At 41.3% G+C, this 57,671-nt stretch carries 52 protein-coding genes (1 of these 52 running past the window's edge); 27 read left to right on the forward strand and 25 right to left on the reverse strand.

The genetic code is table 11. The features are described from left to right. The first annotated feature begins 84 nt into the window (after nucleotides 1–84). The 7 genes from epd to CWB80_RS11750 all read left to right on the forward strand — a co-directional run bounded on the left by epd (nucleotide 85) and on the right by CWB80_RS11750 (nucleotide 8,215). Entirely contained in the window at nucleotides 85–1,101 is a 1,017-nt protein-coding gene (gene epd, locus CWB80_RS11720; protein WP_138599590.1) for an erythrose-4-phosphate dehydrogenase, read from the forward strand. A 42-nt stretch (nucleotides 1,102–1,143) separates the two neighbouring features. Beyond that, nucleotides 1,144–2,319, forward strand: a complete 1,176-nt coding sequence (locus CWB80_RS11725) for a phosphoglycerate kinase (RefSeq protein ID WP_138599591.1) — start codon at nucleotides 1,144–1,146, stop codon at nucleotides 2,317–2,319. A gap of 196 nt (nucleotides 2,320–2,515) precedes the next feature. Beyond that, nucleotides 2,516–3,580: a class II fructose-bisphosphate aldolase gene (gene fba, locus CWB80_RS11730; protein ID WP_054551166.1), complete on the forward strand. Its 1,065-nt coding sequence runs from the start codon at nucleotides 2,516–2,518 to the stop codon at nucleotides 3,578–3,580. A gap of 400 nt (nucleotides 3,581–3,980) precedes the next feature. After that, the gene (locus tag CWB80_RS11735) at nucleotides 3,981–4,931 is read left to right on the forward strand and encodes a porin (protein ID WP_138599592.1); all 951 of its coding nucleotides are present in this window, start codon (nucleotides 3,981–3,983) and stop codon (nucleotides 4,929–4,931) included. A gap of 146 nt (nucleotides 4,932–5,077) precedes the next feature. Further along, entirely contained in the window at nucleotides 5,078–5,767 is a 690-nt protein-coding gene (gene phoB / locus CWB80_RS11740) for a phosphate regulon transcriptional regulator PhoB (RefSeq protein ID WP_054551169.1), read from the forward strand. A 56-nt stretch (nucleotides 5,768–5,823) separates the two neighbouring features. After that, nucleotides 5,824–7,155, forward strand: a complete 1,332-nt coding sequence (phoR, locus tag CWB80_RS11745; protein ID WP_054551170.1) for a phosphate regulon sensor histidine kinase PhoR — start codon at nucleotides 5,824–5,826, stop codon at nucleotides 7,153–7,155. 91 nt (nucleotides 7,156–7,246) lie between these two features. After that, nucleotides 7,247–8,215 (forward strand): PstS family phosphate ABC transporter substrate-binding protein, encoded by a 969-nt coding sequence (locus CWB80_RS11750; RefSeq protein WP_054551171.1) that lies wholly within the window; start codon nucleotides 7,247–7,249, stop codon nucleotides 8,213–8,215. A gap of 51 nt (nucleotides 8,216–8,266) precedes the next feature. Here CWB80_RS11750 and mdoH read toward each other — a convergent pair whose 3' ends face one another. The 10 genes from mdoH to CWB80_RS11800 form a co-directional block, all read right to left on the reverse strand. After that, a complete protein-coding gene (gene mdoH, locus CWB80_RS11755) occupies nucleotides 8,267–10,249 on the reverse strand; it encodes a glucans biosynthesis glucosyltransferase MdoH (RefSeq protein WP_138599593.1) in 1,983 nt (660 codons plus the stop codon). Beyond that, complete coding sequence (locus tag CWB80_RS11760) at nucleotides 10,221–11,939, reverse strand: OpgD/OpgG family glucan biosynthesis protein (RefSeq protein ID WP_138599594.1); 1,719 nt, start codon at nucleotides 11,937–11,939, stop codon at nucleotides 10,221–10,223. The genes mdoH and CWB80_RS11760 overlap by 29 nt, the downstream gene beginning before the upstream one ends. A gap of 352 nt (nucleotides 11,940–12,291) precedes the next feature. Further along, nucleotides 12,292–12,492: a hypothetical protein gene (locus CWB80_RS11765; RefSeq protein WP_370625252.1), complete on the reverse strand. Its 201-nt coding sequence runs from the start codon at nucleotides 12,490–12,492 to the stop codon at nucleotides 12,292–12,294. Nucleotides 12,493–12,588: 96 nt separating this feature from the next. Next, entirely contained in the window at nucleotides 12,589–13,440 is an 852-nt protein-coding gene (panC, locus tag CWB80_RS11770) for a pantoate--beta-alanine ligase (RefSeq protein WP_054551175.1), read from the reverse strand. After that, complete coding sequence (panB, locus tag CWB80_RS11775) at nucleotides 13,441–14,235, reverse strand: 3-methyl-2-oxobutanoate hydroxymethyltransferase (RefSeq protein ID WP_138599595.1); 795 nt, start codon at nucleotides 14,233–14,235, stop codon at nucleotides 13,441–13,443. Between the two features lie 29 nt (nucleotides 14,236–14,264). After that, nucleotides 14,265–14,753 (reverse strand): 2-amino-4-hydroxy-6-hydroxymethyldihydropteridine diphosphokinase, encoded by a 489-nt coding sequence (folK, locus tag CWB80_RS11780; RefSeq protein WP_054551177.1) that lies wholly within the window; start codon nucleotides 14,751–14,753, stop codon nucleotides 14,265–14,267. Nucleotides 14,754–14,755: 2 nt separating this feature from the next. Then, on the reverse strand, nucleotides 14,756–16,042 hold the full coding sequence (pcnB, locus tag CWB80_RS11785) for a polynucleotide adenylyltransferase PcnB (protein ID WP_249362571.1): 1,287 nt from the start codon (nucleotides 16,040–16,042) through the stop codon (nucleotides 14,756–14,758). A gap of 292 nt (nucleotides 16,043–16,334) precedes the next feature. After that, nucleotides 16,335–17,279, reverse strand: a complete 945-nt coding sequence (gene gluQRS, locus CWB80_RS11790; protein ID WP_138599596.1) for a tRNA glutamyl-Q(34) synthetase GluQRS — start codon at nucleotides 17,277–17,279, stop codon at nucleotides 16,335–16,337. Between the two features lie 20 nt (nucleotides 17,280–17,299). Next, entirely contained in the window at nucleotides 17,300–17,743 is a 444-nt protein-coding gene (dksA, locus tag CWB80_RS11795; protein WP_054551179.1) for an RNA polymerase-binding protein DksA, read from the reverse strand. Nucleotides 17,744–17,955: 212 nt separating this feature from the next. Then, complete coding sequence (locus tag CWB80_RS11800; RefSeq protein ID WP_138599597.1) at nucleotides 17,956–18,945, reverse strand: AraC family transcriptional regulator; 990 nt, start codon at nucleotides 18,943–18,945, stop codon at nucleotides 17,956–17,958. Nucleotides 18,946–19,092: 147 nt separating this feature from the next. Here CWB80_RS11800 and CWB80_RS11805 point away from each other — a divergent pair, with 147 nt between their 5' ends. Then, entirely contained in the window at nucleotides 19,093–21,636 is a 2,544-nt protein-coding gene (locus CWB80_RS11805) for a penicillin acylase family protein (protein ID WP_138599598.1), read from the forward strand. Here CWB80_RS11805 and sfsA read toward each other — a convergent pair. After that, nucleotides 21,626–22,345 (reverse strand): DNA/RNA nuclease SfsA, encoded by a 720-nt coding sequence (sfsA, locus tag CWB80_RS11810; RefSeq protein ID WP_138599599.1) that lies wholly within the window; start codon nucleotides 22,343–22,345, stop codon nucleotides 21,626–21,628. The genes CWB80_RS11805 and sfsA overlap by 11 nt on opposite strands. Before the next feature lie 149 nt (nucleotides 22,346–22,494). On the opposite strand from sfsA, the gene pepB reads away from it, so the two are divergent. Together pepB and CWB80_RS11820 are read left to right on the forward strand one after the other, a co-directional pair. Continuing rightward, nucleotides 22,495–23,790, forward strand: coding sequence for an aminopeptidase PepB (gene pepB / locus CWB80_RS11815; protein ID WP_054551182.1), 1,296 nt, complete (start codon nucleotides 22,495–22,497; stop codon nucleotides 23,788–23,790). 197 nt (nucleotides 23,791–23,987) lie between these two features. Beyond that, nucleotides 23,988–24,554, forward strand: coding sequence for a phosphoribosyltransferase (locus CWB80_RS11820; RefSeq protein ID WP_054551183.1), 567 nt, complete (start codon nucleotides 23,988–23,990; stop codon nucleotides 24,552–24,554). Between the two features lie 37 nt (nucleotides 24,555–24,591). Here CWB80_RS11820 and CWB80_RS11825 read toward each other — a convergent pair whose 3' ends face one another. Next, entirely contained in the window at nucleotides 24,592–25,248 is a 657-nt protein-coding gene (locus tag CWB80_RS11825; RefSeq protein WP_054551184.1) for a Crp/Fnr family transcriptional regulator, read from the reverse strand. Nucleotides 25,249–25,516: 268 nt separating this feature from the next. Here CWB80_RS11825 and CWB80_RS11830 point away from each other — a divergent pair, with 268 nt between their 5' ends. Then, on the forward strand, nucleotides 25,517–25,747 hold the full coding sequence (locus tag CWB80_RS11830; protein WP_054551185.1) for a YgjV family protein: 231 nt from the start codon (nucleotides 25,517–25,519) through the stop codon (nucleotides 25,745–25,747). Nucleotides 25,748–25,749: 2 nt separating this feature from the next. Here the strand turns inward: CWB80_RS11830 and CWB80_RS11835 are convergent, their stop codons facing one another. The 5 genes from CWB80_RS11835 to CWB80_RS11855 all read right to left on the reverse strand — a co-directional run bounded on the left by CWB80_RS11835 (nucleotide 25,750) and on the right by CWB80_RS11855 (nucleotide 28,517). Continuing rightward, on the reverse strand, nucleotides 25,750–27,390 hold the full coding sequence (locus CWB80_RS11835) for an amidohydrolase (protein WP_138599600.1): 1,641 nt from the start codon (nucleotides 27,388–27,390) through the stop codon (nucleotides 25,750–25,752). A gap of 92 nt (nucleotides 27,391–27,482) precedes the next feature. Then, nucleotides 27,483–27,716 (reverse strand): EF-hand domain-containing protein, encoded by a 234-nt coding sequence (locus CWB80_RS11840; RefSeq protein WP_054551187.1) that lies wholly within the window; start codon nucleotides 27,714–27,716, stop codon nucleotides 27,483–27,485. Nucleotides 27,717–27,720: 4 nt separating this feature from the next. Continuing rightward, nucleotides 27,721–27,954: an EF-hand domain-containing protein gene (locus CWB80_RS11845; RefSeq protein WP_054551188.1), complete on the reverse strand. Its 234-nt coding sequence runs from the start codon at nucleotides 27,952–27,954 to the stop codon at nucleotides 27,721–27,723. 98 nt (nucleotides 27,955–28,052) lie between these two features. Continuing rightward, entirely contained in the window at nucleotides 28,053–28,280 is a 228-nt protein-coding gene (locus CWB80_RS11850) for a PLC family EF-hand domain-containing protein (protein ID WP_138599601.1), read from the reverse strand. Nucleotides 28,281–28,289: 9 nt separating this feature from the next. Continuing rightward, a complete protein-coding gene (locus CWB80_RS11855; RefSeq protein ID WP_054551190.1) occupies nucleotides 28,290–28,517 on the reverse strand; it encodes an EF-hand domain-containing protein in 228 nt (75 codons plus the stop codon). Between the two features lie 312 nt (nucleotides 28,518–28,829). On the opposite strand from CWB80_RS11855, the gene CWB80_RS11860 reads away from it, so the two are divergent. The 4 genes from CWB80_RS11860 to CWB80_RS11875 are packed head-to-tail and all read left to right on the forward strand — an operon-like array spanning nucleotide 28,830 to nucleotide 32,671. Further along, the gene (locus CWB80_RS11860) at nucleotides 28,830–30,287 is read left to right on the forward strand and encodes a HAMP domain-containing sensor histidine kinase (RefSeq protein ID WP_138599602.1); all 1,458 of its coding nucleotides are present in this window, start codon (nucleotides 28,830–28,832) and stop codon (nucleotides 30,285–30,287) included. Between the two features lies 1 nt (nucleotide 30,288). Next, on the forward strand, nucleotides 30,289–30,816 hold the full coding sequence (locus tag CWB80_RS11865; protein WP_138599603.1) for a hypothetical protein: 528 nt from the start codon (nucleotides 30,289–30,291) through the stop codon (nucleotides 30,814–30,816). Nucleotides 30,817–30,818: 2 nt separating this feature from the next. Beyond that, a complete protein-coding gene (locus CWB80_RS11870; RefSeq protein WP_054551193.1) occupies nucleotides 30,819–32,162 on the forward strand; it encodes a sigma 54-interacting transcriptional regulator in 1,344 nt (447 codons plus the stop codon). 8 nt (nucleotides 32,163–32,170) lie between these two features. Beyond that, nucleotides 32,171–32,671, forward strand: a complete 501-nt coding sequence (locus CWB80_RS11875) for a DUF1543 domain-containing protein (RefSeq protein ID WP_054551194.1) — start codon at nucleotides 32,171–32,173, stop codon at nucleotides 32,669–32,671. A gap of 1 nt (nucleotide 32,672) precedes the next feature. On the opposite strand, the gene CWB80_RS11880 is transcribed toward CWB80_RS11875, so the two are convergent. The 4 genes from CWB80_RS11880 to pdsR form a co-directional block, all read right to left on the reverse strand. Beyond that, on the reverse strand, nucleotides 32,673–32,882 hold the full coding sequence (locus CWB80_RS11880; RefSeq protein ID WP_054551195.1) for a hypothetical protein: 210 nt from the start codon (nucleotides 32,880–32,882) through the stop codon (nucleotides 32,673–32,675). A 213-nt stretch (nucleotides 32,883–33,095) separates the two neighbouring features. Continuing rightward, on the reverse strand, nucleotides 33,096–33,266 hold the full coding sequence (locus CWB80_RS22550) for a hypothetical protein (protein ID WP_171041521.1): 171 nt from the start codon (nucleotides 33,264–33,266) through the stop codon (nucleotides 33,096–33,098). Between the two features lie 113 nt (nucleotides 33,267–33,379). Then, a complete protein-coding gene (gene pdsS / locus CWB80_RS11890; RefSeq protein WP_138599605.1) occupies nucleotides 33,380–35,506 on the reverse strand; it encodes a proteobacterial dedicated sortase system histidine kinase in 2,127 nt (708 codons plus the stop codon). Then, nucleotides 35,506–36,195: a proteobacterial dedicated sortase system response regulator gene (gene pdsR / locus CWB80_RS11895; RefSeq protein WP_138599606.1), complete on the reverse strand. Its 690-nt coding sequence runs from the start codon at nucleotides 36,193–36,195 to the stop codon at nucleotides 35,506–35,508. Before pdsR ends, pdsS begins: the two co-directional genes overlap by 1 nt. 219 nt (nucleotides 36,196–36,414) lie before the next feature. On the opposite strand from pdsR, the gene pdsO reads away from it, so the two are divergent. The 3 genes from pdsO to CWB80_RS11910 are packed head-to-tail and all read left to right on the forward strand — an operon-like array spanning nucleotide 36,415 to nucleotide 39,751. Beyond that, on the forward strand, nucleotides 36,415–37,152 hold the full coding sequence (gene pdsO, locus CWB80_RS11900) for a sortase-associated OmpA-like protein PdsO (RefSeq protein ID WP_054551198.1): 738 nt from the start codon (nucleotides 36,415–36,417) through the stop codon (nucleotides 37,150–37,152). A 26-nt stretch (nucleotides 37,153–37,178) separates the two neighbouring features. Beyond that, nucleotides 37,179–39,179 (forward strand): marine proteobacterial sortase target protein, encoded by a 2,001-nt coding sequence (locus tag CWB80_RS11905; protein ID WP_138599607.1) that lies wholly within the window; start codon nucleotides 37,179–37,181, stop codon nucleotides 39,177–39,179. Further along, the gene (locus CWB80_RS11910) at nucleotides 39,167–39,751 is read left to right on the forward strand and encodes a class GN sortase (RefSeq protein WP_138599608.1); all 585 of its coding nucleotides are present in this window, start codon (nucleotides 39,167–39,169) and stop codon (nucleotides 39,749–39,751) included. Before CWB80_RS11905 ends, CWB80_RS11910 begins: the two co-directional genes overlap by 13 nt. On the opposite strand, the gene CWB80_RS11915 is transcribed toward CWB80_RS11910, so the two are convergent. Beyond that, complete coding sequence (locus CWB80_RS11915) at nucleotides 39,661–40,605, reverse strand: DMT family transporter (protein WP_054551338.1); 945 nt, start codon at nucleotides 40,603–40,605, stop codon at nucleotides 39,661–39,663. The genes CWB80_RS11910 and CWB80_RS11915 overlap by 91 nt on opposite strands. A gap of 121 nt (nucleotides 40,606–40,726) precedes the next feature. Here CWB80_RS11915 and proB point away from each other — a divergent pair, with 121 nt between their 5' ends. The 7 genes from proB to CWB80_RS11950 all read left to right on the forward strand — a co-directional run bounded on the left by proB (nucleotide 40,727) and on the right by CWB80_RS11950 (nucleotide 53,242). After that, nucleotides 40,727–41,830 (forward strand): glutamate 5-kinase, encoded by a 1,104-nt coding sequence (proB, locus tag CWB80_RS11920; RefSeq protein ID WP_054551200.1) that lies wholly within the window; start codon nucleotides 40,727–40,729, stop codon nucleotides 41,828–41,830. A gap of 63 nt (nucleotides 41,831–41,893) precedes the next feature. After that, complete coding sequence (locus tag CWB80_RS11925; RefSeq protein WP_054551201.1) at nucleotides 41,894–42,856, forward strand: GGDEF domain-containing protein; 963 nt, start codon at nucleotides 41,894–41,896, stop codon at nucleotides 42,854–42,856. 67 nt (nucleotides 42,857–42,923) lie between these two features. Beyond that, nucleotides 42,924–43,283 (forward strand): glutathione S-transferase N-terminal domain-containing protein, encoded by a 360-nt coding sequence (locus CWB80_RS11930; protein WP_054551202.1) that lies wholly within the window; start codon nucleotides 42,924–42,926, stop codon nucleotides 43,281–43,283. Between the two features lie 81 nt (nucleotides 43,284–43,364). Continuing rightward, entirely contained in the window at nucleotides 43,365–44,849 is a 1,485-nt protein-coding gene (gene gltX, locus CWB80_RS11935) for a glutamate--tRNA ligase (protein WP_138599609.1), read from the forward strand. A 221-nt stretch (nucleotides 44,850–45,070) separates the two neighbouring features. Next, the gene (locus tag CWB80_RS11940; RefSeq protein ID WP_138599610.1) at nucleotides 45,071–46,597 is read left to right on the forward strand and encodes an arylsulfatase; all 1,527 of its coding nucleotides are present in this window, start codon (nucleotides 45,071–45,073) and stop codon (nucleotides 46,595–46,597) included. A gap of 412 nt (nucleotides 46,598–47,009) precedes the next feature. Next, on the forward strand, nucleotides 47,010–52,082 hold the full coding sequence (locus CWB80_RS23115) for a S8 family serine peptidase (protein ID WP_138599611.1): 5,073 nt from the start codon (nucleotides 47,010–47,012) through the stop codon (nucleotides 52,080–52,082). A 317-nt stretch (nucleotides 52,083–52,399) separates the two neighbouring features. Continuing rightward, nucleotides 52,400–53,242, forward strand: coding sequence for a MipA/OmpV family protein (locus CWB80_RS11950; protein WP_138599612.1), 843 nt, complete (start codon nucleotides 52,400–52,402; stop codon nucleotides 53,240–53,242). Here the strand turns inward: CWB80_RS11950 and CWB80_RS11955 are convergent. Genes CWB80_RS11955 through CWB80_RS11965 form a run of 3 tightly spaced genes read right to left on the reverse strand, consistent with a single transcriptional unit; the run spans nucleotide 53,226 to nucleotide 55,497 of the window. Continuing rightward, nucleotides 53,226–54,416, reverse strand: a complete 1,191-nt coding sequence (locus CWB80_RS11955) for an ATP-binding protein (RefSeq protein WP_138599613.1) — start codon at nucleotides 54,414–54,416, stop codon at nucleotides 53,226–53,228. The two genes, CWB80_RS11950 and CWB80_RS11955, sit on opposite strands and share 17 nt — an antisense overlap. Next, nucleotides 54,413–55,105 (reverse strand): response regulator transcription factor, encoded by a 693-nt coding sequence (locus CWB80_RS11960; protein WP_138599614.1) that lies wholly within the window; start codon nucleotides 55,103–55,105, stop codon nucleotides 54,413–54,415. The genes CWB80_RS11955 and CWB80_RS11960 overlap by 4 nt, the downstream gene beginning before the upstream one ends. After that, nucleotides 55,102–55,497: a DUF3019 domain-containing protein gene (locus CWB80_RS11965; protein ID WP_054551209.1), complete on the reverse strand. Its 396-nt coding sequence runs from the start codon at nucleotides 55,495–55,497 to the stop codon at nucleotides 55,102–55,104. Before CWB80_RS11965 ends, CWB80_RS11960 begins: the two co-directional genes overlap by 4 nt. A 522-nt stretch (nucleotides 55,498–56,019) precedes the next feature. Between CWB80_RS11965 and CWB80_RS11970 the strand changes: the two genes are divergently transcribed. Beyond that, nucleotides 56,020–56,721 (forward strand): DUF3581 domain-containing protein, encoded by a 702-nt coding sequence (locus tag CWB80_RS11970; protein ID WP_138599615.1) that lies wholly within the window; start codon nucleotides 56,020–56,022, stop codon nucleotides 56,719–56,721. Between the two features lie 95 nt (nucleotides 56,722–56,816). Beyond that, nucleotides 56,817–57,671, forward strand: the 5' portion of a protein-coding gene (locus CWB80_RS11975; protein ID WP_138599616.1) for a DEAD/DEAH box helicase. Its footprint extends 387 nt past the window's final position; 855 of the gene's 1,242 nt are visible here — the first part of the coding sequence; it begins with the start codon at nucleotides 56,817–56,819; the stop codon falls past the right edge of the window.

The following is a 57,671-nucleotide window of genomic DNA, read 5'->3' on the forward strand; positions in this document are numbered from 1 at the left end:
AAAACTTCAAAGGTCGATTACAATACCGCCATCTAAAAGGCAGCTGCCTTTATCTGCAAGCAAATAGAGTGGATTTTCTTCTTCATGGCAATCAAACTTGCAATTAATGGTTTTGGTCGAATCGGGCGCAACATCGTCCGTGCTCTGTATGAGTCTGGGCTTGAAGATCAAATCAAAATTGTCGCTATTAACGAATTAGCCGACCCTAAGGGCATTGCCCATCTCCTTAAATACGATACATCTCATGGCCGCTTTTCATTTCCAGTTAATCTTGGCGAAGATACTTTAACGGTTGCTAACGACTCTATAGCCTTATTTGCAGAAGAAAACCCTGCAGAACTGCTATGGCAAACGCTTGATGTTGATGTGGTTCTTGAATGTACTGGGGTGTATCACTCTCGTGAACATGCAGAACTACACTTAGCTGCTGGTGCAAAAAAAGTATTGTTTTCGCAGCCTGCAGATGCTGATGTCGATGCCACAATTGTGTATGGTATTAACGATGATGAGCTAAAAGCTGAACATACGATTGTTTCAAACGGTTCATGTACCACAAACTGTATTGTGCCAGTGATTAAAGTGCTGGATGACGCATTTTCGATTGAATCTGGGGCTATTACAACGATTCATGCCTCGATGCATGATCAGCAAGTGATTGATGCGTATCATCATGATTTACGCCGCACTCGTGCTGCAAGCCAATCTATTATTCCGGTAGATACAAAGCTTGCTCGTGGTATTGAGCGTATTTTGCCTAAGTTTCATAGTCGCTTTGAAGCCATTGCTGTTAGGGTACCCACTATCAACGTGACGGCGATGGATTTAAGTGTAACAGTGAATACCGATGTGAATTTAGCGACTGTTAATCAAGCACTTAAGTTAGCTGCAAAAGACCGCCTTGACGGTATTTTAAGTTACACTGAAGAGCCATTGGTATCGGTAGATTTTAATCATGACCCACATTCTTGTATCATAGATGGCACTCAGACACGTGTTAGTCATAAACGACTGATAAAGTTGTTAGTGTGGTGCGATAATGAGTGGGGCTTTGCGAATCGTATGCTCGACACTGCGCGTGCGATGATGGCTGTAAGCCAATAATTTATAAATATAATATTAGTATCGTTAACTAAGGAGAAGTCCATGTCGGTCATTAAAATGGCAGATTTAGATTTAAACGGCAAACGCGTGTTAATTCGTGAAGATTTAAATGTGCCTGTAAAAGAAGGTAAAGTGACCTCTGATGCGCGTATTCGTGCAGCATTACCAACTATCAAATTAGCGTTAGAAAAAGGCGCTAAAGTAATGGTGATGTCACACCTTGGCCGCCCTACGGAAGGGGAATATGATGAAGCGTTTTCACTTGCCCCTGTGGTTAATTATTTAAATGATGCCCTTGAGCAAACAGTTCGTCTAGAAAAAGACTACCTAGAAGGCGTAGACGTTGCTGATAACGAAGTGGTTGTTTTCGAAAACGTGCGTTTTAACGCTGGCGAAAAGAAAAACGACGAAGCATTGTCTAAAAAACTAGCTGCATTATGTGATGTTTACGTAATGGACGCATTTGGTACGGCTCACCGTGCACAAGCATCGACTCACGGTGTGGGTTTATTTGCTGATGTTGCATGTGCAGGTCCACTACTTGCGGCAGAGTTAGACGCACTAGGTAAAGCGCTTGATAACCCAGCTCGTCCTTTAGTTGCTATCGTTGGTGGCTCTAAAGTATCGACTAAGTTAACTGTACTTGATTCACTTTCTAAAGTGGTTGACCAACTTGTAACAGGTGGTGGTATCGCTAATACCTTCATCGCAGCAGCAGGTCACTCAGTAGGTAAGTCTTTATTTGAAGCTGATTTAATTGATGAAGCAAATAAATTAAGTGCGGCAGCAAAAGCTAATAACGGTGAAATCCCGGTACCAACTGATGTTGTTGTAGGTAATGAGTTCTCAGAATCTGCAGTGGCAACACTAAAAGATGTGAATGAAGTAACAGACGAAGACATGATCTTCGATATTGGTCCTGATACAGCAAACCAATTAGCAAAAATCATTGCTAATGCAGGCACCGTTGTATGGAATGGTCCAGTAGGTGTATTTGAATTTGACCAATTTGGCAACGGCACACGTGCTATTGCTGATGCGATTGCTAACTCAAGTGCATTCTCGATTGCTGGTGGCGGTGATACGCTTGCAGCGATTGATAAATACGGCATTGCCGATAAAGTTTCTTACATTTCAACCGGTGGTGGTGCTTTCCTTGAATTTTTAGAAGGGAAAAAATTACCAGCAGTTGCTATGCTTGAAGAACGTGCTAAGTAATTAGTGCGTATGCCAGCGTAGTTATTAGGTAATTACGCTGGTTTAGCTGTTAATAAAATACCTCTCACCCTCGTTTTATTTACAGCTGTTACGGTAGGCGCGAGCTTTTCGTGATGCAGTGATGCATCAAAAAATAACTTATCCGTTCAAACTAGATAGTAGGAAACTACTGTCGATACAATTTGGAGAATACCAAATGGCTTTAATCAGTATGCGACAACTTCTTGATCATGCAGCTGAAAATGGTTACGGCGTACCTGCTTTTAACGTTAATAACCAAGAGCAAATGCGCGCAATTATGGAAGCGGCTGACAAAACAAACAGCCCGGTAATTGTACAAGGTTCAGCAGGCGCACGTGCCTATGCTGGTGCCCCTTTTATTCGTCATATGATTTTAGCTGCCGTTGAAGAATGGCCACATATTCCAGTCGTAATGCACCAAGATCACGGTACTTCACCAGGTGTATGTCAGCGTTCAATCCAGTTAGGCTTTTCATCAGTTATGATGGATGGCTCATTAATGTCTGATGGTAAAACTCCTTCAAGTTATGAATACAATGTTGATGTTACTCGTCAAACCGTTGAAATGGCACATGCTTGTGGTGTGTCTGTAGAAGGCGAGTTAGGTGTTTTAGGTTCACTTGAAACAGGTGAAGCAGGTGAAGAGGACGGCGTGGGTGCAGAAGGTAAATTATCTACTGATCAAATGCTAACAGATCCTGAAGAAGCCGCTGATTTCGTTCGTAAAACTCAAGTTGATGCACTTGCTATTGCTTGTGGTACATCACATGGTGCGTACAAATTCACGCGTCCACCAACAGACGATATCTTAGCGATTGATCGCATCAAAGAGATCCACGCGCGTATTCCTAACACGCACTTGGTGATGCATGGTTCGTCTTCAGTGCCACAAGAGTGGTTAGAAGTGATCAACCAATACGGTGGTGAAATCCCTGAAACCTATGGTGTGCCAGTAGAGCAAATCATCGAAGGTATTAAATACGGTGTTCGTAAAGTAAATATCGATACCGATCTTCGTTTAGCATCTACAGGTGCAATTCGTCGCCACTTAGCTTTAAACCCAGCTAACTTCGATCCACGTAAATACTTAGCTGAAGCAACGAAAGCAATGACTGAGATCTGTGTTGCTCGCTACGAAGCCTTTGGTACGGCAGGTCAAGCTGGTAAGATCAAGCCTATCTCTTTAGATGATATGCACCTTAAATACTTATCAGGTGAACTTGATCCACAAATCAAGTAATTGATAATAAGTTGAAAAAGCCGGCTTGCATGCCGGTTTTTTATTGCCTTGATCAAGACGGATCAGCGATTTACTTACTCGTGCTTTTCAGGATCACTGTTTTACTAACCTTCGCTTCCACGGATCATTATTTTACTAGTTGTATACTGATCATATGCTTTTCTTTGCTCAGCTTTTAAACGAAATGCTGAGTGTCTTAACATTAAATCAACAAGTTATCTTACTATCTAAGTAAAAAACTGATCTGTGGGTGATCAACTTGGTAAAAACCTGATCTTGATCTGATAGGGTTAGTAGATCAGTGATCCGTGATTTTTGTGTGAAATATAGCCACCTTGCCTTGACCAAAAGCCCTTTATGTTCGATTTTTAAGTTACTGCTTAAATTAAGGATCGCTACCATGAACAAACCTGCCATGATGTTGTCGAGCTTTGCAATGTGCTTTATTTCTTTTCATAGTGTTGCCGAAGCTGTAGATGTGTATGGTCGGGCCCATTTAGGGGTTGCTAATAGCGACACTGGCGATGGCAGCGAAACGTCTATTGAGAGCTACAGTTCACGTATGGGTATCAAAGGCAGTGGTGAAATAAGTGATGGATTAAAAGCTGTATATAAGTTTGAATTTGCAGTAAATGCGGCTGATCAAGATAGCGATGGTAAAACAGAAGAGAATATTACCGCTCGCAACCAATATGTTGGTCTTCAAGGCAGTTATGGGCAGGTAGTGCTTGGTCGACATGATACAGCGTTAAAAGTATCGCAGGGTAAAATTGATTTAATGAACGACTTTAATGGTGATGTTAAAGCCTTATTTAATGGCGAAAATCGCCTTGGCGATGTGGTTCATTATAGCTCGCCAATTGTCGGCAATATGCAATTTGTGGTCACCTATATTGCTGAAGATAATTCTAAACAAGACGAAGAAACCGGTATCTCTGCGGCCTTTATGTATGGTGATAGTAAATTTAAAAAAGCGCCTTACTTTGTCAGTGTTGCCCACGACAGTAAAGTAGCCGGTTATGATACAACACGGTTTACGGCGCAAGGTAAATTAGGCGATTTAACCTTAGGTGGTATGTATCAACAAAGCGAAAAAGTAGCTGGTTCTGATAAAGAAGATGGCTTTTTGGTAAGTGCATCCTACAAAATAGATAAATATAAGTTATTGGCGCAATACCAAGATACTGATGGTAACTTCGGTAAGTTAAAAGATTCGGGGAGTGGTACCTCTGTTGGCGTTGAACGAAGCCTGTCAAAACAAGCACGTATGTACATGTGGTATACGCGGTTTTCACTAGATAATAATGCTGATGAAGATCACTTGGCAGTCACTTTAAGGTATGACTTTTAATCCGAAATTTACTATTAAAGCGTAAAAAATGGCTATTTTTGCATTGATTTTTTTGCGCTTTTTGAATTACTCGTTAGACTTTCATAAAAATGTCATACTTAGTCATAATAATGAAACCAGTTCGCTAACGAAAGAGATAAATTGGAATGTCACGTAAAGTACTAGTCGTCGATGACGAAGCGCCTATCAGAGAGATGCTGGTTTTTGTTCTAGAGCAAAATGGTTTTCAAGCAATTGAAGCAGAAGATTATGACTCTGCAATTGAAGCTATGGTAGAACCATACCCAGATATGGTTTTATTAGATTGGATGTTACCAGGTGGTAGCGGTATTCAAATTGCGAAAAAATTTAAGCAAAACGAATACACTCGTCAAATTCCTATCATCATGCTAACAGCTCGCGGTGAAGAAGAAGACAAAGTACGCGGTCTTGAAGTAGGTGCTGATGATTACGTAACAAAACCATTTTCTCCTAAAGAATTAATGGCGCGCATTAAAGCGGTTATTCGCCGTGTTTCACCAACCTCATTAGAAGAAGCCATTGAAGTTCATGGTTTACGCCTTGATCCAATCTCACACCGTGTAACATCAGAAGGGAGTGAATTAGATATGGGTCCAACTGAATTTAGATTACTCCATTTCTTCATGACGCATCCAGAACGTGTTTACAGCCGTGAACAATTACTTGATCATGTATGGGGAACAAATGTATATGTAGAAGACCGTACAGTTGATGTACATATTCGTCGTCTACGTAAAGCGATTGCACCATTAGGGCATGACCGTTTAGTACAAACCGTTCGTGGTGCAGGCTATCGTTTTTCAAGTAAATTATAAGTGTCATAGCAATGACCTTAACAAGCTAATTTACATACTTAAGGTAAAGTGAGTGTATGTATCGAGTAGTGAATAAACAGGCGTTAGCAAAACGCCTGTTTATGTATTTCTTACCTTTGTTATTAGTTGGCGTACTTGTAGGTGCGCCTTTTTTGCTTTTATTTTTAGGCTCTTTTGCACTGCTAATTTGGCATTATCATCAATTATATCGCCTCAGCGATTGGCTTCTTAATCAACGTAGTTTCAACCCACCCGAAGGGGAGGGAGCGTGGGAGCAAGTCTTTGAAGGGATCTATCACTTACAACATCGAAACCGTAAAAAACGTAATGAACTGGCAGACTTAATACGCCGCTTTCGTGATGGCGCCGAGGCTGTGCCTGATGCGGTAGTGGTTTTACAAAAAGATCTCAGCATCATTTGGTGTAACCAATTGGCTTTAAAGGTTTTAGGGTTACAGTGGCCTACCGATCATGGGCAACGCTTAGATAATCTTATTCGCGATCCTAAGTTTGCAAAGTACATGAATAAAGCCTGTTTCGATGAACCGCTCGAGCTTGATGGTGGCCACAGCTACGATCAAACCTTAGAGTTTCGTGTTATGCCCTATGCAAGTTCACAGTTGATGATGGTGGTGCGTGATGTTACTCGCTTAAAGCAACTTGAGCAGATGCGTAAAGATTTTGTGGCCAATGTTTCTCATGAGCTGAGAACACCACTTACAGTGGTAACCGGTTATTTAGAAATGCTTGATTCAGATAGCTTACCACCTCCTGCAATGTGGCAAAAAGCGCAAACTACCATGCTTGAACAATGTAAGCGCATGGACAGTCTGGTTAATCAATTATTGTCGTTGTCGCGTATTGAAGGGGCACGTCGTCAAGATAACGATAAGCCGGTTAATGTGCCGCAGTTACTTACCTATATTCAAACCGAAGCACAGTCATTAAACCAAGACAAAGGCCATGAGCTTATCTTTAATGTTGATGCGAGCTTAGACATTAAAGGGGCCGAAGATGAATTACGAAGTGCCTTTTCTAACCTTGTGTTTAACGCCATTCATTACACCAAGCCCGGTGGCAAGATTGTGGTTGATTGGCAGCTTAAAAATAACCAAGCCGCGTTTAGTGTGACCGATAATGGTGATGGTATTGCTGCTGAACATATTAACCGTTTAACGGAACGTTTTTATCGTGTTGATAAAGCGCGTAGCCGCACTACAGGTGGGTCAGGATTAGGTTTAGCGATTACAAAACATGTACTTACAAGGCATGACAGTCGTTTAGATATCAGCAGTAAATTAGGCCAAGGCTCGACCTTTGCGTTTGCATTTGGTAGCGAAAAAGTCGTGCGTTTAACAGATAATATTAAAAAAACTGCAAAGTCATAAAAATGTCATTTAAGGGTAATCTAACTGTCATCTAGTGTCATTAGAGTAGACCGCAGTTAGGAAATGGGACGAACAAATCGGAGTAACCCCTATGAAATTCAAAAATCTCGTTGCCGCAATGGGTGTGGCTGTAACAACATTTGTATCAGCACAAGCAGCTGCAGTTGATAAAGATATGCCTGAGTACACTAAAGTAAGTGGTATCTCTGGTAACTTCTCATCTGTAGGTTCTGACACGCTTGCAAACATGATGACGTTCTGGGCAGAAGAGTACAAGCGCTTCTATCCAAACGTAAACATTCAAATCCAAGCAGCGGGTTCTTCAACTGCTCCTCCAGCATTAACTGAAGGGACAGCAAACTTCGGCCCAATGAGCCGTCGTATGAAGTCAAAAGAAATTGAAGCATTCGAAAAGCGTTACGGCTACAAGCCAACTGAAGTACGCGTTGCAATCGATGCTCTTGCTGTATTCGTACACAAAGATAACCCAATCAAAGGTTTACGTATTGACCAAGTTGATGCGATTTTCTCTTCAACACGTAAATGTGGTGCTGATGCACAGGTTAATCGTTGGAGCGAAGTAGGTCTTGAGGGCGATTGGGCAGCAAAAGATATTCAGCTTTACGGTCGTAACTCAGTATCGGGTACTTACGGTTACTTCAAGAAGAAAGCACTTTGTAAAGGTGACTTCCGTAACAACGTAAACGAACAACCTGGTTCTGCATCTGTAGTACAGTCAATCTCTTCTTCAGTGAATGCGATTGGTTACTCAGGTATCGGTTATAAAACATCAGGTGTACGTACGGTTCCACTTTCTAAGAAAGGCGACAACTTTGTTGATGCAACATTAGAAAACGTAGCAACAGGTAAATACCCACTATCTCGTTTCTTATACGTTTACGTGAACAAGCACCCTAACAAGCCGCTTTCACCAATCGATGCAGAGTTCTTAAAAATGGTTCTTTCTGTAGACGGTCAAAAAATTGTTGAGAAAGATGGTTATGTGCCACTTTCAGGTAAAATGGCAATGGCTGAACTTAAAAAGCTAGGCCTTCTGTAACAACCATACAGACATAGACGAAAAAACCGCTCAGTGAGCGGTTTTTTTCGTTTAGCTTTTAGCAAATAATTTTGCCTTAATGCGTTGCTGAGCAAGACGTACTTGCTTACGCTTTTTACCCGAGGGAGCCTTAAAGCTTTGAATTGGCATTACCGTTGGGTATTCATTAGGTAGTGCAGGTACACTAAAGTCAGCGTGCTCATCCTTAGGTAAACCAATTTCTTGTTGATGTACACGAAGTGCCGCTAAGGTATCATCGTTTTCAACTTCACTTGGACATAAGAATAAGCCCATTTTACGCATTTTCACACCTAAGCCGATGCTGCTTGAGTAACGTACAATTGGCGCTGCTAAAATAAGGCCCACTAAAATAGGTGATAACCACCAAAAGAAGGTCGGTGTGTAATAGTAAGCAACCGAGCCCCAAATAATCGCGGTAATAGTCGAAAATAACGTATAACCAATCGCTTCCTTCCACGGTACCATTCTACCTTCACGAGGCTGTGCATCCCAGCTCACTTTTTTACCTAAAAATACGCACACGACAAAATAGCTATGAAATACCATCATTAGCGGCGCAATCACAATAGCAAAAACCGTTTCGATGAGTGAACCTGCAATTAGCTTCATCGTGCCACCAAAGGCTTTATTACGGTGTACTAAAGTCACAATAATACCCATTAATTTAGGTAGTAACAGTAATACGGCAGTAATGAATAACAACGAATCAATTAGATCCGTTTTGGCAATTTGCCAGGTTGGGAAAAGCTGATAAGCATGGTTAAAGTATACGTCGCTATTAAGAGCACGAGTCACTGCATCTAAGGTACTTAATGCCAGCATTGATAACCAGATTAACGATGAAATATACGCTGTGGCACCAAATAAAAAGTGCATTTTACTCATTAGCTTAAGGCCAGATTTAGGCAATAAACCTAAATGCTGGATATTTCCTTGCACCCATCGTCTATCTCGAATTGCGTAATCGAGAATGTTACTTGGCACTTCTTCGTAGCTACCTTCAACATCACTCAGCAGTAACACATCCCAGCCACTACGGTGTAGCAGTGAGGCTTCAACAAAGTCATGACTTAAGATTTCACCGCCAAATGGGGCATTGCCTTTTAAAACTGGCAGGCCGCAGCATTTTGTAAATGCTTCAACGCGAATAATTGCATTGTGACCCCAGTAGTTTGCTTGGTTTGTTTGCCAAAAAGCAGAACCAGTTGCCAACATTGGGCTATATAAAATCGATGCAAACTGTAAAAAGCGACCAAAAAACGTGTCTTGGCGAACCGGAATAGGGATCGTCTGGATCAAACCTGATTTTGGATTGCTGATCATGCTAGAAGTCAGTTCAAGCATACATTGACCCGTCATAATGCTATCGGCATCAAGCACAATCATATGATCGTATTGGCTGCCCCAACGTTCACAAAAGTCAGTTAAGTTACCTACTTTACGGTGTTTGTTGTCTTCACGGCGACGATAAAAAGTATGCGCAGCTAAATCACCTAAACGCTTAGTGAGAGCATTCCATGCTTTTAGTTCATTACGTGCGATTTCAGGGTCTTGCGTATCACTAAGTAAGTAAAAATCGTAATGTGGCATTTGTCCTGTTTTGGCCAGCGAGCGAAGGCTAACCTCAAAACCGGCAATTACACGCTCTGTATCTTCGTTGTAGATAGGCATAACAATGGCTGTTTTCGTTTGGCTCAAGGCATGCTGATTAATCTCGATTGGCTTTTGACGTTTTAAGGTCAACGGGTCAATACGAAATAATTGCAAGATAAAGCCCATACAGCCACTACAAAAGGCTGTAACAATCCACGCGAAGGTGACTGTAAATAATGCCAGTAAAGCGTACTCAAGCGGTGTCATGCCGTTAGAATTTAAAATATCGAACATGATCCACACGCCATAGGCGGTAATGCTGAGCGCTAGGCTCGAAAAAAGCCAAGCGCGGGTTTTCTTAAATGGCATTGCTGTTGCTTCTAACGCTTTACTATTGGACGTCGTTTGGATACCAGACATAGCTCCATACCTCGCTGATTTCTTTATCACGTAGTTTTAACGATAAGCGCATATCAACTGGCTTATCTCCCTCTGGCGCCACTTTAAAGGCTACGCGCCATCCTTGATTGTTTGGTAACAGCTGTACCGTTTTATCGCTTATTTGCCCAGCAGAGAGTGTAAGATCCGCTTGCATGGCAAAATTAGCAGATAGTTGATTAATGGTTTCGCCACTAAAATCAACGGTAAATTGGCGGTGGCTTTTTGGTGGTGGATTGTCTTCACCAGGTAATGCTGCACTACCAATTCGAGTTCTTAACACACTCGCTTTATCTTGAGTTGCAAGCGTGGCATTGAAAGTCGAAAGCTTGTAACTAAAGCTTAAGCTGTCACCGGCTTTCATTGGCTGCTCTGGCACCCAGTAGCTAACAATATTGTCGTTGGTTTCTGTATCTGTTGGGATCTCTACTAACTCAACGCGCCCTTTACCCCAATTACCTTCTGGCTCAATCCACATACTCGGACGGTTGTGATAATGTGCTTCGGTATCAAGGTAGTTATTAAAGTCACGGTCTCGCTGTGCAAGACCAAAGCCTTTCGGGTTCTCGTAGCTAAACGAAGTGACACTTAGCTTCTTCGGGTTATTCAGTGCGCGCCAAACCCATTGACCTTGTTCTGATTGCATTAGAAGGCCGTCAGAGTCATGTACTTCAGGGCGGTAGTCGTCGAAGAACTTTGTACTGTTTTCACCGTGGTAGAACATACTTGTTAGCGGGGCAATACCAAGCTTTTTGATGTCTTTGCGGGCGAAAATTTGCATTTGAGTTTTCACTTCAGTGTTGGTCGAAGGTGTTAATTCAAAACGATAGGCGCCCGACACAGATGGGCTATCTAATAATGCGTAGAGCACGATAGTGGTATCTTCGGGTGCTGGTTTTACTAACCAGAACTCTTTGAATACAGGGAATTCTTCACCTGAACTAAGAGCAGTATCCACCGCAAGCCCTCGAGCTGACAGACCATATACTTGGTGCGGACCAACTAAACGAAAATATGAAGCACCTTGGAACACAGCCACTTCATCTTTGTACTGGTTGTTGTTCAGTGGAAAATGCAAACGAAAACCTGCATGGCCAAGTTGGGTATTGGCAATCGCGGTACTGATCTCTTGCTCTAACGGGGCAGCAGTTGCATCATAACGATAGTAATCTGTTTTAAAAGGTAAACTTTTTACTTCAGCGTTTTGTTCAAGAGTATTAATTGCAACCGGTGAACGATATAAAAAGCCTGGGTGGAACAACTGCACTTCATAAAGGCTTTGATCTTTCCAAATTGCTTGCTCAGTACGAAAACGGATTGCACGGTAGTCTTGGTAATTGATGCTTGTGAGCGCCTCAAGTTCAAGATCTTTCGGGGCTACATAAGGCTCTGAAGCGAGTTTTTTAGCACGCGCAGTGATAACATCAAATAGCTTTTCTTGGGGAATAGTGATCATCTCAGGCTTAAGCTCAACAGCAGCCTTTTCCTTTGAGGCCAGTTTTTCATTTTCGGCTGCTTGAACTTTAACGGCTGTTTGTTCTGTTTTAGTTACGTTTGATTGATCTTGTTCTTCAATTGCGTATGTATGACCTGCGCTCATGGCTAATAATACGCCCAATAAGGTCTTCTTTTTAGCAGCACTGAAGAGCTTGGTTCGAGTTTCTGGTCTCATTCAATTTTCCTTTAGCCGTAAATCACGTTAATTCATTCATATCCCTTAGCAATTACTGAACCCAAAATAAAAACTAATAATCTCAATGACTTTGAGTTGGTGCAGTTAAATGCGAAGAGTAAAATTTTGAAATTAGTGAGAAACAATTACATGGTTGCAGTTGTTTATTCGTCACCAATATAGATAAGTTTAATGAACGAAAGCTTGCCCTAATATGAATAGATTAAAGGGTAAACAAAAATATGAACAAAATTACCAGAGGCTTAATTATGGAAATGAAATTGTAATCGAGAAGAGAAGTGCAGGCACCGAACAGGTTTCAGTGCCCTAATAAGCGAGCTAAAAGTAAGTATTATTTAACTTCACCTAATTTTTCGGCATTAGCTTTACATTGATTATAAGCTTCAATGCACTTGTTACTACACACCTTATGAACTAAGCCATCAGCAGTGCTTTGTTGTTCACAGCTTGCCTCGCATTGGTAGTTTTGTTGAGCGCATTGTTGCATTTCTGGGTTTTCAATTTTATTTGAGCAAGCAGACAGTAATGTCATAGCAAATAATGTTGCTGCAATTGCAGGTAGTTTTTTCATGCTTATCCCTAGTTTATGTCTTTTCTTTGCAATCCATCTTACCCAGATTATTGCTATTTAATCCAGCTCAACTTGTAAATTGTCAATTAAACGTACTGAGCCCAAATAAGCAGCAGCTAAAATAACAAGTTGTTTATCAGCCGTTGTTGCAGGCTTTAATGTTGAGCGCTCTGCTACCGCATAATAGTCAGGTTTAAGGCCTGCACTTTCAAGCTGTGCTTTTGCATCAGCCTCAAGTGTAGCAATGTCTGCATTGCCTTGCTTCAGTGCTGTTGCTGTATTATTTAACGTGGCAAACAGTACTTTTGCAGTGTCTTTTTGCTCATCAGATAAATAGCCATTACGAGAGCTCATAGCTAACCCAGAGATTTCACGGCAAGTAGGTACGCCAATTATCTCTACAGGGATAGATAAATCACGTGTCATGGTTTTAATCACTTGCAGCTGCTGAAAGTCTTTCTCACCAAAACAAGCAAAGTCAGGCTGTACTAAATTAAATAACTTAGTAACAACGGTTGCGACGCCTTTGAAGTGACCAGGGCGCGAGCCGCCACAATAACCCATAGAAACACCCGGCACATCGACAAAGCTTTGCTCGCCTAAACCATTTGGGTAAATCGTTTCAACGGATGGTGTAAACACGATATCAGTACCGAGTTCAGCTAAACCTTGTTTATCTTCGTTAAGTGTACGTGGGTAGCTATCAAGATCTTCGTTAGCCCCAAACTGCATTGGGTTCACAAAGATACTCACAACCACTTTATCAGCTAAGGTTTTGGCTTTTTCAACCAGTGAAAAGTGACCTTGGTGTAAATTGCCCATAGTAGGCACTAGTGCAATGCTCAGGCCTGCTTGACGCCAAGCTTTGATTTGGCTGCGTAACGATTTGATTTCAGTGATTGATTGCATTTATTTAAACTCGTGTTCGGTACTTGGGAAAGCACCACTTTTTACATCTTCACAATACTTTTGCACTGCTGCTGGCATATTGCCGGTTTCTAATAAAAAATTCTTTGAAAACTTAGGAATATAGCCTGCTGAAATACCAACTAAGTCGTGCATAACTAAGATTTGCCCATCAGTTTGATTACCTGCACCAATACCAATGGTAGGAATGTTCAGCTCATCAGTAATACGTTTAGCAAGCTCACTTGGAATACATTCTAAAACAAGTAACTGTGCACCTGCCGCCTCAAGTGCTTTCGCATCGCTAACCATTTTATCGGCTTGAGATTGCTCACGACCTTGAATTTTAAAGCCACCAAATACATGCACTGACTGAGGTGTTAAGCCTAGGTGGCCACATACTGGAATACCTTGTTGGGTCATCGCACGAATGCTGTCGTGCAGCCATTCGCCACCTTCAAGCTTGATCATGTTTGCCCCAGCACGCATCAGCTCTGCAGCATTTTTACAGGCATCAGTTGGGTTGGCATAGGTCATAAAGGGTAAGTCAGCAATTACAAATAATTCACGGCTACCTGCTCGTACGCAGCGTGTATGATAAGCAATCTCTGTGTTGGTTACTGCTAATGTGTCATCAGCACCTTGCAATACCATACCTAAAGAGTCACCAACTAAAATCACCTCGACGCCATTATCATGAAACACTTTAGCAAAACTGGCATCGTAAGCTGTTAATGCGGTGATTTTTTGTTGTTCTTGTTTCATTTTATTCAAGGTTGAAACGGTGATTTTAGACATAATTTCCTCTAAGGCTTAGCCTTGGTTGATTACTGCTGAGGGAGTTGTTGTAAATCGTTTAAAGGCAACGTTTTTGTTATATCAGCAAGTGATTGATTATTCGGTAGTACAAGTGTTGGTGCAATTTCCAACAAGGGGTAAACAACAAACTCTCGCTCTGTTAGGCCATAATGAGGCACGGTTAAGCGAGGGGTGTCTATTACGTCATTACCGAACAATAAAATATCTATATCAAGGGTACGCGGACCCCAGCGCTGTTCTTTTCTAACACGGCCATGCTCAAGCTCAATGGCTTGCGTTAAATCAAGCAACTGCTCTGGCATAAGTGCAGTTTTAACACATGCGACCGCATTTACATAATCGGGTTGATCTTGTGGCCCCATGGGTTTGCTTGCGTAATCATGGGATACACAAACAAACTCAACGTCTTCTAATGCTTTTAGGGCAGCGACAGCAGCATGAATTTGTTTACGTGGCGCGTTTAAATTGGCACCTAAACCTAAATAAACGGTATGCATACTTAGTCTACTTTTTTCTTGCGTGGGCGACGACGGCGCTTAGGGCCACCTTGGTGTCCTAAATTTTTAACCATCTCTTTTTGGCCGTTGATGTCTTGGCTTAGGTAGGTTGTCCACCAATCAGCAAGCTCTTTTTGCTGCTCTTCGCCAGCTTGCACACGCAGTAGTAAGAAATCATAGGCTGCCTTGAAGCGAGGCTGTTGAGTCAGCCTATAAGCACGTTGACCACCTCGTTTATCAAGACGTTGCTGAATATGCCAAATATCGCGTGCACCCAGTGTGAAGCGTTTTGGTACTGCTACATGTTGTGCGTTTTCACTCAATACTTTGTTCATCGCTTGTGCAAATGCATCGTACTCTGAAAGTTGATCGCGTTGTTGTAACTTTTTAGCAATGCTCAGTAATGGGAACCACAAAAGGGCTGCAAAAATAAAGGCTGGAGTGACTTTTTTATCAGCATTAATACGTTTATCGGTGTTTTTAAACATTTGCAGGATAAATGTATGTTCAAAGCCTTCAGGGTTGGCATCTAAGATTTTATCAAGCGCAGGGAATAATGCTTTGAATAAACCATACTGGCGAAGCATTAAGTAGTTTTCTTCTGCTTTGCCGTTTAAGAATAATTTGAGTGATTCTTCAAACAAACGAGCTGGCGGAATATGGTCGAGTAAATTAGCAAGGCCTTTAATTGGCTTTTCGGTGCCAGGTGCAATGCTCATTCCTAGTTTGGTGGCAAAACGCACTGCGCGTAACATGCGCACAGGGTCTTCACGGTAACGTGTTTCTGGCTCGCCAATCAGCTCAATTTGTTTTGCTTTTATCGCGCTAATGCCATTGGCATAGTCATAAATACAAAAATCGTTAATAGAGTAGTAAAGTGCATTAATCGAAAAGTCACGGCGCTCGGCATCTTCTTCGATGCTGCCATAGACATTGTCGCGCAGGAGTTGGCCGTGCTCGCTTGATTGGCTAATTTGATTTTTGCTTTCTTCGGCTTCGTGATGGCCGCGCATGGTCGCCACTTCAATAATTTCTCGACCAAACACGATATGGGCTAAACGAAAACGACGACCAATTAGACGACAGTTACGAAATAGCTTTTTGATTTGCTCAGGGGTTGCGTTTGTTACAACGTCGAAGTCTTTTGGTTGTTGGCCTAACAATATATCTCGAATACAACCACCTACAAGGTAGGCATCAAAACCACCTTCTTTAAGGCGGTACAATACTTTGATTGCATTTGGGCTAAATTGTTTGCGTGAAATACCATGTTCACTGCGTTCGATCACCAAAGGTAACTCGCTCGTTGGCAAAGCATCACTTGATGTCGTGGCATTCGGGCCAATAATCTGCCGACAAAATTGAAAAAGCTTAGAAATAATAATCTGTCTCCTACGACGCGGACTTTGCGACTCATCAAGTATAGCGTTTGTTTGATACTTCGCCGATGTGAGATTGACGTGTAATCAGTGTGTATTAAATGGCGCTAAATTAAGGTGTTGATGATTCGCACACTTTGGGTCGCTATCATATACCAGCAAGGCTGAAAAATTAAGTTACTCGGCCTTTAAAATTGGCAATTTATTTTTCAATAGTAACAAAGTTACAAAAAGGAGAGTTAGGATCCTCGCTAACTTGTATTTCTTGCACCTTTGGTATGTGTTCAAGGCGGTAAGTTTCAACAGCCCAAGCTAACATCTGTTCGGTACTTAACGATAATAGTGAACTTTCTGGCTTTAAACCTAAAAAGCGCAAGGCATCGAACAACGCGGGCTTTGGATTTGATTTTGCTATTGCGGGGGCGTAATTTTGCTTTGATAACTTAAAACCAGGTTTAGCTACCGCTAAAGGAAGGTGGGCGTATTCTGGGGCCGGTTTATTTAGTTGCTTAAACAAACTGAGTTGTCGTGCAGTCGGCTCGAGTAAATCAGCGCCGCGAACGACTCTTGTAATACCTTGTGCGATATCATCGGCGACTACGACCAGTTGGTAAGCAAATAAACCATCGCTGCGCTTTATTAAGTAATCTTCTTTGGCAAGTTGGCTATCAACATACACTTCACCTTGAATTAAATCATGGTAGTGACTGGTTGCAAATTGCTGGGTTAAACGTAGCGCTGAATCAGTTAAAGCGTGGTTTTTATACCGGCAGTGGCCTTGGTATATTCCACCGATTGCTTTAATTTCTTTGCGCGTGCAATGACATGCATAAACAAGGTTTTGCGAAATTAACTCGTCAACAATGGCTTGGTATTGCTCATGACGCTGGGTTTGGTATATGACAGGCTCGTCCCAGTAAAGACCGTAAGCCTCTAAGGTATGTAATATATCGTCGCTAGCACCGCTTACAACACGCGTTGTGTCGATATCTTCAATGCGTACTAACCATTTTCCTTGATTTGCTTTTGCATCAAGGAAGCTACCCACAGCCGCTATAAGTGAGCCAAAATGTAATGGCCCTGAAGGGGATGGCGCAAAGCGGCCACGATATTCACGCATTGGCGTGTTAACGGCTGTGGTAGACATGGGCTAATTAAAGGATGTAATTAACCGCGTCCAGATTGCTTTTCTTTAATTTCCGCAAGCGTTTTACAGTCTACACATAAATCAGCTGTAGGACGCGCTTCTAGGCGGCGGATACCAATTTCGATACCACATGATTCACAGAAACCAAAGTCATCTTCTTTGATTAATTGAATCGTTTTTTCAATTTTCTTGATCAGTTTACGCTCACGGTCACGAGTACGAAGTTCTAATGAGAATTCTTCTTCTTGTGCTGCACGGTCTACTGGATCCGGAAAGTTAGCTGCTTCGTCTTGCATATGCGATTTAGTACGGTCTACTTCGTTACGTAAATCGTTACGCCAAGCTTCTAAAATTGTTTTGAAATGAGCACGTTGTGCTTCATTCATGTACTCTTCACCTGGCTGTTCTTGGTATGGTTCCAACCCGGCCTGAGCCAATAACCCTAGTCTTTTTTGGTCTGGCATAACTTTCTCCTAAATCCTTAATATTTTGCCCAGCGTTAGCCGGCGGCTATAAATAGCAGAATCATTAGACTGAGGCAAATTTATTTTTAATTAATCCTCTTGACCTTGCACTAATGATTGCTCAAATAATTATGGGCGGTTTGGTAAGCCCTTAACTACTCGTCATTTTTTTAAATTTGCTAAGTTATATGGGCAAAAAAAAATAATACAACTTAAATAGTATATAAAGCTAAAAACTTTTTTGGCGTGGTTTTGTACCAACGCTTAAAGGCGCGTTGTAGAGCGCTTTGTTCAGAAAAGCCTAACTTGTTGCTAATTTCCAGTGCAGATAGGCCTTTTAGAAGCATCTCTTTTGCAAGTAGTTTTCGTTGCTGATCAATGAGTTTAGAAAAACTAAGTTGCTGATTTGAAAGGTGACGTTGTAAAGTGCGTTTTTTAATATTGAGTTGAATTGATGCTTGCTCAAGTGTCGGTATGTGAGGCAATTGGGTATTAATGAAAGTAACTAACTGCGAGGCATAATCATGCTGTGATACAGCTGTATCGACTTGAGATAATAAAATGTTTTCAAGCTCGGGGTTAGGAGATTGCAGTCGACATTTAAGAATCGATTTACTAAAAATAAGAGAGTTTGAGTTAGCTGAAAACTCAATAGGGCAATTAAAAACCTGTTTATAAACAGTTAAACTTTCTGGGGTTGGGGTGGGTCTAGTCAACTGTACTTTTTCAAGGCTAACATCGGTATGATTGTGACAACAGTGCTTAGCAAATGAAAGCCAACTGCTAAATAATTCATCTACCATGTAATGCTGTATGTTACTTTGAGCATGCCAGCTTAGACGACAAAACTCGTCTTCAGAAACGAGTTCAATGTGACCAATATTTCGTATTGTTTTGCTTAATCTCTGTGCATGCTCCAGTGCTTTTTCTAAGTTTTTACTCACTAATGCAACATGACCTAGTAGCCCCCAATTTTGTGCTTTTAAAGAGTTGCCAAACTCCAGCCCAATATGCTCTTGTTGTAATATTTTATCGCCATAGTGCATGAGTGACTCGTAGTCAGCGATAGGAAAGCGGGCGCTTACATCGTCCAAATCTTTCAGTCGTTCACCGAGCAAAGCTTCAATTTGGTTGCTACACATGCCTTGGCGTTCTAAAAAAAATACAAGTGAGCGAATTATCTGGCAACTGATATAAAACATAGGTCATTCATAGTTATTATTATTTTAATAGAAGTAACGCTGCATTAGTTGGCGCGCAAAGTCAATTTTTTGCGTGAAAGGTCAAGATTTAGCCTACTATTTAAGGCAAGCTGGGGAGTGGACATACAATCATAATAAGGATCCACAATGAAACTCAATCCCCTGCTAATCGGTATTGCTGCGGCTTTGCTCGTCGGCTGTAATTCAGATAAAGATAACAATGACACCACAGCTCCCGTTGTTACCCCTGACCCAGATCCAGTTGTAAAAGTAGATATTCCTGCATTTTCCGAAGGCAATACGTTACAAGCGAATGTGCGATGGACAACCTATGGTGTACCCCATATCACAGCAGCAAATTTAGAGAGTTTGGCGTTTGGAGCAGGGTTTGCATATGCAAAAGATCATGCTTGCTTATTAATGGACCAAATTATTAAAGTGCGAGGCGAACGCTCAAAATACTATGGCCCAGATAAGGTTGTTGGTAGTGGAGATTCACAGCACTTAATATCAGACTTTGGTTATAAAGCATTAGGAGTGAATGAGTACGCACTGCAACATTATGATGAACTCAATGAAGACAGTCGCGCCCACTACGAGGGGTTTGTACAGGGGTTTAATAAATACGTAACAGACACCGGTGTTGAAAACCTTGCTCCAGAGTGTGCATCGCAACCTTGGGTTACTCAACTAACAGCACAAGATATGCTTGCCTATTCAATGGCTACCGTGCAGTTAGCCAGTTCAGCTAATTTTTTAGAGTTAGCTTTTTTTGCCAACCCTGGGGATAGCAATGAATATTTACCTGTACCAATGAGCGGTGCTCCTTCAGCTGTTTCTAGTATCACTAACAACATTGCTCAGCAAGCTGCGCAATTTAAACTTGAAAAAAAATATAAACATTTGGGTTCAAACGGTTGGGGCCTAGGTAAAGACATGATGGCCAATGGCAAAGGAGGATTACTCGCTAATCCACACTTTCCTTATGAGGGAAATTTGCGGTTTTGGCAGTCTCATTTGACCATACCTGGTGCTATGGATGTAATGGGGGGGAGCCTTCAGGGAATGCCGGGCGTTATTAATATTGGCTTTAATGAGCATGTAGCTTGGACGCATACTTTTTCGACTGCGCGTCACTTTTTAATTTATCAATTGGCTTTAAATGAAAATGATAGAATGAGTTATAGTGTTGAAGATGAGCAGTACTCAATTACTGAAAAAGTCGTTACTGTTGAAGTGGCTACTGGTGCTGGCAGCACAATTGAGTTGAGCAAGCCCTTTTATTATAGCCATCATGGATTAATGCTCGAAACACCTGTAGAAAATGGCTTAGGTTGGAGTGATACTCAAGCATTTACGATAAAAGATGCTAACGAATTTAATATGGATGTCGTTGCTCAGTGGTCGGCTTTAAACCAAGCTGTAAGCCTTGAAGATATGAAAGCAGCCTTTGCTGAGTTTGATGGTGTGTCTTTCAATAACACCATGGCAGCAGACAAAGAAGGTAATGTCTTTTATGTTGACGATAGCACGGTTTTAAAGCTTGACGATCAAGCGAACTTAGCCATTCGATTACAACCAGAGCTTGTTGCTTTGAGAGAGTCCGTCGGCTTTGACATTGTTCCTGGCAATATGAAGCTATTTGAAAGCCAAGGCAAAGTACCATTTAACGAAGCGCCGCAATTAACACGCACAGATTATGTACAAAATTCTAATGACAGCTATTGGGTTACTAATCTTAACGAGCCACTCATCGGCTTTGCGGCTCAATATGGTGATGTGCATAAACCCCTATCACTAAGAACAAGAATGGGATTGAAGCTTCTTCAGCAAGGAGGAGGCGAAGATGCTAAATTTACCTTGGATGAGTTAGAGCAGGCATTAGTTGGTAATCACTTTTACCTTGAGAGTTTAGTGTTTGAAGAGCTGGCATTACAATGTTTTGCACAAGGGGACTTACCAATTGAATTAAGTAACGGTACGCAAGTTGATATCAGCCAAGCATGTGATTTATTAGCTAATGCCGATGGTAAAATGAACTTAGATACGCAAGGTGCTGCTTTATTTCGCGAGTTTGCGCACTTATTTAACGCAAAAGAGCATCTTTATGACAATTTTGATGTGACTAACCCTGCTAATACGCCAAATACATTACGCAAAGATAAAGTTGCTTTAACTGCATTGGCACATGCTGTTTATAATTTACAAGCAAATAATGTTGCACTGGATAGTCGCTTAGATGAATTACAGTTTGTCGAAAAATCACTTGCCGGTGGCAGTGGCTCAGGTGAAAAGCTACCTTGGGCTGGTCCTATGCATGTGGAAGGTGGGTTTAACGTGTTCAGATATGATCGCAGTAACTTAACGCGTTCGACACTGATCCCTTACACGGATTATGCTGTTCTAAATGATGCTGTGACGGGTAAACCTCTTGCATCAAACTTAACGCCGCAGGGATACCCTGTTAACTATGGCTCTAGTTGGATGTTTGTAATGAACTTTACAGAAAATGGCCCTGAGGCAAAAGGTTTGTTAACTATGTCACAAAGTTCAGACTCACATTCAGAACATTTTGATGATCAAAGTCGCTATTATTCTCAGTCGGCTAAGCTTAGACCTTTACTTTTTAAAGATGAAGATATTGAGCTTAACCTGATTGATGAAGTCGACCTGTCAATGACTAAGCAATAAAAGGTACTTTTTCAGCCAGTCTGATCTGGCTGGCTGAAATTTCTGCTTTATAAGCAATCACTTCAACCCCTTTTTTTATAGCTTCAGTCAAAAGCTGGGCATATTTCGGATCGATATGTTCTGCTGCACTTACTTGATTGATACCGTCGTGTAAAACTGCAAAAAGCAGAACGGCACGATGCCCTTGCTGTACCATTTCTACTAATTCCCTGACATGTTTTTGGCCACGTTCAGTTTTTGCATCCGGAAAATACCCTTGTCCGGAGTGTGGTTCTGTTTGTGAAAGTAATGTCACAGATTTTACTTCTACATAGCAATGGGGTTTATGTTCATCTGTTAGTAAAAAGTCGATACGGCTATTTTCTTGGCCGTATTTTACTTCTGCAGCAATGGTTTGATAGTCAACAAGTTCAGCAATCGCGCCTGTATTTAAAGCTTCTAGCACAACCTGGTTTGCAATAGCGGTATTAACACAAATTAAGTGGTCGAATTGGTTCTGAGTTAATTGCAAGGATTGAGGGTACTTACGTTTATCATTATCACTGGTTGAATAAAAAGCCTTAAACCCAGGCTCTGCGCAGCCCGTCATTTTGCCTGTATTAGCACAGTGAGCTGTAAACTCTGCGCCATCGGCAGTTTTTAAGTCGGCTAAAAAGCGCTTGTAGCGCTTAATTAAGGTGGCTGATTGTAATGCAGGAGTAAACTTCATGACTTTACCTGATTGGTTTTTCTTTATTGTAAGTGATTCATTACGCGGATTAAACCACACTTCATAACGCTATTTATCGCAAGCTGTTGGGAACTGACGTTGGCTGTAGTAAACTCAATCAACATTTTTAGCGCAAAGAGTATTCTAACATGTCAGAAAAATTTCTAGTTCAACTTAGCGAGCAGGGCGCTGCCGCACATTGGGGCGAAAAAGCCGCTCTTTCTTTTACTGAACAAGGCGCAACTGTTCATTTAACTGAGCAAGATACACTTAAAAACGTACAAAAAGCAGCACGTACGTTAGCTAATCAAGGCTTAAAAAATATTGCCTTAGTAGGCGATGTTTGGTGCACAGAAACACAGTGGGCTTTTTATCAAGGTTTTGTATCACCAAAGAATTTAGACGCAATTGAGTTTGTTGAAAATGCAAAAACAGACAGCAAAGAGCTGACTTCGTTAAAGCAAGCTGCGACGTGGGCTCGTCAAATGATCAATGGCACTGCGGATGATATTTTCCCAGAGAGCCTAGCTGGTAAAGCTGCTGAATTTATTCAGTCATTAGCGCCTGAGCACGTAAGCTACCAAATCATTAAAGGCGATGCTTTATTAGAGCAACAATGGATTGGTATTCACGCGGTAGGCCGTGGTAGTGAGCGTCCACCGGTATTATTGGCATTAGATTACAACCCAACGGGCGACGAAAACGCACCTGTTGCTGCTGCTTTAGTTGGTAAAGGTATTACGTTTGACTCAGGTGGTTACTCAATCAAAGCAAGTGAAGGCATGTTAGGCATGAAGTGCGACATGGGCGGTGCTGCTACAGTAACTGCAGGCTTAGCACTTGCTATTAGCCGTGGTATCAACAAACGTATTAAATTGTTTTTATGTTGTGCTGAAAACTTAATTTCAGGCCATGCCTACAAACTTGGTGATATCTTAACGTATAAAAATGGCACTACAGTTGAAATCGTTAATACTGACGCTGAAGGCCGTTTAGTCCTAGCTGATGGCTTAATGGCTGCAGGTGAGTCTGGCGCGCCATTAATCATTGATGCGGCAACACTAACAGGCGCTGCGCTTGTTGCTGTTGGTCAAGAGTACAATGCATTGTTCGGTCTTGATAAAGAGCTTGTACGTGACGTACAAGACTTTGCAGAGCAAGAAATGGAAGCTGCATGGCCATTACCACTTGAAAAATGGCATCAACAAAATTGCCCGTCGCCATATGCAGATACCGCAAATAGCCGTCCTCAAAAAGGTGGTGGTTACGGTGGTGCTTCTAATGCGGCTGGTTTCTTATCACGCTTTGTACCAAATGAAGGCAAAGGTTGGGTGCACATTGACCTTGCTGCTGCATTTAACATGGGTAGCACAAGCGAATGGGCTGCAGGCGCAACAACACAAGGTATGCGTACCGTTGCAAGAACCTTACTAGAAAAAGCATAAGCAATCATCTTTTTCAAAGCCCCTTAACTTTATCTAAGTTAAGGGGCTTTTTTGATCTAAAGGGGAATTTTACAAACTGATACAAGCTTTTTTGAGTAAATTAGTATAAAATCCCGCCCCACATTTTCTCATCCTGTGGTTAGTTTTTATTAAATTAGCTACACTAGAATGATCATTTCACACTGGGGTCTCTATTTATGTCAGATAAGTGCTATATCACTGCGCAGCAGCTTCTTGAAGATTCATTTCGTGTTGCGGCACAAGTTTATGAAGATGGTTTCCGTCCTGATTTCATCATTGGTATTTGGCGTGGTGGTGCTCCAATTGGTATCGCAGTTCAAGAATATTACGATTACAAAGGTATAGAAACTGACCATATCGCAGTGCGTACTTCTTCGTATTACGGTATTAACCAGCAATCTAAAGAGATTAAAGTTCACGGTTTGCATTACATCATCGAAAATGCCAATGCAGATAACTCATTACTAATCGTTGATGATGTGTTCGATTCTGGCCGCAGTATTTTTGCATTAAAAGAAAAGCTTTCAGAGTTAATGCGTTTAAACCTACCACGTGATATTCGCGTTGCTTGCCCATACTACAAGCCGAAGAACTCAAAAGTAGACATGGTGCCAGATTACTTCATTCATGAGTCTGAAGAGTGGCTTGTGTTCCCTCATGAGCTTTCAGGCCTAACGCCAGACGAAATTATCGAAGGTAAGTCAGATTTAGCTAATATTCATGATTTACTTGTAGAAAAGTAAGTTTGAATACCCTTGCAGTTATGAGTGTGTCCTACACTTATAACTGCGCAAAACTATCGACGTAATCACTAAGCTTGTCGATATCTACTACTTGTAAACCTTGATTACTTCTTTGCACTAAGCCTTTTTCAACTAACTCTGTAACGACGCGTCTATATGCTCTTTCGGTGGTAGCAAAGCGCTCAGCTTCAGCATTTACGGTAGGGTAGGCACGCAGTAACGTTGGGTTGCTGTTTTCAGCTCTTAATAAGCAATCTTTAGCTATGTTGTAGCTAAGTGGTAATAGCAGCTTATCTAAGTTTATTTTTTGGTTTTCTTGGAATTTTGCGGCAATTGTTTGCGCTGTGTACAGGCTTAACTCTGGCTTTTCTAACAGTAGTGCGCGCCAATGCTTGAGCTCTATTAGGTTATAGCTTACATCGCTAAAGCACGTAACTGTATAAATACACGGATAGTTATTCAGAGCTTCAATTTCACCTATCAGTGTGTTGTTACAATCAAGCTGGCCTAAAAGAAGGCGTCGGCCATTACCCACGTCATAGCTGAACGACACTGTGCCGCTTCTCACTAATACGAGTTTTGACAAGGGTTGATCTTGGTGGATCAGCACCTCTTTTTTAGCTTGTTGAAAACTGCTGCCAGCAAATGTCAGTAATTGGTCAACAAGGTAGCTTGAAAAATGATATTGAAACATTAACGCCGCTCTTCGGACAATTGTCCTATTTATTACATCTTAATGACGTTAGCATTAAGATTCTAAGAATTTACGCTAACTTGCTAGTAAGGTGTTTCACGTTACTGATACCTTCATTTCCCGTGTAATGATTTTAAAGCCAAGGTTATTCTTAAGCTTTACAAGGTTTTTAGTAAGTTAGCTTTTTTATTTTATTGTCAAAATAGCACAGAGTGCGTCAAAAAAAATGACAAGCTCCAATGCTAACCTAAAGCCTAGGAGAGAACAATTGAGTTGGGAATATTTAGGCTATTTAGCGTCAGCACTGTTGGTTGCTTCTTTGACAATGAGCGATGTAGTAAAACTACGTTGGCTTAACTTAGCAGGGTGTATTGCATTTACCTTCTACGGATTAGCAATAGGAGCCGTGCCCGTTGCCTTCACTAATGGCTTACTGGCGTTTGTGAATATTTACCACATCGTTAAATTAAAGCGTCAGCAAAAAGCTGACGCCGAGTAATATTATTCCTCTTTTTTATATTTCAGCTCGCCCGCAATCCAAGTTTGCGTCACATTTATATCGTGGATCTCTGAGATTGGGGCTTTGTAATAGTCTTTATCAATCAAAATAAAGTCAGCCCATTTACCTTGCTCTAAACTGCCTACCTTAAACTCTTGATGTGCAGCATAAGCACCACCTAAAGTAAATGCACGCAAAGCTTCATCACGCGATAGCAGCTCTTGTGGTCGCCAGCCGCCTTCTGGTAATTGATTATGATCCATTCGGGTGATGGCCGAATATAAACCATCAAATGGGTTAGCAAGCTCCACTGGAAAGTCAGAACCCGCTGCAATCACTGAGCCTTGTGCTAAAAAGGTCTTCCAAGCATACGCCCCTTCAAGCTGTTTTTCAGTCAGGCGCTGCTCTGCCATATGCATATCAGAGGTTGCATGAACAGGCTGCATTGATGGAATAATTTTTAATGTTTTAAAACGAGGAATATCTTCAGGAGTCACAATTTGTGCATGTTCAATTCGGTTACGAAGTAAAATCCCACCGGTTTTTTTAAATACATTTTCATAGGCATCGAGTACTACGTGATTGGCTTTATCACCAATTGCATGAGTGTTTGCACTAAAGCCATGGGAAAAGCTTAGGTTAAATAGCTGCTCAAGCTTTTCTTGAGTTTCAAGCATTAAGCCATGATGATTTTTACGATCAGCGTACTCTTCAATGAGGGCTGCGCCTCGGCTTCCCAAAGCGCCATCCGCATACACTTTGACACTGCGAATCGACAGCATGTCATTCATGTCTTTATATTTACCCGCTTTGAGCATGGTTTCTAATTGAGGATCGGCAGCACTTAGCATGGCTACGATTCTTATAGGAAGGGTATTTTGCTCAGAGCGCTGCTTGTACACTTGCCACGTGTCATAATCGATACCGGCATCATGGGTTGATGTAATACCCAAACTTAGTAGATGTTTACCTGCATTATCTAAGGCTGTATTAATGCTGGCATGGCTTGCTTTTGGTACATGTTGGGTAACAAGCGTTTCGGCTTTATCAATGAATACCCCAGAAGGTAAGCCAGAATCTAGCTTTAAAATTTCACCGCCGGCAGGAGAGGAAGTTTGTTTGATAATACCTGCAAGTTCCATGGCTTTTGAGTTAACCCACACAGCATGACCATCAACGCGAGAAAGTACCACAGGTTTGTCTTTTACGTATTTGTCTAAATCAGCTGCAGTTGGAAACTTACCGCCAGGCCATTGCTCTTGGTTCCAACCGCGACCAATGATCCAACTTTGTTTATCTTTGGCAAACTCAGCCAGCATTTTGCCAACCTCATCTGCCGAGCGCGTATTCCTTACATCAAGTTGTGAAAGGTTATTTCCTAAACCAATCACATGGCCATGAGCATCGACTAAGCCTGGTAACAATGTGGCTTGCTTGCCATCAATTGCGGTGGCATCAGGGAAGCTATTTTTAATTGAGTCATTGCCTGTTTTTACGATTTTACCGTCTTTAAAAACCAGTGCAGAAAAGTGTTGGGTTTCGCCTTTATAGGTAGGCGTATAGCCATTTACATTATAAATAACAGTGGTGTTGGCAAAGCAGCTAAGTGAAGCTGTTGCGAGTAAGCTGATGATGAGTTTCATAATCTTCTAATAGTTTTTATTGATTTATGAAAACAGTATCAGAGTTGCAGTAAACTGCAACTCAGCAGAGATTAATAATTAACTATAACTCTTTATTTGCTCGCATAAATCTTAAACTCACTGAGGGATAATTTATTATCTTTATCACTGTCGTAATTTTTAAATCGCGACCACAGAGCTGGGTCTCTCGCAGACTCTGAGCGAGTCAGGTAACCATCGTCATTACGATCAAGTTGTTTAAATTTTTCACCAATACTATCTGCAGCAAAACTCATTGTGCTAAATGCACAACTTAAAACTAGGCTGGCAAAGGTTAATTTTGACATTACTTTAACTCTTGTTTGTTAAATAGTGTTTAAACTCAAGGAGCGAGATTTGTTGATCTTTATCTGTATCCCACTGCGCTATGCGTTTTTGCAAGTGCGGTTGCGATGACAGTTCCTGCTCAGATAAAAAGCCATTTTTATCTTTATCTAGGTGATCAAAGCGTTGTTTTACGTCCAATGCTAAGCTATTGAAGCTTATAGTAATTAAGGTGCATGGAGCAAGCCAGAAAATTCTCATAATTGCCTCCTAAATAAAAGTGCTTGCCATAATTTAACTCCCAAAATTTAAATCCGTTTACACATTCCCTCTGGGATTATGGCAAGCACTTTAAGCCGTTAAGGTTTGAATTTTTCAAACTCTTGTTCAGACAGAACCTGATCGCCGTTTTCATCCAGATCGGCAAATTGCTTAAGTAAGTTATCGTGTTTGGTTGCTTCAGTTAATGAAATCTCGCCATCGGCGTTTGTATCAAATTGAGCAAATCGAACATCCATTTGTGATGCTAAAACGGTGGCGCTGATAACTAAAAACATCAGCGAGAATGCAGCTAAAAGTTGTTTCATTACAATCTCCTATTGAATAAACGACTGAAACTCAGAAAATGAAATTTGGCCATTTTGATTACTATCAATTTGCGTAAAGTTGCCGTGCAACAAGGCATCTTCAGATGCTTCTGCTTCACTCAAAAAACCATTGCTGTCTTTATCTAGCTCGTTAAAGGTTGTCTGCAAATCAAGTGCGTAACTATGAACTGAGAACAGACTTATAAGCAGGGTGGCTACCGGGGCCGTTACTTTCATTTTGTGTCCTAAATAACTAATTTGCTTAGTACTTATCAAAATCAGTGCCAATATTAAAAATTATTAATTATCAGGTGGTTATGGTTTTTGTGTGGTTTTGAATACGAAATAGTTACAGGGTGTTGTGTCTTTTTTGCAACGATTTTCAGGTGTTAAAAGTTTATCTATTTTATTTCAATGAGTTAGTTTGTTGCCAAATGGCAACTTTGTATCGGTTTTTGAGGGAAAATCAGTACTTTTTAAGGTCGGATTCAGCGAGTGTCTAAGTTTGTTCGCTAATAATCAGCATCTGCAATTATGTTGAGAGTGAATATGCAAAATAAAGTAGCGATAAAAATAAAACAGTTACTCAATTGGCGACCTAGTCTTATTGGCCAGTTTGTCTGTAGCATTTTGCTGTCTTTACTACCGTTATCTTTGGTGGTGATTTTATTTTTAAATGCGCTCAATAAGCAGCTTGCGGTGACTCAAGAAATCGTCGGTGACAATTACGAGATTACTAAAGCATTTAACAACCTCAAACAAGACTTAAACAGCCTTGAGCGAGCAACTCGACAAAACTGGGTGCTTAAAAGTGAATCCCTCGATAGCTTGATTGCCAACAAGTGGCAATCGTCATTGCAAAGTGTCGATGAGCTCATTTTCTTAAGCCCAACCGCTGATTATGTCTCGCAGTGGCGGCAATTGGCTGAGGTATTACAATTTGCGCATCAGCATTTATTAATAGAACAAAAGCAAGATGGTGAGCTGTTTGCACCCGCTAGTAAGCTTATCAGTGAGCAAACAAATTGGCTCAAAGAGCAAAATGAATTGCGCATCACAAAAAATCAGCAGCAATTAAAAGCGCTTCAAGCTTCATTTATTAATTGGTTAGTTGCGTTAATTCCACTCACGTTATTGGTCGGGGGCGGCTTTCTTTGGCGGATCAGCGGGCGGCTCAGAGAACTCACACATGTGATTGATAAACTTGGACAAGGTCACTGGCAGCAAAAAATTCAAGTTCGCGGCTCGTCAGAGTTAGTTGAATTAGGTAATAAATTAGAGTGGGTTCAAGCGCAGTTACATATGCTTGAGCAGCAAAAAGATACGTTTTTACGCCATGTGACACATGAATTAAAAACGCCCCTAGCTTCGATGGTTGAAGGCACAGACTTACTCGCAGATGAAATTGTTGGTCCTATCAATAGCGAGCAACAAGCCGTTCTTGAGCTAATAACGCAAAGTATGGTGCGACTCAGAGCCATGATTGAAAGCTTATTGAGTTACAACGCCATTCGCACCAGTAAGCAAAGCCTAAGCGAGCTTAACTTTAATTTGATGATGAACAAAATTGAGCGTCATTTTGAGCACCGATTATCAGCGCGTGACTTATCCATTGTGTGGGTGAATGAATTACCAAATAAAGCTTTGTTTATCTCAATTGAGCTACTTGAAATGGTGCTTATTCAGCTTACCTCAAATGCGTTAAAGTTTTCGCCAGAACATGAGTCAGTGACAATAAAAGCAAGCTTAAAGCAGGGACAGTTAATTTTGAGTGTCAGCGACTTAGGAATAGGCATAGAAGATACTGAAAAAGCCGCCGTGTTTGGGGCTTTTTACCAAGGCAAGAATGCAAAACAACATACTGAAATGGGCAGTGGACTCGGTTTAACCATAGTTAAAGAAACTGTTGAACAATTAAACGGTAAGCTCTCTATTACTGATAATGAGCCGCAAGGATGTGTATTTACAGCCATTTTACCAATTCAATTAACCCAAGGAGTTAACTGATATGGGCTTAGCGAATAAAGCCAGTTTTATGCTTGTTATAGGCACACTTTTTATAACAGGGTGCACGATCACGCAAAAGCATGTTGAGGCAGAGCAAATAGAGCCGACAGCAGATGTGAAATCTCAAGGGCAACCTAATCCAAAGCCTCGGCCGAAAAGTGAGCCGTTATACCCGCCTGTAAGTACAGTCATTGCTTGGCATGCTGCCAAGTGCGGTGGCTTTAAAGCAAGCTCTGATAAAGCAAATTATGTTGGCGAAAATGAGCTAAAGCGTCTGTTTGAGTCGATTTGTTTACTCGGTGCTTCAGAGCCAGAAAAAGCTCTTAGTCAGCTTGAAAAAAGTGACCATGCTTTTTATTGGCCAGATGATATTAAGCAGTATCTATGGTTACAAAAGCAATATTTACAACAGAATTTAGCGGCAAAACAAGCTAAGCAAGCACTGAGTGATGAAATGGAAAAAACCTTATCGTCGCTTGCGACTATCGAACAACAACTTCTGCTACGTGAAGAGACCAAGGAGCAGTAACCATGAATGAAGTAACAAAACCACGGGTTTTATTAGTAGATGACGATGCGAGTTTATTAAAGTTACTAGCGATTAGAATTGAGTCTAAAGGCTATTTGGTAAACACAGTCGAAAGTGGCATTGAGGCATTACAAACACTAAAAAACCAAACCTATGATGCGGTGATCACTGACTTAAGAATGGATGAAATGGACGGCATGGCTCTACATCGCCAGTTACAAAGTCGTTACCCTTCAATGCCGGTGATTATGATGACAGCACATGGTTCGATACCTGATGCAGTGGAAGCGACGAAGCAAGGTATTTTTGCATTTATTACCAAACCGGTTGATAAAGATGAGCTGTTCGACAGCCTTGCTAAAGCTATTGAGATCCATGGTGTACACGGTGATGAAACACCGACACAAACAAATATTGTCACCCGTAGCGGCGCGATGCTGCATTTACTTGAGCAAGTTAAATTGCTTGGTCCAACGCAAGTGAATGTGTTGATCTCCGGTGCTAGCGGCACAGGTAAAGAGTTGCTTGCACAAGCAATACATCAACATAGCCATGTTAGTGACGGGCCATTTGTAGCAATTAACTGTGGCGCTGTGCCGGGGGAGCTTTTAGAGTCTGAATTATTTGGGCATAAAAAAGGCGCGTTTACAGGCGCAGTAAAAGACCATCAAGGTTTGTTTCAACAAGCTCAAGGTGGGACCCTTTTTCTGGACGAAATAGGTGATATGCCGCTAAATTTACAAGTAAAACTGCTTAGGGTTTTACAAGAGAAAACCATTCGTCCTGTAGGCTTTCAAGAAGAGATCCCAATTGATGTGCGGGTGGTGTCAGCGACTCATAAGAACCTCCCTGAGGCAATCAATAATCAGCAGTTCCGTGAAGATTTATATTACCGATTAAATGTGGTGAACTTAAAACTGCCTCCGCTTTGTGAACGCCGAGAAGATATTAGTTTGCTAGCACAGCATTTTGCAGGTCTAATTGCTAAACGTATGGGGCAAGAGCAAAAGCAGTTTGCCAATGATGCGATGCATGCTTTGGTGCGCTATGATTGGCCGGGTAATATCCGTCAATTACAAAATGTGATAGAGCAGGTAGTAGCCCTTACACCTGGTAAAGTGATTGCCGCTCAGCTAGTTGAGAGTGCATTAAATAGTAATGTTAGTATTGCTGAGCCACTTTCGTTAAATGATGCAAAAAAAGAATTTGAGCGAGATTATTTAATTAATACGCTGAAAATGTCAGCGGGTAATGTTGCCGAAGCCGCAAAGCTTGCGAAACGTAATCGCTCAGATTTTTATAAATTAATCAAAAAGCACAACATTAATGTTGAAAGCTTAATATAAGGAAAAACATGGCGCTTTTTTTAGTCTATCTGGGCGGTCGTATTCAAGGTTGCCACATTGAAATGCACGACGTTCGATTTGTCGTAGGCGATAGCATTGAGCAAACCTACTCAAAACTAAAAGCACAATGGGTGGGTGATAAAAGCAACGTACACATGGATAGCTACATGCAAATTCAGCACATTGATGGTTATCAGGTCGAAGTGGTTGATAGTGCGCATCACCAAGCCGAAAAACTGTATTTTGTGAATTTAGGTGCTTACCGAGCTGATAGTCTTGCGGAGCAACATGATTTTGCATTGTACGTTGCGCGTAGCAGTGAAGAAGCAAAGCAACGCGCTAAAGAGTCTTTATTGGCGGGAATGACTCATCTTCATAAAGATGATTTACACGATGTAGACGATTGTTTTGCGATTGACTTGTTAGATAGCAACTTATCAATCAAATTAACGCCAAGCGGGCAAGCACAAGCAATGAAGCCCGATTGGTTTGGCTATCACGTGTTGTGATCTATTCTTGGTTATCGTTTTTACTGGCAACTTTAAAGGCGATAATCACCAATCCAAACAAGGCAAATGGCAGTGCAGCGAGTAAATACTCAACGGTATGGCTGTCTTGGTAGTTGGGCTGGAGTAGGAAGTGACCTGCAACACAAAGTAAAATAGCCACGAATAAAACGGGCAGTAAAATCAGTTCTTTTTTAGGTGAGTGTTTTTTCATTACAAGGCGTTATATTCCAAAGGTGCGCCATTGTAATGAGCTACCCTTAGCTAGGTCAAACGATATCAATCAGCAATAATACTTAATCAATTTGAGGGATTAAACCTGATGCTAGCGGCGTTAAAAATTTTTCATTTAGAACAACTAAATAGCAAAATTTTTGCCTTGCTATCAACGCGGTTTTCTTGCCTCAAAGTTGCTTACTTAATTAAGCTAATTGATATAGCTTGCTTTGTAGTTTGCTTTATATTGCGCTGTATCAACTTTTTTAGTGTCAGCTTTTACAGGCTGCTTTTTTGGAGCCGCTGGTTTATCGGTTGCTTCATTATAGCTAAATAGCCCCATAATGAATTCAATCTCTTCACGTTGTAATCCAGATCGCATGATGCCCTCCAAAGAATAATTTGCCTTTTGTATTACAAATATTACGTCCTGTAATCTGAATTATCGGTGAATACCTAGTCATTAAACTGTAATCATATGTAACGCAAATATGCTTATTTAATAGGCAGCTCCACAGTAAACACAACACCTGTGCCATCAGCTAAATTTTCTGCCAATACTTTACCGTGATGGTAATCGCAAATAAGCCTTACAATATAAAGACCTAAACCCAAGTGTGGCTGCTGCTGATGTTGCTGACTTCTCACCGAGACCATTGAGTCGAAAATGTGTTCAACTAAACCGTCAGGGAGCAAAGGCCCTTGGTTGCTGATTGTTAATAATGCATGCTGCTCTTGCTTGGTTAAGCTGACTGAAATTGTGCTTTGCGAGGTTTTAAACTCAAGTGCGTTGTTGATGAGCTTATCGAGTAATTGGGCAATAAATTCTGGTGCGCCACTAACATTTAACGGCTCTTTACAAAGCGACAAGGTAAATAGGCTTTCACCATAGGTTATTTGATAGCCCTGCATGCAGCCGGTGATCACCTTGGTCAGGTCAAACTCTTCTGCCTCGGCACTTTGAATACTTTGTTCCAGACGCGTCGCTTCGCTCATGGTGGTAATAATTTTTCCTAACCGCTCAACCCCTTCACTAGCACGGTCGAGGTATTTCTGACTCAGTTCAGATTGCGGCTGCATTTGTAAATTTTCAAGTGATGAGCGTACAACAGCCACAGGCGTACGCAGCTCATGGGAGAGTCGTGATGACATATTTTCTAAGTAATCAGTATAACCACTTAAACGGCTAACAATGTTGGCAAAGCTGCGAGAAAGATCGCCAATTTCGTCATTCGAATCGGCATAAGTAATTTTGCCGGTGATCCGCCCTTGAGCATCAATGGCTTGTTCGGCGTTGTCACGTAAGCGGCGAATACGGCTGGAAATTCTTGAAGCAAAAAAGAACAGTGTCACAGTACCAACAAGCATCACCGCTAAAATGACATTAAATAGCTTTTCTAACGATTTATTACGCAGAGTACGCACGCCGTTGGTGGTTTCTTCTGCGATTACTGCACCTATTACTTTGTCTTGGATCCAAATAGGGTAGGCCGCCGATAAAATAACGGCTTTGTTATCTGGGGTTAAGCGCCATGATGATGCGGGTTTACCATTTAAAGCGCTGGCTATGTGAGTACCTTGCATCGCTGCGACATCATGTAAGGTATCAATAAACTCATTTTCTGGGCGAGTTAAAATTTTATAGTAAAGTGGGTGTAAGTAATCTTGCTCAAAGCGTTGCCACCAGGTTGTTGCGGGCGCATCTTTTAGGCCGTCTGCCCAAACGCCATCGGCATGATGAATTGAGCCAGATTGTGCAAGTACACGATGATGGTTATCGACGACCCAAATTCGGCTGCCACTGTGGCCCATGCCTTTCAAGATACGGTTAATTTCTGGCGAAGGCACTAAAACTGAGCCGATATCATTTGGGTTTTGCAGGTTTGAGGTCGACATTAACTGAGGCTCAACCTTGTCTTCATCCCAATCTTCAATAGCAAAACCAAGCTTATTACCTAGCATCGAAAGCGGAAAACGCAGCTCTATGTTGTAACCCGTGTTGGTACTTTTAAAATAGCCTTGAATTTTAGTGACCGGCTCTTGTGTCGAAGCATCAAAGGCATTAACCCAACCATCTTGGCGGGTGGCCACCACATAGCTTTTAAATTCACCTTCAGGTGTTTTTAACATGATCTGTAAGTGATCATTACGGGTAAAGCTAAGTACATTTTTAGCACGGTACACCAGTGAGCTGTCAGTGACTTTAAAAGCCGCATAGAGGTAGTTTTCGTATTTGCCTACCATGTGATCAAAACTTAGATCACTATCTTGATGATCATTACTTAACCCCTGTAAGTAGCGCTTGTCGTAATGCCAAAATAAGTTTTGATAGGGCTGCCACTCCGACAATTTACCATCAAGTTGAATCGGGTTATTTAGGTTATAGGCATATAAATCTCGGCCTTTTACAACTTGATCTAAAAAGTTGGTTTGCGAGTCAAACAAAGCGGGGCGCTCATGTAATGCGGTTGCGAGTGCGCGGGTGGTGCCTACTAAGGTTTTTTCTTGCCCTTGTCTTAAGAACTTTTCCATTTCCCACACATATTCATAGCCAAGCCAAGGCAATAAAAATAAAAAGCAGGATAAGAAAATAAACTTTGTTCTAAGCCCCAAACGCAGCATTAAGCTTGCTCCCAGCGATAACCCATACCGTAAACGGTATCAATGCAGTCAAATGTATCATCTAAAGCAATAAACTTTTTACGAATACGTTTTACGTGTGAGGTAATAGTGCTGTCATCAACATAAATTTTCGCATCACTCATTAATTCGTTGCGGCTTTTTACATGGCCTGGACGCTGTGCAAGTGAATGTACCATCCAAAATTCTGTCACAGTTAAATCAACCAGTTGCTCTTGCCAAAAAACTTGCATGCGCTGGGTATCTAACTTTAACGGGCCGCGATGTAAAAGAGCGGTTTGATCGGCAGGTTGATCGAAGGCATCAAGGCGTCTAAACAAGGCACCTATGCGAGCAGCAAGATGCGCCATACTGATGTCTTTGGTTAAGTAATCGTCAGCACCCATGCGCAGGCCACATACGGTATCAATTTCGCTATCGCGGGCGGTTAAAAATATAATCGGTAAGGTTTTAGAAAGACTGCGTAATGTTTGGCAAAGTAAAAAACCACCATCCACTTCATGGCCAAGGCCAATATCAACAATGGCTAAATCTGGTAAAGATTGACTAAATGCCAGTTCAGCACTGGCTCTGTCAGCAAAGCCTACAACCTGATAGCCCTGAGCGCTGAGCATTTCTGTGTAGTTTTCGCGGATTGCTGTTTCATCTTCAACGATTGCTATTTTCTTCATTGTTAATACTTACTTAAATTCTTTCTATAGCGAACTATACCTAATTTTTTGCCTTGCGTACTGGCAAAAACGCGATTGCCATTTTTCTGCCACAATTGCTCAGCAGTTTGCCTTTTTTGATCCCCTTTATTGCCATTTCGACTTGTTTTAATAGCTCCATACCAAGTTCGCAACACCAACCAATGTTGCCAAGCAATTAAGTAGAAAAAGGATTAAACCATGAAAAAATTAATTATTGCCGCTGTTATCACGTCTGCTGTATCTGTCGCCCCTTTTGCAGACGCTGCGAGTCAAGCTAAACAAGAAACACCAAAAGAAACAGCCATTGGCTTAGGTGCAGGTGCCGTTGTTGGCGGCCTAGTCGGCGGCCCAGTGGGTGCATTTATTGGCGCGTTTGCTGGTGGCTTAATTGGCGAAAAAGAAGCGGCAGACAACACCATTGATGAACAAGCACACGCATTAGTTGTAATGAAAGAGCAAACCGCTGATTACCAACAAGTAATTGCCGATAACGCCGCCTTAAGTGAGCAGCTTGAATTATTAGCTGACGAAAAAGAGCAGTTACTACAAGCCCAATTGAACACCTTATTGGCCATGACGGTACAGTTTAAAACTGGCTCTAGCGAAATTGCCCCACACTTTGCTAACCAGCTCAATAAAGTCGCACAGTTACTTATTGCTCAGCCAAATCTGGCTATCGACTTAAATGGCTTTGCAGATCAGCGTGGTGATGAGTTGGCTAATTTAATGCTCTCAAAACAGCGTGTAAATGCAGTGCAAAGCTACTTAATTAAACAAGGTGTGCCTCATACGCGCTTAACCGCTACCGCCTTTGGTGAGCAGCAAAGTGTTGCCGATTCAAATAACTACGAAGACAACGTGTTTGACCGCCGCGTAACCTTAACGACACGCCCTGTTTCACAAAGCAGCTTACGCACAGCACAAAGTAACCACTAATTCATCGGTCGATGGAGTGACATATTATGTTGAGTAACCGTACCAAAAGGCTCCTTTTTGGGAGCCTTTTTATCCTCTTATTAGGTTATGCAGTTAACCCTGCATTTGCAGCCAATGCCAGTGCCGAACTACGTTTTTATGATGATTCTAATAGCCAAGTGTCGTCGGGCTTATTAGTGAAAAACGATGTCACTATGACGCTCACTGGGCTTATTAATCATGTTGTTGTTAAACAGCGTTATCAAAACCCGCACCCGTTTGCGGTTAATGCCCGATATGTGTTTCCGTTACCAGATGAAAGCGCAGTTCATGCCATGCAAATGCAAATTGGTGAGCGCATTATCACCGGTAATATTGCCCTTAAGCAGCAGGCTGAACAGCAATTTGAGCAAGCCCAAAAACAGGGTAAACGCGCCGCTTTAGTACGTCAGCAACGTGCGAATATTTTCTCTACTGATGTAGCAAACCTTGGAGCAGGGGAAGAGATTGAAATTACCTTGCAATACCAAGAGATAATCGGCTTTCGAGATGGTGTGTTTTCACTGCGTTTTCCAACTACTATTACGCCGCGCTACGAACCTTTAACGGCAGAACTGCAGCAAAAAGTGAATCTAGAAACAAGAGACGCAGAACAACAGAACGACGCAACAGCTAACACAGCGCAAGTGGCATCAGCGTGGCTAAAGCCTGTTTTTCATCGTGCACAAAGCCAAGAGTCTGATGCGAGCCTAAACCTTGCTATTTCGATGGATATTGGCCTTGAGCTGAGTGATATCAGCGCTAATTTAGCGGGCATGCAAATCGATAACCCAAGCTTTGGTCGGTACCAGTTATCACTTAATCGTGATGTTCCAATGGATAGAGACTTTGAGCTGACATTTAAGCCCCTTGATAAAGCCCACTCTCAGGCTGCATTTTTTACCGAAACAGTAGCAGGGCAAGAATATGGTTTACTGATGTTAGTACCGCCAAGCGATCACTTTACCTCGCAAGCTCGTCTGCCTCGTGAAATGGTGTTTGTTGTTGATACCTCTGGCTCAATGCATGGCCAATCAATGGAGCAGGCTAAACAAGCCTTGTTTTATGCCCTTTCATTATTGGATGAAAATGACAGTTTTAACATCATAGGCTTTGATAATGAAGTGTCGGTATTAAGTGACACGCCAATGATTGCCAATGACTTTAACATTCGCCGTGCAGAACGCTTTATTTATGGCTTACAAGCCGATGGCGGCACCGAAATAGCAAAAGCACTGACTCAGGTACTTGATGGTAAACACCATGATGGCTTTGTTCGCCAAGTGGTGTTTTTAACCGATGGCAGTGTGGGTAACGAAACGCAGCTATTTAAACAAATTCAAACAGATTTAGGTGACAGCCGACTCTTTACCGTCGGTATTGGTAGCGCACCTAATAGCTTTTTTATGACCAGAGCTGCGGATATTGGCCGTGGTACATTCACTTTTATAAGTAGCACCAGCCAAGTACAGCCCAAAATGCAGCTACTATTTGATAAGCTAGCCCATCCCGCGGTTACAGAGCTTGCACTTGAAGGCGACAAAGCAGCCCTTGAGTATTGGCCATCGCCATTACCTGACTTGTATTTTTCAGAGCCGGTTTTGGTTGCTGTGAAGCTTGATGGCAGTCAGCACTTAACATTAAAGGGGCAGACAAACACAGGGCCAATGACGATTAATTTAGCAACGGCCAATGCCGCAAACGGCGAAGGTATCGCTAGACTCTGGGCAAGACAAAAAATTAAGTCACTACTGCTTTATAATGAAAAGGATGCGGTACGCGCAGAAGTTGAGACATTAGCACTTCAGCATCATTTACTTAGCCCTTTTACAGCCTTTATTGCAGTTGATAACTATGCGGATAATGAGATTGCAGAGCGTTCAATGCAAGTGAGAAACAAACTTCCTAACGGCATGACGCTACCGCAAACCGACGGACAAAGCCGCGTGTTTATGCTAATCGGGTTACTATTACTCGCTTTTTCGTGGTTATGGCAATGGCGACGCTAAAAAAAGCGCTGCCAGTTTGCAGCGCCTTACTTGGCATCGCATTGTTTGTGAATGGTGGCTATATGCAGGCGAAAGCTTGGCTGGCTCAGGCTCTGATTGAATCTGCTTGGCAGCAAGCTTTGCAAAGTCCTAATCAGCAAGTGAGGCCTTGGTTTTACGCCGATGGTTATGTCACTGCACACATAGAATGGCCAAGCCAGCAGCAAGAATTGACTGTATTTGCTGGTGCATCGGGGCGAAACCTCGCGTTTGCCCCCGGGCATTTTTTGCCAAGCGGTGAACTTGGCAGCACAAATGGGGTGCTGATTGCGGGTCATAACGACACCCACTTTGCATTTCTAAAACATGTCAAAGTGGGTGAGCAATTCAGTATGCAATTGCAAAATGGCCAAATTGAACACTATCAAGTTCGCAGCATTGATGTTATTCATCAAAGCGAGCAAGGGTTTTTAGCACAATCAGGCCTTTATTTATTAACCTGTTACCCTTTTGACTCGTTAGCTTCAGGGACAGATTTTAGATTATTGGTGTCGGCTGATAAATTATCGTCTACGTCAACTTTCAGTTCTTGATGACGTTGGCTAACAATAACACCGGCAAATACCACCGCAATACTCACCCATTGCCAAAGTGTCAGAACTTCGCCAAGTAAAATGGCAGACAAAATTAACGCAAAAATTGGAATGAGGTTTGAGTAAGCAGCAGCGGTTAACACCGACACCTTACTGATGGCGTAATTGTACATGCCATAGCCGCCTAAAGTGACACATGAGCCTAAATATAAAATGCTCAGTAGGGCACTTAAGTCGTGCTGATTTTCGCTGGGTAGTTCGATGAAAAATAAAAAAGGCGCAAAGAATAAGCTACCGCTGAACCCTTGAATTGCTATTAAGGTCAGCGGTGAGTAACGAGCGACTAAGTGTTTTACGCTCACGGTATAAAACGCGGCGCACACCATCGCCATCAACTCTAAAAAGTTACCAAGCAGTGGGTTAGGGGCTTGCTCAGTACTTGGTGATAATAGCGTTAATAAAATACTGCCGCCAATACATAAGGTAAAACCAACGACAATGGCTTTACTGATGTACTCTTTTAAAATTAAGAACGCCAAAATAGCGACGATAATTGGTAAACAAGAGACAATCACCCCAGCTTGCGATGCCGAAGTGTATTCAAGGGCATGCCCTTCAAATAAATAATAAAAACAAGGCTCAGCCAGTGACATACCAATTAAGTACTTCCAGTCGCCTGGTTTGAACTCAAAGCGGATTATATAGCGCCATAAACATAAGCTAATCAATAGGGTGGTTAGCATTCTTAAAAAAATCACTAACACAGGATCATAAACATTGATTGCATGCTTTAAAGCAATGTAAGAGCTACCCCATAAAAAGGTCGCGATAATTAAGCATAAACTGGCTGGCATAGGCGTCGCTATTGAGTAAAAAAACGAGAGCGCGATCCTAGCATGAATTTTTTTAACTTGTTCAAAAACTGTTAGCTGGTATATATAAATTCTCTTTTTTATTACAGAATATAAGAATCAAATGCAAAGGCCACACGTCGTTGTTGTAAAGCTGGGCACAAGCGTGCTGACAGGCGGTACCGACAAATTAGATAAAGCACACATGGTTGAACTTGTTCGCCAATGTTGTGAATTAAAAAAACAGGGTTATCAGGTTGTTTTAGTATCAAGTGGCGCGGTTGCTGCAGGTCGCGAGCAACTCATTACCCCCTGTGGTCGCTCTTTGATTGAAAAACAAATGCTTGCCGCAATTGGCCAAGGGCAGCTTATTCATATTTGGCAGAGTCTGTTTGCTTTGTATGGTGTGAATGTAGGGCAAATGCTACTGACCCGCGCCGATGTAGAAGACCGTGAACGTTACTTAAATGCTCGCGATACTTTAAATGCACTACTCGCTCACAATGTGGTGCCAATTATCAACGAGAACGACGCTGTAGCCACCGCCGAAATTAAAGTCGGTGATAACGATAACTTATCTGCTTTAGTCGCAATATTAGCGAATGCTGAAAAGCTGTTATTGTTAACTGACCAAGAAGGCTTATTTACAGGCGATCCTCGCTCTGATGCCAATGCAACACTTATCAATGAAGTTGAGCATATTAATGATGAGCTTAGAGAGCTCGCTGGTGGCAGTGGCACCACCCTAGGTACCGGTGGTATGGCAACCAAACTGCAAGCAGCCGATATTGCACGTCGCGCCGGTGTTGAGGTAATTATTGCCAAAGGCGCAGGCAAAAATGTGATTTTAAATTGCATGGCCGACAAGCTCCCTGGTACACGCTTTTTAAAACTCACCGCACCAAAAGATGGCCGCAAAAAATGGTTACTTGCAGGGCCTAAAAGCACGGGGCAATTAGTGATTGATGATGGCGCAAGCCTTGCGCTTAGAGAACGTGGCGCAAGCTTACTGGCAAAAGGCGTAAAGACTGTGAAAGGGCAGTTTGAGCGTGGTGATGTGATTGAAGTGGTGACCTGCCAAGGGCAATGTATTGCTAAAGGCCTTGTTAACTTTAACCATCAAGAAATTGATCAAATTAAAGGCTGTCATTCATCGCAAATAACTGAGTTGCTTGTATTTGCACCAAGCAGTGAAGTCATTCACCGAGATGATATGATTTTGTTATAGTTTTTTAGTAATTCTAGCAAACTTAACTAAACTAAAGTTATGTTTTATTTTGGGGGCTTCTAAATGGCTTCTAATGCTTGCGGGCATGACTGGGTAGTCACTATAACGCAACAGGAAGAAGAGCCTGAGTTAGACAGTGCACTGATAAATGCTGTTGCTGAATTAGGTGAGTTTACACGTTTTGCAATCTATATTAATAAAACCTTTAATATTGGTCTTCCCGCACGGCTGTTAAATAAGAACACAGCCATTGAGGAGCTTAGCGAGCAAGAAGTCCTAGACTTATTGGCAAAAGTCAGTCGCAATAAAATTCGGATTAGCCGTGATTGTGGGGTGATATCGACATATGTGCCAATTTATTACACTGGCAATGTTGTCGGTATACTTGTTGTTGAATCTGATAAAGAGTTAACCGAGCGCTGCAGTATGCTAGCTATTTATATGCTGAATATCTATGCGAATCAGCTCTCTTTATTACATAAATCACAGCAGGATCCACTTACTGAACTTCTTAACAGGCAAACATTTGATAAAAAAGTGATTGAGATAGCTGCCAATACAGCGGTCGAGCATGACTCTAAGCAGTGTCATTGGTTCCTTGCTATGGTCGATATTGATCATTTTAAACGTGTTAATGATAACTATGGTCATGTAATTGGTGATGAGGTTATTTTACTTGTGGCACAGCTTTTAAAAAATAACTTTCGTATTGAAGATTACGTTTTTCGCTACGGCGGCGAAGAGTTTTCTGTGTTATTTCAAGCAAGTGACGAGTTAGATGCACGAAATGCACTTAATCGTTTTCGCTCCTGTGTTGCTCAATACCCATTTCCTCAAGTAGGCAACTTAACAGTGAGTAGTGGTTTTATGCCAATCTACGAGTTTGAAATGGTTGCCAGCCTTGTGCAAAAAGCCGATCAGGCCTTATACCATTCTAAAAACAGCGGTCGTAATTGTGTCACTGCCTATTCCGAACTAGATATTCAACAAAGCCAACCTCAAGATGATTCAATTGAGCTGTTTTAAGGTGTTGCAGCGCGCTTAGCTGTGTTAAAATTGCTCACTATTTTTTTGAACCCTATGAGAAGGTAAGATGAAGTTTGTTCGTTGGTTGTTAGGCCGCATCATTTTGTTTTTTGATTTTGTATTCACGCCACGTAGTAAAAAGCGCCCGGCAGCAGAGCAAGCCGCGCTTGATTCAGTGACATCACAATTTAAACTATATCAATTTAAAGCCTGTCCATTTTGCGTGAAAGTACGTCGTGCCATAAAACGTCAAGGCCTTTCAGTTGAAACCCGTGACGCCAAAGATAACGAGCAATTTCGCCAAGAGCTATTAGAGCAGGGCGGAAAAGTAAAAGTTCCTTGTTTACGCATTGAAGAAAACGGCCAAGTGACTTGGTTGTATGAATCAAACGATATCATTGCTTATTTAGATAAAGTCGCGGCATAAAGCGGCTTTTCACTTCGATTATAGCCCGTGCTGTGCTAGCATTTGGGCAAATTTTTTAATTGTCTTTTGAGAGATATAACCATGACAATTCGCACCCGTGTTGCTCCGTCACCGACTGGCGACCCGCACCTAGGTACTGCATATATCGCATTATTTAACTACTGTTTTGCTAAGCAGCAAGGCGGTGAGTTTGTGTTACGTATTGAAGATACAGACCAAGTTCGTAGTACTCCAGAATCAGAGCAAGCTATTATGGATAGCTTACAATGGTTAGGCTTAAACTGGGATCACGGTCCAGATGTAGGCGGTGAGTTTGGCCCATACCGCCAATCTGAGCGTAGCGATTTATATAAGAAATTCGCGCATCAGTTAGTTGAACAGGGTAAAGCTTTTTACTGTTTTGCTACGAGCGAAGAACTAGACCAAATGCGTGAAGAGCAAATGGCCGAAGGTCTACGCCCTAAATACGATGGTCGTGGTTTAAATCTTTCTGAAGATGAAATTAAAGCAAACCTTGAAGCGGGTAAGCCTTACGTAATCCGTATGAAGATCCCAAGCGAAGGCACGTTTAAGTTTAACGACTACCTACGTGGCGAAATTGAGATCCCATGGGAAAATGTAGACATGCAAGTGCTACTTAAAGCAGATGGTTTCCCAACTTACTTCCTTGCCAACGTTGTTGATGATCATCACATGCAAATTAGCCACATTTTCCGTGGTGAAGAGTGGATCAATTCAGCGCCTAAGCTATTAAAATTATATGAAGACTTCGGTTGGGAAGCGCCAGTACTAGGTCACTTACCGTTACTGCGTAACCCAGATAAGTCAAAATTATCGAAGCGTAAAAACCCAACTTCAATCAACTACTATAAAGAAATGGGTTACCTTCCAGAGGCACTATTAAACTATTTAGGCCGTATGGGTTGGTCAATGCCAGACGAGCGTGAAAAGTTCACCTTAGCAGAGATGATTGAACACTTTGATATGAAACGAGTGTCGCTTGGCGGCCCAATTTTCGATATCGATAAGCTTAGTTGGTTAAACGGTATGTGGATCCGTGAAAACTTATCTGATGCAGAGCTAATGCAGCGTTTTGTTGATTGGAAATTTAATACCGAGCTATTCGCTAAAGTATTGCCAGAAGCTAAAACACGTATTAATACGCTTTCTGACATGGTTGACCTTGCGGGCCACTTTGTAGGTGGTATTCCAAGTTATGAGCCTGCGCTATTAACAGCAGGTAAAGCTGATGAAGATGTAATCCGTCAAGCATTGCAGTTCTTCATCTGGCAATTAGAAGGTTTACGTAGTTGGGAAAAACCAGCGATTTTTGCTATCGCAAAAGAAGTGGCGACTTTCCATGAGTTGAAGATTAAAGACTTCCTAGAGCCAATCTTTGTGGCTATCACAGGTAAGACATCTTCAACATCAGTACTTGATGCGATGGAAATTTTAGGCTCTGACTTATCGCGTGCTCGTTTACGTGTTGCTTTAGCACATCTTGGTGTGTCTAAAAAGCAAGCGAAAAAAATTGAGCGTGCATACCGCGATTATCCGCAAGCTTAATCATCCTTTAGTTTTATAAACCGAGCTTTATGCTCGGTTTTTTTATATTTAAATCAAAGTTACCCCAGATTTAACTTGTAAATAGTGACTGCTCTAATAGTATTAAACATGCACAATTTATCACTTGTATGAATATCTTAAGAAAGCAGTATAAGGTGACTGCAAGCGAGGGATTTTTGAAGCTAAGGCAAATGCTTTAGTCAGTTTTCAAGGAGAAAGTGATGTTTAAATACATACTGGCCTGCGTGGCCATTTTAGGCTTAAGTTTACCAAGTGTCGCTGCTGATAAACCCAATGTACTTGTTATTTGGGGCGATGATGTTGGTATGTGGAATATTAGTGCTTACCATCGAGGTATGATGGGAGGCAGTACACCTAACATTGATAGCATTGCGAATGATGGCATGATATTTATGGATCATTACGCACAGGCCTCGTGCACTGCTGGCCGCGCTGCATTTATTACTGGTCAGTATCCTATGCGTACAGGTCTCAGTACCGTAGGTCTTCCTGGCGCACCACAAGGTTTGCAAGAGAAAGATCCAACCTTAGCAACCATGCTCAAATCAAAAGGTTACGTTACAGGCCAATTCGGTAAAAATCACTTAGGTGATCGTGATGAACACTTACCTACAAATCATGGCTTTGATGAATTTTTTGGTATCTTATATCACCTCAATGCAGGTGAGTATCCAGAGCAGCAAGATTATCCTCAAGACGCTAAAACACAAGAAAAGTTAGGCTTAAAAATGCGTGGAGTCATTCATTCAAAAGCGCTTGGAAATGGCAAACAAGAGATTAAAGATCTTGGCCCATTTGGGAAAGAGCGTCAGCGTAATTTAGACCAAGAAGTACTTGTAGAGTCAAAACGCTTTATTCGTGATGCAGTAAAACAGAATAAACCTTTCTTCGTGTGGCATAACACAACTCGAATGCATTACCAAACTAACCTTAATAAAGCTTATGACGGTAAAACTGGCTTTGGTTTATATGCTGATGGTATGACCGAAATGGATGATGATGTAGGTGAGTTACTTAACTTACTTGATGAACTTAAAGTCGCTGATAACACAATAGTGATGTTTTCTACCGACAACGGTGCCGCATCAAACTCATGGCCAGATGGTGGTAATCAGCCATTTCATGGTGAAAAAGGCGTTGGTGGCTGGGAAGGTGGCTTCAGAGTACCTATGGTTGTTAAATGGCCGGACCATATTCCTAAAGGTGTGAGCACCGGTGAGTTCATGACAATGGAAGATTGGATGCCAACGATTATGTCGTGGGTTGGCGATAAAGATTTAAAAGCTAATTTATTAAAAGGTACCAAAATCAATGGTCAAAAGTATAAGGTTCATTTAGATGGTTTCGATCAAAGTGATATCTTACTAAACAATGGTAAAACAAAGCGTAAAGAGTTTTATTATTTCACCGAAACGACCTTTCATGGAATGCGTTACGGTGACTGGAAATTAATCTTTACGGAACAAAATCATTGGTTTAGGTCTACACAGCAAGCCCTTACTACACCTTATATTATTAACCTAAAAATGGATCCATTTGAGCGTTTCATTGATGCTAGGGGGTATGATGAGTGGGCAGAAAACCGTAGTTGGATTTTAGGCCCAGCAGGTAATCAAATTGCAGAGTTTGTAAAAACCTTTAAGGCATTTCCGCCTAGTCAAGAGAGTATGTCAGTACAAGTGGGTAGTGTTGCTGAAATGATTTCTCAGCAAGCGTTAAACCGCTAAAAACGATAGGCTTTACCAGAACACAATGTTGCAAAATGACAGTTTTGCTCATCGCTGGTAAAGCCTTTACTGCTTAGAATTTGAAAACCATGATCCAGCTCAAGTTATAGTTGCATAAGAGTTATACGATTTACCACTGCATAATCATAATTAATTGATTAATAAATCAATTTAATCTTCATTTCTTACCTAAATTAAATATGCTACTTCTATTTTGTACTCAGAGATATTGTATATAGAAACGCTATATTACCCACCTTTGGTAACTTTAATGTTAACAGTGTGTACAAAACGCTACACGAATGTACGTCATTTTTGATTCTCCCTGTGGTTATATTGTTACTACAAGCGTTGAAATGGAAATTCAAAAAGCTTGAATAACTATTCAAACTAACTATCCAGGGGATACTTTATGAAAGTCAAAACACTTTCGATCGCTGTTGCTGCAGCTCTCTATAGTGCTAGTGCTGCACATGCAGTCGGTGTTGAGAACAATCAAGTTAAGCACCAATTAAAAGCACCAAATATTACATTTGAAGAAGTGAAAGCATTTTCCAAAGAGTTCGAGCAAGGTAACTCTTCAAGCATGCTACAAAACGATGGTTTAAATGTTCAATTAAATAGCCAAGCAAGCAAATTTAAAGAAGAAGGTCTGGGTGGCGAACATATTTATATTATTCGTTTACGTGATAACTCTGTTGCTCTTGAAGCTAGAGACTTAACTTCGTCTTTATCAAAATCTATGCAAGCTCAAGGTATTACCAAAGTTTTTGAAAAAGGTCAGCCTGCAATTTCAGCCGTTACAGAATATCAAAACAAGCTTTATTCGAAACAACGTGCTGTTATGCAAAACGTAACGGCAGTTACAGGGCGTACAGAGATGCGCCGTCAATTCACTAAAGCGCTAAATGGTTTCTCTGTAAAAATGACAGAGCAAGAGGCATTACAGGTCGCTTCGCTTGGCTCTGTTGTATCAGTAATGCGTTCTAAAAATTATGATTTACTTTCAGATGAAGGCCCTAAGCACATCGGTGCTGATCAAATTTGGGATGGAACAAGTGTTCCAAGTGGGATCAAGGGCAAAGGTGAAGGCCAAATCATAGGTATTATTGATACAGGTATTAACTCAGATCACCCGTCATTTGCAGCTGTGGGTGCTGATGGTTATGAGCATGAAAACCCATTTGGTGCGGGCGTTTATGTTGGTGACTGTGTTGAAGAGCCAGAAGAGATTCAATGTAATAACAAACTAATTGGTGTACGTTCTTACGATGTGATCACAGATGCGTTTGATGCCATGATCCCAGGCTGGCCAGCGATTGGTGAAGATTATCAAGGTCATGGTTCGCATGTTGCGTCAACTGCGGCAGGTAACGTAGTCAAAGACGTTCCATATATGCTACCTAGTTTTGGTGAAAATACTGATGGCAATATCTTGAAAGAGGGTTTATTCCCTGAAATCTCAGGTGTTGCACCGCATGCAAATATTATTTCTTATCAAGTATGTTACCCATCAAGTGAAGAATACGCAGGTTGTCCTGGTGAAGCGCTTGTAGCAGGTATTGAAGATGCAATTTCTGATGGGGTTGATGTAATCAACTTCTCAATTGGTGGAGCCGACTCAAACGTTTGGGCCGATCCAGTACAACTTGCATTCTTAGCAGCGCGTGAAGCGGGCATCAATGTTGCCGCGGCAGCAGGTAACAGCGGTCAGGGGTGTGGCGCAGCTGAATGTTTTGGCTATTTAGATAACTCGTCGCCGTGGCTTGCGCAAGTTGCAGCAACAACACATGGCCGTACTGTTGTCGTTGAAACTGCAGTTGAATATGCGGGCTTTGCTGATGAAACGATGGGTTCTGAAGTACCAAGTTGGTCAGATATGGGGTTAGTTGGCGGTGCCATTAATAGCGAAGAAATTACCGGCGTTGTTGTCTGGGCTAAAGACTATGAAGACGTCAATGGCTTTAAAGACTCTGATGGATACTGTACTGCCGATTATCCTGAAAATACGTTTAATTTCTACAACGATGGGACAGAAATAGCTGGTGCGGCTGATGGCAGCACGAATGTTATTGTAATCTGTCAACGTCACTCAGCTACAGATACAGCTGCCAATGCTCGTACCGCAAAAGTAGATCATGTAAAAGCCGGTGGCGCTGATGGTTTCATTATGTTCAACCGTGACAGTGATCAAGCTACAGTACCTGAGGCTTACTCATTACCAGGCGTTCATTTTACCTATGATCAATGGAATGGTGTGTGGCCCGATGACGGTTTAGAAGATTGGGTTGATAGCACATCAGAGAAAGGTCATATGATCACTATTAAGCCAACAGTGATTGAGCGCCGTGTTGATGCTGAAGATGCTGATTGGTTAGCAACCTTCTCATCGCGTGGTCCATCTTATTCGAATGTTGAAGTACTAGCTCCAACACTTGCAGCTCCTGGTGTTGATATTTATGCGGCATACTCTGATGAGCATCCTTTTGTGGCACCACATGGTCAAGATTATGCAGCGATTAGCGGCACGTCTATGGCATCACCTCATGTTGCCGGTGCTATGGCATTACTGCGTCAGATTCATCCTGAGTGGAGTGCGGCCGAGATTCAATCTGCACTATCAATGACTGCCGAAAACGTAGTTAAGTACCATCGTTTAAACAGTGAAAATGATGTTGTTGCTGATGCTAAAATTTACCGTGCTGGTGCAGGTCGAATCAATGTTGCATTAGCAGCTGAAGCAGGTTTTGTTATGGACGAAACAGCCGACAACTTCTTAGCGGCTGATCCATATAATGGCGGTACACCTCACAAACTTAACTTACCAAATTTGGTTAACTTTTCTTGTGCACCAGAGTGTCAATGGGTTCGAACTATCAAAGCAACAGAAGATGGAACCTGGACTGTAAGCCATGAAGATGTTGAAAACTGGGCATTTGATGTTAATTCACAAACCGCTCAAAATGGTGTGAATATTGATATCTTCCCGAAAACTTTCACACTGAAAAAAGGTGAAACGCAAACAATCATTGTTAAAGCATCAATCATGGATACCCAAGATTGGTTTAGTAACTCAGAAGTTGAGCTTCATACCAACCTTGTGTTCCAAGCTGAAGAAGCTGGTATCCCAGATGCACATTGGCCAGTAGCGTTTAAATATGACCGCGGTAATTTACCATCTTCATTAGAAACAACTGCTCATTCAAATGTAGGCACTTATGTTGCTAAAGGTATTGTATTACCGAGTGTTGAAGCACTTGTTGCACGCGCATATGAGCCGGTTAAAGCAGATATCACTACAGTAACTTTGCCAAAAGATGATGAGCGTACTTTCCCGTGGGCTATGAATCGAACAGAAGAAGTTGATGCTAGTGATATTCTAGATGAAGCAACATTTACTAAGTTTGTTACTGTGCCTGCGAACGCAAAACGTTTTATTGCTGAAAGCGTAGGTGTTGAATCCGAGTTAGAAGGTACTTTAAAAGTCGGTAATGCTATCGTCTATGTAGGTAAAGATTATAACGGTGATGGTATTGTTCAGCCGCAAGACGAGATCTTATGTGTATCTAACCATATCATTTACAATAACTTCTGTAATATTAACAACCCAGAAGAAGGTGAATACTGGGTTGTAATTTACAACTCAAATGAATCATCGGTTGGTGCGTTAGAAGAAACCTTTAAACTTGCCACAGCCGTTGTGTCTGACCAAGAGGCGTCAGGAATGACAGCCAGCCTTCCTAGCAGTGATGGCCAAAACACTGTTGAAATGACTGTTAATTGGGATATGGAATTTGATTCAGACAGCGTTTACTACTCTTTGCTTGATGTGGGCACATCGGCCGTAAATCATGGCAACCTAGGCTCTATTCCATTTAAGCTTAACCGTGGCAATGATGTTGCTCACCTTGATGCGCCATATACAGGTGCAAAAGTGGGCGATATGGTGCCTTACACATTTGAAGTATTAGCGAATAACTCAGGTATAGATCGTGAGTTCTCACTAGAACTTGATATTCCTGCTGGTCTTGATATCAAAGCAGAAAATGTAATGGTTTCAACAGCATCTGAAATCAACGTTGAAATTGCTGACGGTAAAGTGATTGTAACGGGCACACAAGCGGATACCCGAGATGTAGAGCCAGATTACATCGTCACTGATAACATCACTGATGAAATGTGTCGTACACCTGATTTTGGTAACTCAAACCCAGGCGGTTATGTCGACTTATCTGAGTTTGGCATTATGCCTATGCTTTCAGGCTTCGATGAAAGTAATCTATATAATTCACGAAGTGGTTATTCGTTACCAATAGCAAGCTTTTACAATGGTGCATTTGACACATTCAGTCTGTATAACAATGCTGATAATACAAATATCCAAAACTCGATAATTCAAATTCGTGGTATGGGGACAGTGAATACAGGCGGTAGTCGTTACTTCTTCCCAGTGCATAATCCGTTTCCTTATGAAACATTCCCTTATGAGAATATGGGTCCATTATGGCGTGGTTGGGAGTTTGCAGAGAGCGGCTTATTACGTTCAGTAATGTCAGTGGGTTTATCGTCTAACGAAGGGATCTCACTTGCAAGTACAACAACAGGTTGGGGTATTATTGAGTGGGATAACGCGTCAGATTACGACAACCCTGTTTATGATCGTGAAACGGGTCAATACACTTACACTAAACGTGATAACTCATTTGACTTCCAAGTGCTGTTTAATGCCAATACGCGCTTTGGTAAAGGCGAGCATGAAATTTACTATGCATACGATAATTTAGATTTTGGTACTACTCGTCCTGCTGGAAGTATCGGTTTACAAGGTTTCCGCGGTGCACAATATCAATACGGTCCTCTTGAAAGCTATCGCGGTATTCAGATTGCTTATAACAACTTAGATGAAGTAATCAGCGATGGATACGTAGTATGTATGGACTATGTTGGTCCAGAGTCATCACAATTTGAAGTCACCGCATGGGCCGAAGTTATGCCAACCGCTACAGGTCAAACACTTGAAGTTGCAGCTAAAGCAGCAATCTCGGGTCTGAATGATATGACTTCAACTGCAACACTGGCGATCCCTGGTAACATCACAGTGATTGCACTTGATGATATGGTGACAGAAGAGTACACATCTATTTCATTTGAGGTTCAGCATATCGATGAGATGAATTCAAGAAATGAAATATCTGTAATTGTAGATAACGCAAGCTATGAAGTAGATGGTGATACGGTAACCATCACCCCTGAACAATATTTCTATGGCGATATTGATGTAACGGTTGTGGTTTCTGATATAGAAAACCCAACTGATAAAGCTGAAACATCATTTGTCTTAACTGTTAACTCAGATGGTGTTGATAAACCAACTGCTGTGACACCAGAGTCAAAAGAAAAAGGAAGCTCAAGCGGCTCTTTAGCATGGATAACAGTGTTATTAGCTGGTTTTGCCGGTCTTCGTCGCCGTATGAAACGAGACTAAACACTCCCTAAGTGTGTTATGTAGCAAAGGGCCTTCGGGCCCTTTTTTTGTCATTGAGTAAATTAAATAATGGAATTTAATAACTAAAACTGAAAACCTATGTAGCAAAATGTACAAGCTATTTAATATTTCTTTCAGTATGTTAGTTTGACGATAGTAGATAAAATAAGTCATTTTACTGCGTTGTGTGGCAAAAAAATTATACAAAAATGTATGCAAACGCTATGATCGCCCCAGTACAGAAAGGGCTAAAAAAGTTTTAGTTTATTAAGTTAGTATAGTAGTCGTTTATTTCGGCATTAAGGTGAGTTACGTTAATGAAAAGGTTGTTTGGTTCAATGTGTTGCTTAGCTGCATCAACTGCATTTGCGCAGGATGATGTTAAGCAGCCGCAATTGATTAAAAAGTCTACTTTTCATGCAAGCGTTACGCTAGGCTACGGTGGTATTGAGAACCCAGTACTTGATGCCGATGATGTTATTTCGCCAATTCTGCCAAGCTTGGCTTATTATGGTGATAGCTGGTATTTCGATGATTTTTCTATTGGTTACAGCTTATTTGAATCTGAGAAATTTTATATTGATTTACTGGGGCGCTTTAATGATGATGGCTTTTTCTTTGAGTTAGATGGGGTAGATAAACTCTACGCGACAGGTGTGGTTCGTTCTAGTTCAGGTCGACCTACAATTCCAAGTGCTTCACCAATTAACTTAACACCGATAGAGCGCAACCTTTCTTATATGGCTGGCTTTTCATCAGCTTTAAATATTTATGACGACATTTGGTTGAGTGCGGCATACGTGCACGATATAACCAATGTTCATAATGGCTATGAAATCTTATTCAATGGCTACCAAGCATTTACACTGTTTTCCGGTATTGCTGGCATTGAGGCTGGTATAAACTACAAAAATGAAGAGTTAATTGACTATTACTACACGGTTAGCCCCACTGAGAGCAAAACTCGCTTATTAAGTTATAATTTAGAAAGTGCCACCAATTACTATTTAAAAGTAAGCTACGAGTATCCGATCAGTGATAATTTTAGTGTTGATTTCAAACTAAAGCACACTTGGCTTGATAGCAATTTAGCTAACTCACATATGATTAATAAAAATGGCTATTTCTCAGGTTTTACTGGCATTACATACCATTTTTAGGCCAACTGATTGAGATTTGAGCGCCGCCGGTTTCGAGGTTATTGGCTAAACCAATTTTACCGCCATGCCAGCTAGCAATACGATGCACGATATAAAGTCCTAATCCATAACCACTCGCCAATTTATCTCCTTCACCTTGTTTGAATGGTTCAATTAACGCATCAGCATTTATAGGCAATCCTGGTCCATCATCTGTGACGCTTATCAAGTAATTACCTGCTTTCTCTTCAGTTCTTATATAAATAGTGTGCTTTGCGTATTTTGTGGCGTTGATCAGTAAGTTTTGTACCGCGATTGCCATAAAGCTTGTTTCGCAAAAAGCAGCGTCAACCCCAAGAGTTGGAATAAATTTGAGTTCTTTGTATAAATCAAATTTAGCTATTTCCGTGTTGATCAGTTTAGTTAAGTTAACTTTCTCCTGATTAAACACACTTTGTTGATGCTCTAAACGAGCAAACGATAAATATTGTTCTAAGCGCAATTCAATCTCATCGATATCACGCTCTATTTGGCTACTTTCTAACGAATCTAGTTCTGCGATTGATAACGCAAATCGCATACGCGAGAGTGGGGTACGAATTTCATGAGAAATAATGCGGGATAAATCGCTATGAAGCTGCACAAATTTGTTGATACGCTCTGACATATCAGTAAAGGTGTTTGCAAGCGGTGCAATGGATGAATTTGGTTTTATATCGAGCTCTATTCGTTGCGGTTTTTTGCTGAAGCGGTAGGCTGCACGTTGCAATAAGCTCAAATCACGAAACACTGGGCGTATAAACAATAAAATCATCACACCAAGCAAAAAATAAAAGGCGAAAAAAGCAAACCAGTCAGTTTTTGCGTGTGAAATCAGGTTAATGGGGCCAACTTTTTGAATGCTACCATTACTGCCCTTGAGATATATAAATTGCTGATTATGCTCAGTGACACTGATAATACCGTCATGATTAAACGTGTCGAGCAAAGAATCAGGCAATGCAATTTCACTTATGCTTAGGCTACTGATCCGCGAGTCTTTTTGCTCTGCTATTTGTGTAAGTTCAGCAACACTAATTTGTATACTCGGCACATGCTTAGAAAAAAACTCATTATAAAGCTGACCAAACGCAAGAACTAAAGCAATTAAGCTTACTGTGATAATCAGGTAAAGCTTAAAAAATTGCTGCTTCATAGTTTTGAAATATCCAAACTGTAGCCTTTGCCTCGCACCGATTTAATATCCAACGAATTTTTATGGCTGCTTATCGTATCTTTGAGTTTTTTACGTAATCGGCTCACTTTTAAATCTATAGCGCGGTCTAGTCCGTCATACTCACGGCCAATGACATGTTTAAACAGCACTTCGCGAGAGACTGGCTGCGGCATATTCTTCGCTAGATAGGCGATAATATCAAATTCACTCTCGTTTAGGTTCAGAGCAGTATTATGAAAGTAGATATCACGCTTTTTACTGTCTATGCGTAAACAGTCGCTGTGATCTGAAAAGCTATCTTGGTTTACAGTGTGGGCGATGATTGTTTTAATTTTCGCTAATAATAGCTCAGGTTTAATGGGCTTTATTAAGTAGTCGTAAGCACCTAAGTTTAGGCCTTTAATTTGTGATTGCACTGAGTCTAAAGCTGTTAAAAAAATAACAGGACAGGTGTATTTTTCTTTTAGTTGTGAAATTAATTCAAAACCATTGCCATCAGGTAACATCACATCACAGATAATCAATGAGGGAATAAAGGTAATTTCACTACTACGGTAATCTTCAGCTGTATTAAATACATCAATGGTATAGCCGTGTTTTAATAAAAATGTTTGAATTAAATTGGCTAGTTTCACATCATCTTCAATTAAAAAAATATGCTGCATCATAAACTCCAGCCAAAGCGCCGCTTTATACGGTAATCTTTGGCTTCATAGCTAACTATTGAGAGACGCTGCTGTTTAACAACGTTGCTGCTCAAAGGGTTAATTAACTTAACGGTAAGAGGGTATTCTGTTTTGATTAAAAACTGTTTGGCTATTAATCCTGTTTGCGTGTAGCACTGAGTGTAATGAGGGCGTTGGGTTACTTCTAAACAAAGTTCTTCATAAGGAGCAACTCGAAAATGAACTTGCACATTAAACTCGCAGGCTTTTTGTTTTGCTTCTGTCACACAGACTGTTGGTGAAACTTTAAAAAAGACCTGTTCAGCTTTATCTTCAGCTTGAGAGTAACAGCAAAAACAAAAAAGCAGAGCCGCCCAGCTTAATCGGTTTATCATTTAACCAAGTCCCTGAGCGATTGGTCGTCTAAATTTCAAAGCAATATTTACCATTAAAAACAGATGAAACCATTCAAAATCATAGTGAGTATTCATTTATTTACCGCTTATTATCATTATTATTTATGCAGTCTATATGAGTTATTTCATGATAAAAAAGCGCGCTTATCATACCTCATTTATTTCATTAGCTACAAATTGCCTTACATTAAAGCTTGTGTTTCAGAGTTTTTTGTAGTGCCTCGTTCAGATCTTTATTAGCTTGTTGTTTTAAAAGATAAAGTGAATTTATATTTGTTTTTATGTAATAATTTTTCACTATATAAATGCGCTATTAGTTTTTACTATTCACGCTTATTTGTTAATTGTTTCGTACAAATTGATACAATTTGGTGCGCGCTCTGAAAGTAATTAGTCTTTCACAAAGTTAATATAGAAAATGATACTCAACAGATTCGACCTCTGTTTGCTTTTTTTCTGATAGTATAGATAGGTTATAAGTAGTTTAAGCAGTGAACAAATATGTTAAGTCCTTATTATCAGCAGCATGCTGATTACGTTTCTATCTCACGCGAGCAAGGCTGTCGCTTTGCTAAGTTAGTGGCGGATGATTTCAATCCGTTACACGATAAAGATGCTAAAAAGTTTTGTGTGCCGGGCGATTTACTTTTTTCGCTGGTTTTAAACCGCTATGGTATTAGTGAAAAAATGGAGTTCACTTTTGCCGGTATGGTTGATGAAAATTCAAAGCTGACTTTTCCTGAAGGTGCTGATGAGTTTGCTATCACCGATGGCGAAAAAGTGATGCTAAAAGTAAAGCGTGAAGGGGCTGTTAGCCAATGTCCTGAGTTAACAAATAGCTTAATAAAAAACTATGTTGAGTTTTCTGGTACTACCTTCCCACATGTCATCATTCCATTAATGGGCAAGCAAGATGTGATGATCAACCCAGCCCGCCCAATGGTGATTTACGAATCAATGTTGATTAACCTTGACCGCCTTGATATCAGTGCACCTGAATTAGAGTTTGCTGAGCCTGATTTTGAGTTTACTGGCAAACGCGGAAAAATTACGCTTCGCTTCAACCTGTTAGAAAATGGCGAAAAAGTAGGGGCGGGTGAAAAGCACATGCTTGTATCTGGCATTCGTGATTATTGCCAAACAACGGTTGATGACCTAATTAGTTTTTATAATCACCGTAAAGAGTCACTTAAACCGGCGTAATCTTTACAATTACGACAAAGGGCGCTTATTGCGCCTTTTTTGTTGCTGATGTTCAGCGTACAATAGCGTTTTTATAGCTAAATATACTTCAGACTATGTCAGTAGCGACCTTTTCAGAGTTAAATCTTGCACCTGCATTGCTAACAGCCTTGCAAGAAGAGAATTATCACACACCCACAGCAATTCAAGCGCAAACTATCCCACTTATTTTAGCGGGTGCAGATGTAATGGGCAGCGCACAAACTGGTACGGGTAAAACTGCAGCCTTTGTTTTACCACTACTACACAATTTGTTATCTGCTGAAGTACTCCCTGATGCTGTTAAAGTCCTAATTTTAACGCCAACCCGAGAGCTCGCACAGCAAGTCTTTGCAAGTGTAGAGCGTTATGCTGCGCATACTGAAATAAAAGCGGCATTGGCTTATGGCGGCGCTAGTATTGGGCCACAAATTAAAGCCATAAAAGGGGCGCAGGTTGTTGTTGCAACTCCGGGGCGTTTACTTGATCATCTGATCAAAGGCAGTATTAAACTTTCTAGTATTAATGCCTTGGTATTTGATGAAGCTGATCGCATGCTTGATATGGGGTTTATTGACGAGATAAAACGTATCTTGCGTCATGTGCCGAAAGAACGCCAAACCTTACTTTTTTCAGCCACATTTGATGACAGTATCTTTAAGCTTAGTAAGCAGTTATTAAATGATCCTAAATTAGTTGAAGTGAATAAACGCAACTCGGCAGCGGTTGAAGTTGAGCAACTAGTTTATGCGGTTGATGAAGACCGTAAACGTGAGCTGGTGTCACACATGATTGGCATGAAAAATTGGCAGCAAGTACTGATATTTACCCGAACTAAACAAACTGCTGATGTGCTTGCTAAAGAAATGTGTAAAGATGGCTTAAAAACCGAATCAATTCATGGTGATAAAAGCCAAGGGGCGCGAGATAAA

It is taken from the genome of Pseudoalteromonas sp. S1650, assembly GCF_005887195.1.
Lineage (GTDB): Bacteria > Pseudomonadota > Gammaproteobacteria > Enterobacterales > Alteromonadaceae > Pseudoalteromonas > Pseudoalteromonas simplex.

What these genes read in the sequence shown, in the direction of transcription:
- epd (WP_138599590.1), top strand. Translation starts at nt 85, where the DNA reads ATGGCAATCAAACTTGCAATTAATGGTTTTGGTCGAATCGGGCGCAAC.
- CWB80_RS11725 (WP_138599591.1), top strand. Translation starts at nt 1,144, where the DNA reads ATGTCGGTCATTAAAATGGCAGATTTAGATTTAAACGGCAAACGCGTG.
- fba (WP_054551166.1), top strand. Translation starts at nt 2,516, where the DNA reads ATGGCTTTAATCAGTATGCGACAACTTCTTGATCATGCAGCTGAAAAT.
- CWB80_RS11735 (WP_138599592.1), top strand. Translation starts at nt 3,981, where the DNA reads ATGAACAAACCTGCCATGATGTTGTCGAGCTTTGCAATGTGCTTTATT.
- phoB (WP_054551169.1), top strand. Translation starts at nt 5,078, where the DNA reads ATGTCACGTAAAGTACTAGTCGTCGATGACGAAGCGCCTATCAGAGAG.
- phoR (WP_054551170.1), top strand. Translation starts at nt 5,824, where the DNA reads ATGTATCGAGTAGTGAATAAACAGGCGTTAGCAAAACGCCTGTTTATG.
- CWB80_RS11750 (WP_054551171.1), top strand. Translation starts at nt 7,247, where the DNA reads ATGAAATTCAAAAATCTCGTTGCCGCAATGGGTGTGGCTGTAACAACA.
- mdoH (WP_138599593.1), bottom strand. Translation starts at nt 10,249, where the DNA reads ATGTCTGGTATCCAAACGACGTCCAATAGTAAAGCGTTAGAAGCAACA.
- CWB80_RS11760 (WP_138599594.1), bottom strand. Translation starts at nt 11,939, where the DNA reads ATGAGACCAGAAACTCGAACCAAGCTCTTCAGTGCTGCTAAAAAGAAG.
- CWB80_RS11765 (WP_370625252.1), bottom strand. Translation starts at nt 12,492, where the DNA reads ATGACATTACTGTCTGCTTGCTCAAATAAAATTGAAAACCCAGAAATG.
- panC (WP_054551175.1), bottom strand. Translation starts at nt 13,440, where the DNA reads ATGCAATCAATCACTGAAATCAAATCGTTACGCAGCCAAATCAAAGCT.
- panB (WP_138599595.1), bottom strand. Translation starts at nt 14,235, where the DNA reads ATGTCTAAAATCACCGTTTCAACCTTGAATAAAATGAAACAAGAACAA.
- folK (WP_054551177.1), bottom strand. Translation starts at nt 14,753, where the DNA reads ATGCATACCGTTTATTTAGGTTTAGGTGCCAATTTAAACGCGCCACGT.
- gluQRS (WP_138599596.1), bottom strand. Translation starts at nt 17,279, where the DNA reads ATGTCTACCACAGCCGTTAACACGCCAATGCGTGAATATCGTGGCCGC.
- dksA (WP_054551179.1), bottom strand. Translation starts at nt 17,743, where the DNA reads ATGCCAGACCAAAAAAGACTAGGGTTATTGGCTCAGGCCGGGTTGGAA.
- CWB80_RS11800 (WP_138599597.1), bottom strand. Translation starts at nt 18,945, where the DNA reads ATGTTTTATATCAGTTGCCAGATAATTCGCTCACTTGTATTTTTTTTA.
- CWB80_RS11805 (WP_138599598.1), top strand. Translation starts at nt 19,093, where the DNA reads ATGAAACTCAATCCCCTGCTAATCGGTATTGCTGCGGCTTTGCTCGTC.
- sfsA (WP_138599599.1), bottom strand. Translation starts at nt 22,345, where the DNA reads ATGAAGTTTACTCCTGCATTACAATCAGCCACCTTAATTAAGCGCTAC.
- pepB (WP_054551182.1), top strand. Translation starts at nt 22,495, where the DNA reads ATGTCAGAAAAATTTCTAGTTCAACTTAGCGAGCAGGGCGCTGCCGCA.
- CWB80_RS11820 (WP_054551183.1), top strand. Translation starts at nt 23,988, where the DNA reads ATGTCAGATAAGTGCTATATCACTGCGCAGCAGCTTCTTGAAGATTCA.
- CWB80_RS11825 (WP_054551184.1), bottom strand. Translation starts at nt 25,248, where the DNA reads ATGTTTCAATATCATTTTTCAAGCTACCTTGTTGACCAATTACTGACA.
- CWB80_RS11835 (WP_138599600.1), bottom strand. Translation starts at nt 27,390, where the DNA reads ATGAAACTCATCATCAGCTTACTCGCAACAGCTTCACTTAGCTGCTTT.
- CWB80_RS11840 (WP_054551187.1), bottom strand. Translation starts at nt 27,716, where the DNA reads ATGTCAAAATTAACCTTTGCCAGCCTAGTTTTAAGTTGTGCATTTAGC.
- CWB80_RS11845 (WP_054551188.1), bottom strand. Translation starts at nt 27,954, where the DNA reads ATGAGAATTTTCTGGCTTGCTCCATGCACCTTAATTACTATAAGCTTC.
- CWB80_RS11850 (WP_138599601.1), bottom strand. Translation starts at nt 28,280, where the DNA reads ATGAAACAACTTTTAGCTGCATTCTCGCTGATGTTTTTAGTTATCAGC.
- CWB80_RS11855 (WP_054551190.1), bottom strand. Translation starts at nt 28,517, where the DNA reads ATGAAAGTAACGGCCCCGGTAGCCACCCTGCTTATAAGTCTGTTCTCA.
- CWB80_RS11860 (WP_138599602.1), top strand. Translation starts at nt 28,830, where the DNA reads ATGCAAAATAAAGTAGCGATAAAAATAAAACAGTTACTCAATTGGCGA.
- CWB80_RS11865 (WP_138599603.1), top strand. Translation starts at nt 30,289, where the DNA reads ATGGGCTTAGCGAATAAAGCCAGTTTTATGCTTGTTATAGGCACACTT.
- CWB80_RS11870 (WP_054551193.1), top strand. Translation starts at nt 30,819, where the DNA reads ATGAATGAAGTAACAAAACCACGGGTTTTATTAGTAGATGACGATGCG.
- CWB80_RS11875 (WP_054551194.1), top strand. Translation starts at nt 32,171, where the DNA reads ATGGCGCTTTTTTTAGTCTATCTGGGCGGTCGTATTCAAGGTTGCCAC.
- CWB80_RS11880 (WP_054551195.1), bottom strand. Translation starts at nt 32,882, where the DNA reads ATGAAAAAACACTCACCTAAAAAAGAACTGATTTTACTGCCCGTTTTA.
- CWB80_RS22550 (WP_171041521.1), bottom strand. Translation starts at nt 33,266, where the DNA reads ATGCGATCTGGATTACAACGTGAAGAGATTGAATTCATTATGGGGCTA.
- pdsS (WP_138599605.1), bottom strand. Translation starts at nt 35,506, where the DNA reads ATGCTGCGTTTGGGGCTTAGAACAAAGTTTATTTTCTTATCCTGCTTT.
- pdsR (WP_138599606.1), bottom strand. Translation starts at nt 36,195, where the DNA reads ATGAAGAAAATAGCAATCGTTGAAGATGAAACAGCAATCCGCGAAAAC.
- pdsO (WP_054551198.1), top strand. Translation starts at nt 36,415, where the DNA reads ATGAAAAAATTAATTATTGCCGCTGTTATCACGTCTGCTGTATCTGTC.
- CWB80_RS11905 (WP_138599607.1), top strand. Translation starts at nt 37,179, where the DNA reads ATGTTGAGTAACCGTACCAAAAGGCTCCTTTTTGGGAGCCTTTTTATC.
- CWB80_RS11910 (WP_138599608.1), top strand. Translation starts at nt 39,167, where the DNA reads ATGGCGACGCTAAAAAAAGCGCTGCCAGTTTGCAGCGCCTTACTTGGC.
- CWB80_RS11915 (WP_054551338.1), bottom strand. Translation starts at nt 40,605, where the DNA reads ATGCCAGCCAGTTTATGCTTAATTATCGCGACCTTTTTATGGGGTAGC.
- proB (WP_054551200.1), top strand. Translation starts at nt 40,727, where the DNA reads ATGCAAAGGCCACACGTCGTTGTTGTAAAGCTGGGCACAAGCGTGCTG.
- CWB80_RS11925 (WP_054551201.1), top strand. Translation starts at nt 41,894, where the DNA reads ATGGCTTCTAATGCTTGCGGGCATGACTGGGTAGTCACTATAACGCAA.
- CWB80_RS11930 (WP_054551202.1), top strand. Translation starts at nt 42,924, where the DNA reads ATGAAGTTTGTTCGTTGGTTGTTAGGCCGCATCATTTTGTTTTTTGAT.
- gltX (WP_138599609.1), top strand. Translation starts at nt 43,365, where the DNA reads ATGACAATTCGCACCCGTGTTGCTCCGTCACCGACTGGCGACCCGCAC.
- CWB80_RS11940 (WP_138599610.1), top strand. Translation starts at nt 45,071, where the DNA reads ATGTTTAAATACATACTGGCCTGCGTGGCCATTTTAGGCTTAAGTTTA.
- CWB80_RS23115 (WP_138599611.1), top strand. Translation starts at nt 47,010, where the DNA reads ATGAAAGTCAAAACACTTTCGATCGCTGTTGCTGCAGCTCTCTATAGT.
- CWB80_RS11950 (WP_138599612.1), top strand. Translation starts at nt 52,400, where the DNA reads ATGAAAAGGTTGTTTGGTTCAATGTGTTGCTTAGCTGCATCAACTGCA.
- CWB80_RS11955 (WP_138599613.1), bottom strand. Translation starts at nt 54,416, where the DNA reads ATGAAGCAGCAATTTTTTAAGCTTTACCTGATTATCACAGTAAGCTTA.
- CWB80_RS11960 (WP_138599614.1), bottom strand. Translation starts at nt 55,105, where the DNA reads ATGATGCAGCATATTTTTTTAATTGAAGATGATGTGAAACTAGCCAAT.
- CWB80_RS11965 (WP_054551209.1), bottom strand. Translation starts at nt 55,497, where the DNA reads ATGATAAACCGATTAAGCTGGGCGGCTCTGCTTTTTTGTTTTTGCTGT.
- CWB80_RS11970 (WP_138599615.1), top strand. Translation starts at nt 56,020, where the DNA reads ATGTTAAGTCCTTATTATCAGCAGCATGCTGATTACGTTTCTATCTCA.